The sequence below is a fragment of the Lentzea sp. NPDC004782 genome, from assembly GCF_040609115.1.
GTDB lineage: Bacteria > Actinomycetota > Actinomycetes > Mycobacteriales > Pseudonocardiaceae > Lentzea.
The window spans coordinates 169888-211686 of the sequence record NZ_JBEXJN010000007.1 but is presented as its reverse complement, the minus strand read 5'-3'; the positions used below and the strand labels follow the sequence as shown (position 1 = coordinate 211686).

Here is a 41799-nt window from a genome sequence, read left to right as displayed (position 1 = left end):
CCTGGAGTGGATGAAGGCGCCCTTCATCGACGGCGAGCGCGCTCAGCGGGCCAGGTGGCGTTGCGCCAGCGCCACGAACGCCTCGGTCGACGGGTGCGCCGGCGGGGACGGCCAGGCCAGGTGCACGGTCACGGGGTCGGCGTCGGCCAGCGGCAGGTAGGTGACGCCGGGGTGCGGGTTGTGGTGGCTGGTCCCGGCGGCCGTGACGCCGACCGTCGCGCCGGTCGCGATCGACGTCAGCCACTCGACCACGCCGGGCACGTCCACCGTGCGCGGCCGCGCGCCGACGGGCCACAGGTCGGCGGTGGTCGTCGCGGCCGTCTCGCACACGGAGACGACCTCGCCCGAGAGGTCGCCGAGGGTGATCGCGTCGTGCGCGGCCAGCGGGTGGTCGTCCGCGACCGCGGCCAGACGGGGTTCCTCGATCAACGCCACGTGGCCGACGCCCGCACCGGACGGCTTGGTGCGCAGCACCGCCACGTCCGCCTCGCCGCGCCGCAGCGCCGCCTCCGGGTCGTCGCAGCGCCGGATGCGCACGAGGACGTCCGGGTGCTCGGCGCGCCATTCGCGCAGGAACGGGATGGTGAACCGGCCGAGCGCGGCCCAGGCGAAGGTCAGCCGCAACGGTTGCGGCTGGACGGCCTCGGCCAGGGCCGTGTCGAGCTCGGCGAGGATGCGGTGGCTGTGCTCCCACAGGCGCCGGCCGGTGTCGGTCAGCGCCACGTGCCGGGTCGTGCGGTCGACCAGGCGCACGCCCAGGCGGCGTTCCAGTTGCTCCAGCGTGCGGGACAGGGCGGGCTGCGTGACGTGCAGCTCCTGCGCGGCGGCGGTGATCGAGCGGTGGTCGCCGATCGCGGCGAGCGCCCGCAGGTGACGCAGCTCGACATTCATGACCGCCGATCATAAGTGCTGCGCGAACGGCATTTCCGTGCCCGGCCGGGGAGCTCTAACGTCGGAGGCATGAGGATTCTGCTCGTAGGAGCGACCGGCCTGCTGGGCACCGCCGTGCACCAGGAGCTCGTCGCGCGCAAGCACGACGTCGTGACCGTCTCCCGCACCGGCGGCGACCTGCAGTACGACGTGACCGACCCGGCCCAGGTGGCCGAGCTGTACCAGACCGTCGGCCAGGTCGACGCGGTCGCGTCGGCCGCGGGCAGCGTGCCGTTCAAGCCGCTGGCCGAGCTGACCGTGCAGGACTACCAGGCCGCGGTGACCGGCAAGGTCCTGTCCCAGGTCGCGCTCGTGAAGGAAGGCCTCACCCACGTGGCGCCGCACGGTTCGTTCACGCTCATCACCGGGGTGCTCACCCGCGAACCGATCGTCACCGGTGCTGCCGCGTCGCTGGCCAACGGCGCGGTGGAGGCGTTCGTGCGCGCGGCCGCCATCGAGATCGCACCGCAGCGCATCAATGCGGTGAGCCCGACCGTGTTCACCGAGGCGATGGACGTCTACGGCGACTTCTTCCCCGGCATGAAGCCGGTGCCGCTGGCGGACGTGGCGCAAGCCTACGTCCGGTCGATCGAGGGACGGCAGACCGGCCAGATCTACACGCTCTAGACCCCTTCCCCAAGTTGCTCGTTGCGCAAATTTGCACGACGCGCAAGAATTGGGGTGACGAAGGGGCGGGACGTGAAGATCGAAACTCAGGCGATGGGGCACCGCCAGGTGCTCGAGTCGCTGTCCGGGCTGCTGCTCGCGCTGTTCGTGGCGATGGTCAGCTCCACGGTGGTGTCCACCGCGCTGCCGCGCATCATCGGCTCGCTGAACGGCACCCAGACGCAGTACACGTGGGTGGTCACCGCCACCCTGCTCACGGCGACGGCCACCACCCCCGTCTGGGGCAAGCTCGCCGACCTGTTCAACAAGAAGACGCTGGTCCAGGCGGCGATCGTGATCTTCGTTGCGGGCTCGCTGCTCAGCGGGCTCAGCCAGGACACCGGTCAGCTGATCGCCGCCCGCGCGTTCCAGGGCGTCGGTGTCGGCGGTCTGCAGGCGCTGGTGCAGGTCGTGATCGCGGCGATCATCCCGCCGCGCGAACGCGGCCGCTACAACGGCTACCTCGGCGCGGTCATGGCGGTCGCTACGGTCGGCGGCCCGCTGCTCGGCGGCCTGATCGTGGACGTGTCGTGGCTCGGCTGGCGCTGGTGCTTCTGGGTCGCCGTGCCGATCGCCGCGATCGCGTTCGTGGTGCTGCAGGCCACGCTGAAGCTGCAGACCGTGCGCCGCGAGAACGTGCGCATCGACTACCTCGGCGCGACGCTGATCGCCGCGGGCGTGAGCGTGCTGCTGATCTGGGTGTCGTTCGTGGGCAACTCGTTCGGCTGGCTGTCGTGGCAGACCGCGGCGATGGTCGCCGGCGGTCTGGTGCTGCTCGGCGCGGCCGTCCTGGTCGAGCTGCGCGTCAGCGAACCCGTGGTGCCACTGCACATCGTCGTCCGGCGCACGCCCGCGCTCGCGATCATCGCCTCGCTCGCGGTCGGCATGGCGATGTACGGCGGCGCGGTGTTCCTCGGCCAGTACTTCCAGATCGGCCGCGGCTACACCCCGACCCAGGCCGGTCTGCTGACCATCCCGCTGATGGCGGGCGTGCTCGTGTCGTCCACGATCTCCGGGCGCCTGATCAGCCGCTCCGGCGCCGTCAAGCCCTACATCGTGTCCGGCACGGTCATCCTGGTCCTGGGCTTCCTCGGGCTCGGCCTGATCGACCACGACACGGCCCTGTGGCTCGTCGGCGTCGCGATGGCCGTGGTCGGCATCGGTGTCGGCATGACCATGCAGAACCTCGTGCTGGCCGTGCAGAACAGCGTGCCCCTGAGCGAACTGGGCGCCGCCAGCGCGTCCGTGACGTTCTTCCGGTCGCTGGGCGGCACGATCGGCGTGTCGGTGCTCGGCGCCGTCCTGGCCAACCGCGTCACGGCCGACCTCTCCGCCGCGCTGCACGTCCCGGCGGGCCAGTCGACCGGCAGCACCAGCGCGTTGAACCTCAAAGCCCTGCCGCCGCAGGTGCAGACCGTCGTGCACACCGTCTACGGCGACGCGACCGCGCACATCTTCCTGATCTCCGCGGCCGTCGGCGTGGTCGGCGTGATCGCGGCGCTGCTGCTCAGGCCGATCACGCTGCGCACCACCATCGACCTGGAACAGAAGGAAAAGGACTCGGCGACCGTGCGATGACGACGATGACGAACGCGTTCGAATCCACAGTGGACTCCTTCGGCCCGCGGCCGGAACCGTCCGCGCGCACCGTCCTGGTGGGCGTGGACGGTTCCGACACCGCGATGCGCGCCGCCGCCTTCGCGTTCGGCATGGCCCGCCGAGGGAGCGCCCGGCTGGTGGTCACGTTCGTGGCGAGCCACTCCACCCTGGCGGCGCTCAGCCCGGCCGTCGCGTCGGTGTTCGAGCACGAGGCGACCGCGCGGCTGCACGCCGAGCTGAGCGGCCAGATCCGTGCCGCGGCGGAGGAGCTCGGCGTGCCGGTGACGTTCGTGAAGACGTTCGGCGACCCGTACACGATCCTCAAGGACTCGGCGGACCGGTGCCAGGCCGACATGGTGGTGGTCGGGGCGTCCCAGCAGGCGGGGCACCGGTTCGCCGGGTCGGTGGCCACGAAGCTGATCAGGTCGGGTCACTGGCCGGTGCTCGTGGTGCCGTGATCCGTCACTACAGCCGGAAGACCGAGCGCACGCAGTCGTCTTCCTTCTTCTTGAACAGCTCGTAGCCGCGCGCGCCTTCGCTGAGCGGCATGACGTGCGTCGCGAGGTGACTGGTGACGAGCTCGCCGGAAGCGATGCGGTCCAACAACATCGGGATGTAGCGCTGCCCGTGCTGCTGCGCGCCGCGCACGGTCAGCCCCTTGTTCATCAAGGCGCCCAACGGGAACTTGTCGACCAGGCCGGTGAAGACGCCCAGCACGAACACCGATCCGCCCTTGCGGCAGTGGTAGATGGCCTCGCGCACCGCGATCGGGCGGTCCATCTCCAGCTTCAGCTTGCTCTTCACCTGGTCGTAGGCGTACTGCGGACCGGTGGAGTGCGCTTCGCAGCCGACCGCCTCGATGCACACGTCCGGGCCGCGGCCACCGGTGGCCTCCAGCAGCGCGTCGCCGACGGAAGTGTTGGCGTAGTTGATCGTCTCGACGCCGTACGCCAGTTCGGCCTGCCGCAACCGGTAGTCGAAGCGGTCGATCACGAGCACGCGTTCGGCACCGAGCAGCTGGGCCGCGCGGGCGGCCATCTGGCCCACGGCACCGCAGCCCCACACGGCGACGACGTCACCCGGTTTGACCCCGCCCAGCTCCGCGCCCATCCAGCCCGTCGGCACCGAGTCCGACGCGAACAGGGCGCTCATGTCGTCCACGGCCTCGGGGATCGGGATGGCCGTGTGGTCGGCGAACGGTACGCGCACGTACTCGGCGTGGCTGCCGCGGAAGCCTCCCATCGCGTGCGAGTAGCCGAAGATCCCGCCGGGATCGGCGCCCCACAGGTGCTGCGTGATCGCCGGATTGGTGTTGGTGTTGTCGCACAACGAGTACAGCTCGTTGCGGCAGTACCAGCACCGCCCGCAGACGATGAACGAGCACACGACGACCCGGTCGCCCGGCCGGTGCCGGGTGACGCCGGGACCGACCTCCACCACCTCGCCCATGAACTCGTGCCCGATCACGTCTCCCGCCTGCATGAACGGGATGTGCCCGGTGAGCAGGTGCAGGTCCGAGCCGCACACGGTGCTCAGCCGGACCTTGAGGATCATGTCCTGGTCGTTCAGCAACCGGGGGTCGGGCACGTCCTGCACCCGGACGTCGTTGATCCCCTCCCAGCACAACGCCTTCACAGCCGACCACCGCCGCCGGCCCGGCTCGTGACGAGCCGCAGCGCCTTGCCCAGCGGACCCGGATGCGTGGGCGCCGTGTCGGGCTGGACGACCTCACCCGCCTCCAGCACGGACTTCGCCCGCCGCAACGCGAGCCTCAGCTCATGACGTGACACGTCGCCGATGGGCGTGACGACCAGCTCGGTGCCCTTGTCGCCCGCGGCTGGCCGGATGCTGATCTCGGCCCGGTCCCGCCAGCGCGCCAGTTCCTCCTGCAGCGACGACTGGACCTCCTCCGGTGCGCGGTCGACCGTCACCGCCAACCGGCGTCCGGAGTCGTCGGGGCGGGGCGCACGGCGCCGCCTGACCACCGCGACCGCGGTCGCCACCCCAGCGGCGAGGAGCGCTTTCCCTGCTGTGTTCATGTAACAGCCTCTCTCGGAAGCACGAGTGCCAGGAGTACCCGTGGCCGCACCGGGTAACCGGGCGGCATGACCGATCCGGCCAACCCCGAAGCCCCGCACTCCCCCGGCACGCCGAGCCTCGACGACCTCGACACCGAGGAACCCGACGTGGCCGAGGAGACCACCGGCGATCCGAGCGAACCGCCGGACTGACCTGCGGTCCGGTCGCGAGAGCCACTCCGGTGATCACCGCCGGCGCGGTTGCTGTGCCCGCGCCGGCGGACTCACCGGCGTGATGCGGCGGCACCGCCCAACGAGCTGGGCGCGTCCGGGTGCGCGTCCTCCTCCACGCTGATGCCGAGCCGCTCGACCAGTTCTCCGCCGAGCCAGCCGCCTGCTCCGGCCACGAGCACGCCGAGCCAGGCCGCGACCAGCGCGGGCCACGTCGGCGTCCAGTCCTGCTGACTCAGCCGCAGCAACCAGCTCACCGCGAACAGCACCAGCACGGTGGCGTTCACCAGCCCGTGCAGCAGCCCGATCCGGCGCGCACGGGTGCCGCGCGGCGTGACGAGCCACCAGTCCAGCCAGCCGGTCGCCGCGGTGAGCAGACCCGTCAGCACACCCGCGGCGATCAGGTGGGCGGCGGTGAAGCCGAAGCTCACCCGGTCCGTGATCAGGTACAGCACGTCGAAACCGGCCGACGTGGTCAGCAGGCCGAGCGGGAACACGATCAGGATCGGGTGGACGGCGTGGCCGGCGGCACGAACACGACTGCGCATGGGAGTGCTCCTCTGGTGCTCAACCGCCGCGGTTGTCGACGGCGGAGGTGAGCGTCGCGGCGGCCTGTTCGAGGTCCTGCTCGGTGACCGGCCAGCCGCCGACCCGGTCGAGCAGTTCAGCCCTGGTCACGACGCGCAATGCGCCGCGCAGGGCCTCGGTGGCGAGCTCGGGGCCGCCCGCCACCACGTAGCTGCCGGCGACGAGCACCAGCGCCGCCTCCGGACGGGTCGACTGGAGCAGCAGTTTCAGCTTCTGCACGGGAACGGGCATCGCTCAGCCGTCGTCGTCGCCGTAGCGACCGCCGCCGTCGAGGCCGGCGCCCGGACCGCTCGGTGCTTCTTCCTCGGCCGGGGTCTGTTCCTCGGCCACATCGCGTTCCACCTCGTCCTGCCTGGGTTCGGTCATGACGTTTCTCCTTCGCCACCAGGGATGTCGACTGCGGCATACCCCGCTCCGCCCGGCCGAACCGCCCGCCGCCTCCCGGTACTCGTGGTGGGGAGGCAGCAGGCGGTCCACCGGGTCCCAGCGCGTGCCTGCCCGGCACCGACGTGCCGGGCAGCTTCGCCGCACCGCGGGACTCGCTCGCCGTCGTGGCGGTCAGGTCAGGTGGCCTCGCCGGCCACCCGCTGCCCGGACTCGCGGGCGTGCCCGCCGACGTCCTGGGCCGCTTGCTTCGTCTGCTCGGCCGTGGTCTGCGCGGCGTCCGAGGCGACCTGCTTCACCTCGTCCGCCGCGTCGCCGACGGAGGACCGCACGTCCTCCTTGAGGTGCTGCGCCGACTCCGCCATCGCCTCCTTGGCCGGTTCCAGCGCGTCGCCGAAGCTGTCGGAGAACTGCCGCACCGCCTGCTGTTCGGCGTCCGTGCGGGGCAGCACCGCCGCCAGCAGCAGGCCGCTGCCGAACGCGATCAGCCCGGCCGCGAGCGGGCTGCCCTGCGTCTGCCGGGCAACTCGCTGCGGCGCTTCCTGCACCGCGTGCGCCGCCTGCTCCGCCCGTTCGGCGACGGCCTGCCCGGTCTCCTGGCCCTGCTCGCGGACGGTCGACGCGGCGTGCGTGGCGGTGCCCATCACTCTCTCCCTCATCGCGGCCAGTCCCCGCCGCACGCCGCGGACCTGCCGGCCGGCGATGGCCTTGGGACTGGTGTGCTCGACCAACCGGTTGGCGTCGGCCCGCAGCTCGCCGCGGGTCACCTCGATGTCACGCCTTATTTGGTCGGGTGTTTCGCCCATTCCGCGTCCTCCTTCAGGGTTTCCACGGTGCGTTCGGGGGTCGGGTTGACGGTGCGCAGCCGGGCGCGACCGGTCGAGTAGAGGACCGCGCCCGCGATCCCCCAGAGCGCCGCGACGATCAGCGCGGCCCAGCCCAGCGGCATGACCGCGCCGAGCGCGAACACCAGCGCGAGGCTCAGCAGCACGGTGGTCAGGTAGCCCGCGAACCCGGCGGCCGCGAGCATCCCGGTCGCCTTGCCCGCCTTCACGGCCTCCTGCCGGATCTCGGCCTTGGCGAGCTCCAGCTCCTGCCGCATCAGCTTGGACAGGTCACCGGTCAGCTCGGCGACCAGGTCGCCGAGCGACTCGCCCGTGGTGTCCATTCGCGACGGTGGCACCTCAGGGCTCGACATGCGGCACCCCCGCCGCGGGCACGGCAGGCGACGCGCTCGGCGTCAGCGGCGCGCCGTGGTCCGGTGCCACCGCGGGAGTTTCCGACGCCACCGGCACAGCGCCCGGCGCACCGAACTCCGGTGCCACGTCAGAACGTTCCGACGCCACCGGCACGACCCCGCCGCCCTGCGACCGCGGCCGGCTCGGTTCACCACCCGTCGCGCTCTTCGCGATCCTGCCGACCAGGAACCCCGCCACGGCGGCACCCAGCAGGAACGTGCCGGGCTTGCGCCGCGCGTAGTCCCGCGCCGAGTCGAGCAGGCCCTGCGCACCCCGTTCGTCGAGGAACCGCGCGGCCTGCCTGCTGGTGTCGGCGGCGCCGCGGATCGCACCCGCCGTCATCGAGCTCGGCGGCGCGGTGCTCGCCATCTCACCCAGCTCGTCCGCGATGCGGCCGAGCTGCTTCGACACCCGCACCGCCTGGTCCTCCGCCTCCGCCGCAACACGCTCCCGCACGTCGCGAACGACGTTGCGAGCCTGTGCGGCGGTCTCGTGGGTCACGTGCGAGGCCTGGTCGCGAACTGTGCTCCCGACCTGTTCCGCGGCTTGTTTCGCGTGCTGCGCCACCTCGGAACCCTCGTCCTGGGCCGCGCTGCGCACCCCGCCCATCTGGTTTTCGGTCACGGCCGACTCCTCAGCTCGTAGTCGTGTCCTGGCCCACGAGCTACCCGGCGGAGGGCCGCGCAAACGAGGCCGGGCTCAGCCTCGGTCCGGATCGTCGGACACGGAGAAGTCGGACAGGCCGACGTTGCCGGTGGGGTTCGGCTCGGGATGGGTGGAGCCGGACCCGCTGCGACCCGGCGTGGTCTCGTCGTTCGCGGATTCCGCTTCCTCCAACGAGGTGCGGCTCGCGTCGTCGTACTGCCGTTCGGTGCTCATGCCGGACGGCTACCCCGATGCGGCGCGTGTGAACGCTTTCACCCGGTCGGTTGCGGGCGAAGCGAGTCAGGAGAGAACGGTGCCGCGCTGCGACGGCACGAACGCGGCGAAGTCGCGGTTGGCCTCGTCCGCCTGCTCCTTGCGCAGCAGGCCCGACACCCAGCGCACCACCGCGGTGGCCGGCGGCCGCGGTTCTCCACCGAGCCGCGCGACCTCCACCAGTTCGCCGAACCGGTCCTCGACCGCCGCGCTCCAGCCGCTCAGCTCGTTCCACAGCAGCGCCACGTAGTGGTCGGGGAAGTCGGGCAGGCGGCCGTCCAGTGCCACGTAGGCGGCGGCGCGCGGGTCGATCTCGACGAACGAGCTGTCACCGCTCAGTCCGAGCCCCGTGACGACCTCGCGCACGTAATGCCGAACCCGGCGCGAGAGAAAATCGCTGTCGAAGTCGAGATCCAGGTCGCGGTCCAGGTCCATTGCGAGTGCCTCCGTCGGCCGAACACCCTCCGCCACCTGGATACCCCTGCGGGGTGTGGGCAAACTACGGCGCGGCGGTCGACTCCCGGACGACCAGCGTCGTCGCCAGCTCGATGTGCAACGCCTCGGGCCGATGGCCGTCCAGCACCCGCATCAGCTGCGTGACGGCGATGCTGCCCATCTCCTGCAACGGCTGCCGCACGGTCGTGAGCCGCGGATCGGTCGCCTCCGCGAGGTCGATGTCGTCGAACCCGGCCACCGACAGGTCCTCCGGCACCCGCAGCCCGCGGTCCCGCGCGGCCTGCAACGTGCCCACCGCGACCTTGTCGTTGAAGCAGACGATCGCGGTCGGCCGGGGCGCGGAGTCGAGCAGCTCCGCGGCCGCGCGCCTGCCCTGCGCGGTCGTGGGTTCGACGTGCCGCAGGCGGTCCGGGGTCAGCAGGACGCCCGCCTTGGCCAGGGCGGCCCGGTGCCCGGCGAGCCGCGCGTCGCCCGCGAGCCACTCCTCCGGTCCCGCGATCACGCCGATGTCGCGGTGCCCCAGGCCGATCAGGTGGTCGGCCACGGCCCGCGCGCCGGACGAGTGCGCGGCCGAGACGGCGGCGATGTCCGGTGGCGGCGGCGTGCGCGGGTCGACCACGACGAACGGGAAACCGGACCGCGCCAGCGCGACCAGCGCGTCGCCCTCCTCCGGCGGCAGGATGAGGATCGCGGCGTCGACACCGGGCTCGGCGGGCAGGCCGCGCAACGCGTCGGTGTGCCGGCCGGACTCGCCCGCGTCCAGCAGCAGGCGCAGGCCGTGCAGCTTCAGCGTCTCCGCGATCGAGGAGACGATCAGGCCGAAGTAGTCGGTGAGCACGTACGGGCAGCGGACGTAGACGGTCCTGACCCGTGTCTCGTGCCTGCGCCGTTCCAAGGCCTGAAGCACCAGGTCACGGGTGCGCGGGGCGACGTTGACGTGGTCGTTGAGCACACGCGAAACGGTCGCGACCGAGACGCCGGTCTCCGCGGCGATGGCACGGAGACTCGCGCGCTGTTTCACGTTCTCGATCTTGCGTTCCACCAGGTCAATGTACCGGAACTCGCCCAGACCGTTGACCGTCGGTATCAGCGGGTGTTTCATCCTGAAAGCAAGCGTTACATGGTGAAGAACCAGTGTTACACGGGCGTCCGAACCCTGCGAGGAGCGCTATGTCGATGACGACGACGCGGTTGCGCGGCTTGATGATCGTCTCCACCGTCGTGCTGGCGGGACTGGCCACCCCGTCGGCGACCGCCGCGACCGGCGCGAGCGTGTGGCTCACCACGGCCGACCGCTCGAACCTGTTGCGGCAGCAGGCCGACGTGTCGTTCGGCTCGGGCGGCAGCGGTCCGACGATCACGGTCGACCCCGGCACCACCTACCAGTCCGTGGTCGGCTTCGGCGCGTCGTTCACCGACTCGGCCGCGTGGAACGTCTTCAACTCGCCGCGCCGTGACGAGATCATGAACCAGCTCTTCGGCAGGAGCACCGGCATCGGCCTGAGCTTCCTGCGCCAGCCGATCGGCGCGACCGACTTCTCGCGCAGCTTCTACACCTACGACGACGGCGCGGCGGACCCGACGCTGTCGCGGTTCTCCACCGCCCACGACGACGCCTACGTCCTGCCGCTGGTCCGGCAGGCCAAGCAGCTCAACCCGCAGCTGAAGATCATGGCCACGCCGTGGAGCGCCCCGGCGTGGATGAAGACCAGCGGCAGCCTCATCGGCGGTTCGTTGCAGGACGGCAGGATCGGCGTCTACGCCGACTACCTGGTCAGGTTCACCCAGGCCTACCAGGCGGCGGGCGCGCCGATCGACTACCTGAGCGTGCAGAACGAGCCGAACTTCGAGCCGCCGGGCTACCCCGGTATGAGGATGGGTGCGCAGCAACAGGTCGACGTGATCAACACGCTGGCGCCGAAGCTGCGGGCGGCCGGCCAGAACGCCCGCATCCTGGGCTACGACCACAACTGGGACGACACGACCTACCCGCAGACGGTGAACAACGGCGCGGGCGGCAACGTCATCGGTTCCGCGTGGCACTGCTACCGCGGCGACCCGAGTGGACAGTCGGTGGTGCACAACGCCCAGCCCGGCAAGGACGTCTTCTTCACCGAGTGCTCCGGCACGACGTCCGGCGACGACGCGGCGACGTTCCGCGACACGTTGCGGTGGCAGGGCATCAACCTCGCCATCGGCGCCACCCGCAACTGGGCACGCAGCGTCGCCATCTGGAACATGGCCCTGGACGACAACCACGGCCCGGTCATCGGCAGCTGCGGCAACTGCACGGGCGTCGTCACCACCAACGGCGGCAACGTCACCTACAACGCCGAGTACTACGTGCTGGGCCACCTGTCGAAGTTCGTGCAGCCGGGCGCGGTCCGCATCGACTCGACCGGGTACGGCGAGGGCGGCATCCAGAACGTGGCCTTCCGCAACCCCGACGGCCGGATCGTCCTCGTCGCGCTGAACTCCGGCGGCACGCAGGACTTCCGCGTCTCCTACGGCGGTCAGACGTTCGGCTACACCCTGCCCGCCGACGCCATGGCCACGTTCACCTGGCCCGGCACGCTCGATCCCGGCCGCACCGGCCGGATCACCGGCCCGGGCGGCAAGTGCCTGGACGTCACCGACGGCTCGACGGTCAACGGAAACCGGCCGCAGCTGTGGACGTGCTTCCCCGGCAACCGGAACCAGACGTGGACGCTGCCGTCCGACGGCACCGTCCGCGGGCCGGGCAAGTGCCTCGACGTCACCGGCGACGGGACCGCGGACGGCACACCGGTCCAGCTGTGGGACTGCTTCGGCGGCGCGAACCAGCGCTGGACCGCGTCGAACGGGACGCTGGTGAACGTGGGCAGCGGCAAGTGCCTCGACGTCGTCGGCAACAACACCGCCGATGGCGCGAAGCTGCAGATCTGGTCCTGCACCGGCGGTGCCGACCAGCGGTGGACCGTGCCCGCGTGAGGCCGGCGGGCCAGCCGGTCGCGGGCACGCCGGCGAGATGCACCAGCACCTTCGTGCGGCCGCGGACGGTCACCCCGTCCCGCGTCCAGTGCAGGTACGGGTGCAGCAGCGGCTTGAGCCGCGCCCAGTCGCCCTCGCCGAGGGCGGCCACCGCCTCGTCCACCGGATCCACGGCACCAGTACAGCACCGCGAGGTCAGCCGCCGGGAGTCACGATGCCCTGCTCGTAGGCGAACACCACCGCGTGCGTGCGGTCGCGCAGCCCGAGCTTCGCCAGCACGCGCGACACGTGCGTCTTCACGGTCGTCTCCCCCAGGAACAACGCGGCCGCGATCTCCGCGTTGGACGCGCCCTTGGCCAGCTCCACCAGCACCTCGAACTCGCGGTCGGTCAGCGACGGCGGCCGCACCCGTTCGCGCGACGAGGCGCTGAACCGGGCGATCACCCGCCTGGTCACCTCGGGCGACAGCAGTGCGTCGCCGCGGGCCACCACCCGCACGGACTCGATCAGGTCCTCCGGTGAGGCGTTCTTCAGCAGGAACCCGCTCGCGCCCGCCCGCAGCGCCTCGAACAGGTAGTCCTCGCGGTCGAACGTCGTCAGGATGACCACGCGGGTGCCGTGGCCCGCGGACAGGATCCGGCGGGTGGCTTCGAGGCCGTCCATGCGCGGCATCTGCACGTCCATCAGCACGACGTCCGGCTGCAGCGACGCCACCAGCGACACGGCCTCGGCACCGTCGCCCGCCTCGCCGACCACCTCGACGCCCGGCTCGGTGCCGAGGATGACCCGGAACCCGGCCCGGACCAGGTCCTGGTCGTCGGCCAGCACGACTCGCAAGCTCACGCCTTCTCCTCCGATGACACCGTGGGCAGCGATGCACGCACCAGGTAGCCCGCATCACGCCGTGGCCCTGTCTCCAGCGAACCACCGTGCACGGCCAGACGTTCGCGCATCCCGACGAGGCCGAAACCCGAACCGGAGGCAGCGGCCTGGCCGCGGCCGTCGTCGGCGATCTCCACTTCCAGCGCGCTTTCCAGGAACCGCATCCGCACGTCGACGTGCTGCGCGCTCGCGTGCTTCACAACGTTCGTGAGCGCTTCCTGCACTACGCGGTACACCGACAGCGCTACGGCCGGCGGCACCTCTCGTGGCGTGCCGTAGACGCCGTGCGAGACCTCCAGACCGGCGGCGCGGGCGGTGTCGAACAGCTCGGGCAGGTCGTCGAGGCCGGGAGCCGCCCGCAGCTCCGGTTCCGTGCCCGCCCGCAGCACGCCCAGCAGCCCGCGCAGCTCGTTGATCGCGGTCCTCGCCGTGTGCTCCACGGTCTGCAACGCGTCGCGCGCGGTCGCCGGATCGGTGTCCAGGACGCGGCGCGCGGCACCGGCCTGGATGCCCATCACGGACACGTGGTGCGCCACGACGTCGTGCAGGTCGCGGGCGATGCGCAGGCGTTCGGCGGCGATGGCGCCACGGGTGTTCCGTTCCTGCGACAGGCGCAGCTCCTCCGCCTGGAACGCCAGCTGGGCCTGGCGGCGCGCGGCCGTCCACGCCATTTCGCCCACCGCGTAAGCGAAGACGAAGAAGAAGACGTTGAACTCCAGCCCGTAGAAGACAGACGCCAGCATCGGGTCCATGGGGCCCGAGGCGTTCGGGAAGTGCGCCTCGGGGCCGATCAGGGCGCGCACGAGACCGAAGCCGAGCCAGAGGAACATCACCGCGATCACGCCGATGCGGGACCACCGCGCGACGAGGCGGTTCTGCTCCCACGCGCCGACGGTGTAGATCGCGAGGAAGAGGATCGCGGACGGCACGAGGTTGTCGCCGACCTGCCGCCACTGCGCGGCGATGAACAACGCCGACACCACCAGCAGCACGGCCAGCGGCCAACGGCGGCGCACCACGAGCGGCACGGCCATCGGCAGCACCCACGCCAGCTGCTCCCGCAGCTCCGGCGCCTGGCCGAACGCGAAGGCGCCCATGCTGTTGATCAGTACGGTGGCCTCGAACGCGCAGACCAGCACGAGCAGGGCGAGGCCGACGTCGCGCCGCCGTTGGACCTGCGTCGGTCCGGGCCGCCGCCACTCCTCCCACACGGGCTCTTCCACCTGGTCACGGTACCCGGCGGCGTTTGGCCCGGTAATGGCGACCAATCACCTCGCGGGGTGTTCAGGACCACAAAATTGGACGCCACCGGACCTGTTACCCAATACTGCGCGCTACCCGCGAGTAACCTCCCCTGCGACGAGGCCTGGAATGTCCATTCGACATCTATTCTTATCCACTTCCCTGCTGCTCGCCACGACCACCGCGTGTGCGTCCGATGACGAGCTGACACAACCTGTTCGCACAGGTCCCGGCGTCTCCGCTGAATCGATTTCGCTCGGCGTGTTGACAGACATGACAGGTCCGTTCAAAGGGTCGTCGGTTTACCGGATCCGCGGCTACGAGCTCTATCTCGACGCTGTCAACAAACGCGGCGGAGTCTGCGGCCGACGCATCGAGCTGAAGCAGAAGGACCACGCTTACGACGTGCAGAAGGCGCTCGACGGTTATTTCGAGCTCGAACCGCAGGTGCTCGGTTTCATCGACGTCGCGGGCCAGCCGATGACCGCCGCCATCGAGCCCGACCTGATGCAGACGCGGGCGCTGACCGTGCCCGGCTCCTGGGCGGCCTCCCTGCTCGGCAACCCGCACATGATGATCGTCGGTACCACCTACGACCTCGACGTCATCAACGGTCTCGACCACTACAAGCGCGAGGGCGCGCTCGCGAACGGAGACACGATCGGCCACCTCCACCTGCGCGGCAGCTTCGGCGAGAACGCGCTGGAAGGCAGCCGGTTCGCCGCCGAGAACTGGGGCCTGAAGGTTTCCGAACAGGCGGTCACCGAGACGACGGCGAGCCTCCTCGACCAGGTCACCGCCCTGAAGGCCGCCGGCGCCAAGGTGCTCGTGCTGAGCCTCACCCCACCGCAGACCGCGGCCGCCGTGGGCATCGCCGCGCAGCTCGGCTGGTCGGTGCCGATCCTGTCCAGCGCCGTCAGCTACGACCCGGCGATCATGGAGTCACCGGTCGCGCCGGTGTTCGCCAAGCAGGTCCTGCTCACCTCACCGGTCGCGCCGTGGAGCGCCGACGTCGACGGCGTCCGCGAGCTGCGCGACGGCTACCACCAGCGCTTCCCCGGCGAGGAGGGCACGCTGAACACCGTGCACGGCTACACCGTCGCGATGGCGTACGTCGCCGTGCTCGAAAAGGCCTGCGGCAAGAGGGATCTGACCCGCGACGGGGTGCTGCGCGCGTTCCACGACACGACCGGGCTGTCGACGAAGAACCTCACCGGCGAGCTGCGGTTCTCGCTGGTGGGACGGCCGTCCGCGACCCAGTCGTACATGAGCCGGCCGGACCCTCAGACGCCCGGCACGCTCAAGGTCGTCGAGGGCCTGCACGAGTCGGAACTGGTGAAGCTCAAGGGCACGCGCGCCCGTTGATCTATGGTCGTCCGATGGGACTCAGCCTGACCGTGCTCGGGTGCGCGACGCCGTACCCGAGTGCGGACAACCCGTGCTCCGGCTATCTCGTGTCGCACGGCGACACTCGCGTGTGGATGGACGCCGGCACCGGCACGCTCGGCCCGCTCCAGCACCACGTGAGCCTGGCCGAGCTGGACGCCATCTGGATCTCGCACCTGCACGCCGACCACTGCGCCGACCTGCTCACCGCCTACTACGCCCTGCTGTACGCGGACATCTCACGCGCCCCGATCCCGTTGTACGGCCCGCCCGGCATCGCCGACCGCCTCGCCGGGTTCCTCACCAACGGTCCGCGGCGCAGCCCCGTCGAGGACGCGTTCGAGATCACCGAGCTCCACGACGGGCTGCAGGTCGCGGTCGGTTCGATGCGGCTCACGACGGCCTCGGTCGCACACGGCCTTCCGGCGTTCGCGGTGAGGGTCGAAGCAGGCGGCTCTCTCACGTACTCGGGCGACACGGCGCCTTGCGCGGGGCTCGTCGAGCTGGCCCGCGACACCGACGTGCTGCTGTGCGAGGCGGAGAGCGCGGAGAAGACCGCGGACATGGTCCACCACACGCCGGAGGACGCGGGCGAGACGGCGACCGCGTCCGGGGCGGGCCGGTTGGTCGTCACGCACGTCGGCCGCTTCCTCACCCCGCGGGACGCTGTCACCCGCGCCGCGGCCCGGTACCGCGGCCAGGTCACCTGCGCGGCACCGGGCACCACCGTCACGGTGTGACGGTCAGGTCGTCGGCACGGCGCCGTGCCCACCGGGCCGGTCGACGCCCGGACGTGGGTGGCCGGAACCAGGGACGACCAGGTGCGGTTCGACGACGCCGGGGAGCGCGGGCCGGTGCTCGCGCCGGTCGCGCTCGCCTGGCTCGCGAGCGGCCGGACGCTGCGCACCCTGCCCGCCCGGATCGAAGTCACAGCTGGTTGATGCGCACCAGGTTGCCGGCCGGGTCGCGGAACGAGCAGTCCCGCACGCCCCACGGCTGGTCCTCCGGTTCCTGCAGCACCTCGCCCGCACCGGACTCCTCGACCCACGCCCGCGCGCGGTCGAAGGCGGCCTGGAGATCCTTGGAGGCGAGCGAGATGGCCGTGTAGACGCCCTTCGCCATGAGGACGGCGATCGTGCGGCGCTCCTCGTCGCTCACGCCGGGGTCGGCGGCGGGCGGGTGCAGCACGATGCCGGTCTCCGGCTGGTCGGGCGGTCCGACGGTGATCCAGCGCATGGTGCCCTGGCCGACGTCCTGGCGGACCTCGAAGCCGAGCCCGTCGCGGAAGAAGCCGAGGGACTTCTCGGGATCGTCTGCGGGCAGGAACGCCGCGGCGATGATGACTGACATGGCGACCAACCTAATCGGACGGACCGGCCGCCGCTTCTCGATTCCTGATCGGCCTCATGACGGCCTTGGCCAGGCAGTTCGGGATGCCCTGGCCGTCGGCTGCGGCGACCTTCCTGTACTGGCTCGGCGACATGCCGACCAGCTCGGAGAAACGGGTGCTGAACGTGCCGAGCGACGTGCAGCCCACCTCGAAGCAGACCTCGGTGACGGACAGGTCGCCGCGCCGCAGCAGGGTCATCGCCCGCTCGATGCGGCGGGTCATCAGGTAGCTGTAGGGCGACTCGCCGAACGCGGCCCGGAACGCCCTGCTGAGATGCCCCGCGGACAGGTGCACGCCACGAGCCAGCGCGGCCACGTCCAGCGGCTCGCGGTACTCGCGATCGATCCGGTCGCGGACCTTGCGGAGCAGGCGGAGCTCCTCCAGGCGCGGGTCTTGGGCGGTCACAGCGGACAGCGTAAGACCCGCGCCTGACAGATTCCTGACTCGGCCGCTGCACGGCAAGACGACACAGTCGATCACTGACATCGGTTGTCAGTGATCGCGATCTAGCTTCTGCCCATGAGCGAGCACGACTTCGACTTCTTCCACGGCCGCTGGCACGTGGCCAACCGCAAGATCGCCGACATCCCCGGCCGCGGCACCGAGTGGGTCGAGTTCGAGGCGGAGAGCGAGGTCCGGCCGGTCCTGGGCGGCGGGGCGAACGTGGACACCCTCCGCACCGCCGACTGGGAGGGCCTGACCCTGCGCCAGTACGACCCCGAGCGGGACGTCTGGCGCATCTGGTGGGCCTCCTCCCGCGCTCCCGGCCGGCTCGACCCGCCGCTGGAAGGCCGGTTCACCGGCGGGCACGGGGTGTTCTTCGGCGACGACGTGGTCGGCGGCCGCGAGGTGAAGGTCCGTTTCGACTGGACCGCGGGCGACGAGCCCGTCTGGCAGCAGCAGTTCTCCTACGACGGCGGGAACACCTGGGAGACCAACTGGGTCATGCGCTTCACCCGCGCGCATGCGGCCTGACCTGCCGTTCAATGTTCCTGCAACGTCTCCCGGGCATGCTGACCCCCGTCAGACCGAACTGGGGAGGTCTCGTGATGGGGAAGAAGACTGCGGGCGCGCTGGTGCTCGCGGCGGCCGCGCTCGTGCTCGGTGTGGGCACGGCGGCAGCGGCGGAGGACGCCGGCCGGCAGGGCACGCGCGTCACCGGGGTGGGCAACCGGGATCTCGGCGTTCCCGCGGGCACCGACGGCACTCGGGTCACCGGTGTCGACAACCGCGAGATCGGCACTCCGGCCGGCACCGACGGCACGCGGGTGACCGGCAAGGAGCAGTGAGCAGGGCGGCGTGAGGGCCCGGGACGTGCGTCGTCCCGGGCCCTTCCCGTTGGTCAGTGGTGGTGCTGGTGGACGACGGCGTGGCCCTTGCCGCGCCCGATCATCCAGCGGTTCACCGGCACCGTCACCACGAACGCGATGACCAGCGAGACCAGCAGCGACCCCCAGAACAGCAACGTCCCCAGGCCCGCGTCCATGGCGCCGGGCACGGCCAGGACCACCGCGTTGTCGACGATCTCCATCACCGCGATCGAGACCGTGTCGGCCGCCAGCGCGACACCGAAGGCGGCCTTGAACGCGAGGCCCGACCGCAGCACCGGGCGCATGGTCAGCGAGTAGCCGAACACGAACGCGAGCACCACCGACAGCACGATCGTGGCGAGGTTGCCCCAGCCCAGCGCCGTGCCGATGACCATGCCGAGCACCTCGCCGATCGCACAGCCGGTGAGGCAGTGCAGCGTCGCGGAGACCGCCTGCCTGGTCAGGCTCGCGGGAGCGTGGTCCATCTCGTCCTCCTCCTCAGGTCGAGCCGACCATACCCCTAGGGGGTATGTGTATCAACCCATACCCCGGTGGGGTGTGTCGCACGACGCGGGAACCCGCTTCGGGGCCCCGTTCAACCCACCTGGGTGAGCGCGAGACCGCCCGCCATCAGCAGCACGCACGCCAGCCCGTGCACCACCGGGTTGCGGACCAGCAGGGCCACGAACTCGCGCAGGAACGCGCTCGGCACGAAGTACCAGGCGGTCGGCGCGCCGATGACCTGCAGCCGCAGCCCCTGCTTGCGCGACAGCACGGCGGTGCGGAACACGTGGTAGTTGTTCGTGACGGCGACGACCCGGCCGGTGTGCCCGCGTCCGGCCAGCAACTCCCTGCTGTAGCGCAGGTTCTCCTCGGTCGTGGTCGCCTGGTCCTCCATCACCACGTCGGCGTCGGGCACCCCGCGCTCGAGCAGGTACTCGCGCATCGCGTACGCCTCGGAGACGTGCTCGTCCTCGCCCTGCCCGCCGGAGACGACGATCACCGGCGTCCGCCCGGCCTCGCGGTCGCGCCGGTACAGCCGCAGCGCTCGGTCCAGCCGGGACGCGAGCAGCGGCGGAACCCGTGAGCCGAGCAGGCCGGCGCCGAGCACGACGATGCCGTCGAACCCGCTTCGGCGGCCGGTGCGGCCGTAGATCACCGAGTACAGCAGCAGGCTCACGAACAGGAACGCGATGTACGCCGACACCAGGAAAAGGCCGATCGCGCTGCCGCGGACCCAGTCGTTGGCCTGGCCGATGCCCCACGCGAAGTAGGCCATCTCGCCGATCAGCGCGAGCCCGGCCAGCAACGACAGGAGGTTGCCCAGCGACCGGCCCTCGCGGCGGACCATGACCAGGCCGTTCGCCAGCAACGCCAGCGGCAGCAGCAACAGGCCGAGCAGCGCCAGCACGAACGCGAGCAGCAGCGGCAGGCTGATCACCGGGTTGTCCCGGCCGGCCCGCGCCAGCAGGAGCAGCAGCATGACCAGCGTGATGCCGAGCCAGACCGCGTTGCTCAGCCTGCGGCGGTCGCGCACCATCCCGACGAGGAAGAACATCGCGGGGATGACGAACAGCAGGGCGGCGAGCACCGGCCCAGGGTAGTACCGATGATCACTCGGTGCGGCCGACCTCCGGAGCGGACTCCGGGGCGCGCTTCGGCCGCGGCCTCAGCCGCACGGCTCCGGTGGTCAGGTCGAGCGGACCGGTCTCCTCGAAGTCCTCGCCGGTGCCGGAGTCCGTCGCCTCGCTGCGGAGCTTGCGTCCCGGGAACAACTCACCCAACTGTCCCATGGCGTCGACCCTACCCTCAGAAGAGCGCGATGAGCAGCACGATCACGGCGATCGCGACCAGGAGCGGGATCAGGAACCCACCGGGTGGCCTGCGGTAGTGGCTGCGGACCGTGGTGGTGCGGAACCAGCTGTACGGGGCGCTGCGACGGTGCCGTCGAACCCAGGGCATTCTCGACACTCTCCTTTCAGGCGTCGGCTTCGGATACCCCGATCCGCAGCCGCTCACGCACGCCCGCCAGCCCCTCCGCCGCCACCCGCGGGTCGCCGATGTCGTTGCCGTACAGCACTTCGTGCCACGGTCCGAGCTGGTGCCAGAGCAACGCGCGCTCGCGCAGCTCGTGCGTCACGCCGTACGTCCCGGCGACCGCGGCCGCGAACTCGGGTGGCGTGGCGTGCAGCGCCCAGGCCAGGTCGGCCGCCCGATCGCCGACGTGCAGGTCGCCGAAGTCGATCACGCCGGTCAGCACGCCGTCGGCACCCAGCACGTGCTCGGGACCGAGGTCGCCGTGGACCAGGGTGTCCGCGGGCAGGCCGCTCACCCCGGCCAGCAGCTCCTCGCCTCCGGGCACCCGCACCTCGGCGCGGAAGCGCTCGACGGGCAACGGCCTCGGGCCGACGCCGCGCGCGACGGCCTCCGCGACGTCGACCGCGTGCAGGGCCAGCAGGAACTCGCCCAGCTGCCGGCCCTGAACGGCGTTGAGCGAGGCCAGTTCGGCACCGGGAACCAGCTCGTGCCGCACCACCAGCGGTTCCTCGGAGACGACGACCGGCACCGGAACGGGCAACGGCAGCTGCGGCGCGAGCCACGGCATCACCACGGTCTCGCGGCGCAGCTGCGGGCCGATCTCGCGACGGCGCGGGCGCCGGTCCACCCACCGGCCGTCCACCAGCTCGGCCCGGCTGTCCCAGCCCTCGCCGAGGTACGTCATGCGCGGAACTCCCAAGATCAGCCGTTGCCGCACGACGGAACGGTGACCAACCACGAGTGATCAGCACGGTACGCCACGGGCGGCGGCCGGGCCGGGGTGAACCGGGCAGAATTCGCGGATGGCCACCACCGTGTCCGCGAAGCTGCTGTCGCTGCTCGGCACCTTCGACGCCCGGCACCGCAGGCAGACCCTGAGCGGCATCGCCCGCCGCAGCGGCCTGCCGATCAGCACCACGCACCGGCTGCTGGCCGAGCTGGTCGAGTGGGGTGCCGTGCGCAGGCTGGAGTCCGGCGAGTACGTGATCGGCCGGCGGATCTGGCGGCTCGGTCTGCTCGCGGCGGGCGAGGTGGACCTCAGCCGGGTCGCCGAGCCGTTCCTGCACGACATCCACGCGGCGACCAGGGCGGTGGTGCACCTGGCCGTGCGCGAGGGCACCGAGGTGCTGTACCTCGACCGGGTGTCGGGCCACGCGTCGGTGCCGATCGTCAGCCAGACGGGCAGCAGGTTGCCGTTGCACGCGACCGGCGTGGGCAAGGTGTTGCTGGCTTACGCGCCCGCCGAGGTGCAGGAGGACGTGCTGCGGCACCGCCTGACGCGGCTCACGGCGTACACGGTGACCGATCCGCAGCGGATGCGCGCGCAGCTGCACCGGATCCGGAGGGACGGGTACGCGCAGACGTTCGAGGAGATGACGCTCGGGGCGTGCAGCGTGGCCGTGCCGGTCGAGGTGGACGGGCACGTGGTGGCCGCGCTGGGGATCGTGGTGCCGGATCTGCGCAACGTGCGGGCGCGGCTGGTGGCGGCGTTGCAGGTGGCGGCACGCGGGATCGGGCGGACGCTGGAGCAGGGTTTCCACCCAGCGGAAACAAGGGTTGGTGACGGGCGTCACTGAGCGCTTGAATCCCCTCTGTGGCAAGCAAAACACGTGAGCTCTTCATCGGCGGCGAAAGCGTTCCGGCGGCGGACGGCCGCACCACTGACGACCTCAACCCCTTCACGGGGGAGGTGCACGCGGTCGTCGCCGCCGGAGGGGCGGCGGACGTCACGCGTGCCGTCGACGCGGCGCAGGCCGCGTTCGCCGACTGGTCCGCGACCTCACCGTCGGTGCGGCGCGGCATCCTGCTGCGCGCGGCCGACGGCCTGGAAGCGAGGACACCGGACGCCATCGCGATCATGGCCGGCGAGGTCGGCGGCGTCGCGGGCTGGGCCGGGTTCAACATCATGCTGGCGGCCAACGTGCTGCGCGAGGCGGCCGCGGCGGTCACCCAGCCCGTGGGCGAGGTGCTGACCACCGAGACGCCGGGCCAGCTGTCGCTCGCGGTGAGGGAACCCCTCGGCGTGGTGGCGGCGTTCGCGCCGTGGAACGCGCCGATCATTCTCAGCACCCGTGCCGTCGCCGCGCCGATCGCCGCGGGCAACACCGTGGTGCTCAAGCCGAGCGAGGAAGCGCCGATCGCCGCGGGCCTGTTCATCGCCGAGGTGCTGCACGAGGCCGGACTGCCTCCCGGCGTGCTCAACGTCGTGACGAACGCCCCGGACGACGCCGCGTCGGTCGCAAACGCGCTGATCACGGACCCGCGCGTGCGAGCGGTGAACTTCACCGGCTCGACCGAGGTGGGCCGGATCGTCGGAACCCTCGCGGCGCAACACCTCAAGCCCTGCGTGCTGGAGCTCGGCGGCAAGAACTCGCTGCTGGTGCTCGACGACGCCGACCTCGACTACGCGGTGGACGCGGCCACCTTCGCCGCCTTCTACAACGCGGGCCAGATCTGCATGTCGGCCGACCGCGTCCTCGTGCACGAGACGGTGGCCGAGGAGTTCACCGCGAAGCTGGCCGCCAAGGTCTCCTCCCTGCCGCACGGCGATCCGGCCGACCCCTCCACCGCGATCGGCCCGGTGATCAACCAGCGGGCGGCCGACCGCGTCGCCACCCTGATCACCGAAGCGGTCGAGTCCGGCGCGCGGGTGCGGGCGGGCGGCGACGGGACCGCGACCGTGCTGGACGGCGTCACCCCGGCCATGCGGATCTTCCACGAGGAGATCTTCGGCCCGGCCGTGGTCGTGACCACCGTCGCGGACGACGACGAGGCCGTGGCCATCGCCAACGACACCGAACACGGCCTCACCGCGGGCGTGATCACCGAGGACCCGCAGCGCGGCCTGAACCTGGCGCGCCGCATCCGCACGGGCATCGTGCACGTGGGCAACCAGACCGTGGACGACGAGCCGCAGGCCCCGTTCGGCGGCGTGAAGGCCAGCGGCTACGGCCGGTTCGGCGGCCGGTGGGGCATCGAGGCCTTCTCGGCCACGCGCTGGGTGACGGTGGCGGGCCAGCCGAACCACTTCCCGTTCTGAGCGCGCGGCCCACAGCGCGCCGAGTGCTCGATGAAGGGCGCCTTCATCCACCTCACGTGGATGAAGGCGCCCTTCATCCACGTCGGGCACGCCGCGCTCCTAGCCCGCGACCAAGCCCGCCTCGTGCGCCACGATCGCCGCCTGCACCCGGTTCTCCGCACCGAGCCGGCTCAGGATGGCGCTCACGTGCCCCTTCACCGTGCCCTCGACCAGGTCCAGCCGCCGCGCGATCTGCGCGTTCGACAGGCCCTCGCCGAGCAGCGCCAGCACGTCCCGCTCCCGCGCGGTCAGCGTCTCGACGCGGGACCGGGCCTGCACGACCCGGCCGCCGCGGAACCGGGTGATCATCCGCGCGGCCACCTTGGGCGCCAGGTAGGCGCCGCCGGACGCCAGCGCGTGCACGCCCGCGATCAGCTCGCGCGGGTCGCCCGACTTCAGCAGGAACCCGCGGGCGCCGCCGTCCAGGGCCTGTTCGAGGTAGCCGTCGTCGTTGAACGTCGTCAGCATCGCCACGCCGAACCCCAGGCGGGCCAGTTCCCGCGCGGCCGCCAGGCCGTCGAGGCGGGGCATCCGGATGTCCAGCAGCACCACGTCCGGCCGGTGCTTCAACGCCAGGTCCACGGCCTCGCGGCCGTCACCCGCCTCCGCCACGACCGACAGGGCCGGGTCGGAGCCGAGGATGGCGCGCACCCCCGCGCGCACCATCGCCTCGTCATCGGCGAGCAGAACGCGGATCACGACTCCCCCGTGTGCGGCAGCGTGGCCACCAGTTCGAACCGGCCGTCGTCCCGGCTGGTGCGCAGCGTACCTCCCGCGAGCCGCACCCGTTCGCGCAGCGCGATCAGGCCCAGGCGGCTGCCCGCACCGCGGCGCAGGCCGAGGTCGTTGCTCGCCTCCACCACCGTCGTGGCATCCGCCGTGGTGATCCTCAGCACCACCTGGGACTTCGGCGCGTGCTTGGCGGCGTTCGTCAACGCCTCCTGGACGATCCGGTGCACTGTCCGCTCCACAGTGGACGGAACACGTCCCTCCACTGTGTACGACACCTGCAACCCCGACGCCACCGCGCGGTCCACGAGCTCGCGCGGGTCCACCACGGAAACCGGATCGCCGTCGCGCAGCAGGAAGACGAGGTCCGCCAACCGTTCCGTGGCATCGGCGGCCGCCCTCCGCAGCCGAGCGGCGGCCGCCTGGTGCTCGGCGGGCAGCGTCATCTCCAGCGCGCCCGCCTGCAGCGCGATCAGGCTCAGCTCGTGGCCCAGCGTGTCGTGCACCTCGTGCGCGATCCGCGTGCGTTCCCGCAGGTGAGCGGCTTCGACGCCGGCCGCGGCCAACGCGGCCTGCTGGTGCGCGATGCGGCCGAGGAACCACGGCAGCGCGACCGCCAGCCCCACGACGACGAGCGGCACGAGCGAGATGAGCCCCGCGGCGAGGAAGAAGATCGCCGGCCAGCCGGGTGCCATCCGGCGGCCGAGCAGGAACGCGGCCACGAACAGCACCACGCACACCGCGACCGTCCACGGCGGAACGTTCTCGTGCATGTAGAACGACACCGCGAACGCGGCGGCGACACACGCCGCCAGCGCCAGGATCCTGATCACCGCCACCTCGACACCGCCACACCGATGTTGACCACGCTCGACACGCCCAACCACACCACAAGCGGCAGCGAGTAGTGCATCAGTTGGTAGAACGTGATGTCCCGCCCACCGCCGTACAGCATCCCCAGCAGCGTGGGCAGCGCAAGCAGCACACCGAGCGGCACGAGCCTGAGCACCTGCCACGCCCGGTGGCGCTTACGCGGCCGTCGCAGCGCACGCACACCGAGCACCAACGACAACACCGTCAGCCCGGCCAGCACGAGGTCGATCGGCAACCGGTACGACGAAATCTCGGCAGGCTTGCCGTCGAGGGTGTCCGCGATGGCGTTCTCCAACTCGTAGGTGCCCTCGTGGCCGAGCGTGAACCCGCTGTTGGACATCACCGCGATGCCGTAGCCGGACGGCGTCAGCAGCTGCCCGGCCGTGCTGGTGAACCAGATCCCGTTGTGCCGCAACCGTCCCTGCGCGTCGGCCGCCCAGCCCGTCCCGTCCGCCGGCGCCAGCTTCTTCTGCGCCGCCAGCCACTTCCCCATGTCCGCGGCCGTGGTGATCACCCCGTCGGAACCACCGACGAACCGCTCCGGTTCGGGCAGCGCGACCGAGAACCCGTACGCGTACCCGTGTCCGCGCCGGTAGTCCGCGGGCAGATCGCGCGGCGTCACGGAGATCGCGACTGTCTCGGTCATGCCCAGCGGTTCGAAGACGTGCTTCTTCAAGTAGGAGTTGAACTCCTCGCCGGACGCCAGCTCGACCAGCCGCGCGGCCAGGTGGTAGTTCGTGTTGGTGTACCGGTACCGGCCGTCGGGCACGGCCGTGCGCAGGACCTCCCGCGCCCGTTCCACCGCCTCCGCCGGCGAGGACGGCTGCGGCAGGCTCTTCTCGGGCAACGTCCGGTCGCTGATGCCCGACGTGTGGGCGAGCAGCTGACGTGGCGTGACGCGCGAGTCGAACACCGGCCGGTCCAGGTCGATCCGCCCGGCGTCGGCGAGCTGCCGGACCGCCAGCGCCGTGAACGACTTGCTGACCGACGCGATCGCCATCTTCGAGTGCTCGGTGATCGGCGCTCCGGCCGAGTCGTGCCCGAACCCCTGGACCGCCACCACCTGGTTGTCCTTGGTGATCGCCACCGCGACGCCGGGAACCGACGCCTGACCCGTGTAGGTGGACACCAGCAGAGTGAGAGCTGCACCCCAGATCGTCATGCCTCGCAACGTATGCGGCGTCGGCGAGGGAAACCCGACCCGGAAGACCGGGCGGACCCCCGACGAAAGTCAGGGGTCCGCCTCGGGCATCAGTGCCCCGCGGCCATCTCCGCGGCCAGCCGGTCGTCACCGCTCTGCTCCTTGAGCGGCTTCTCCTCGATGAACAGCACGGCCAGCAGCGCCAGCGCCGCGAACGGCGCACCGACGAGGAAGAGCTCGGAGGTGGCGGTCGCGTAGATGTCGGCGATCACGGCCTTGATCTCGGGTGGCAGCACCGAGAGGTCCGGCACCTTGGCCTCGCCCGAGCCGCCCGTCGGCCCGAACTTCTCGGTGGCGAGCGACGAGACCTCGCTCGCCAGCACCGCGCCCAGCGCCGACACACCGATCGCACCGCCCAGCGAGCGGAAGAACGTCAGCGCCGACGTGGTGGCGCCGAGGTCGCGGGCCGGCACGTCGTTCTGCGCCACCAGCACCAGGTTCTGCATCAGCAGGCCGACACCGACACCGAGCACGAACATGTCCACGGACAACATGAACACGGTCGACCCGGCGGTGATGGTGGACAGCAGCAGCATGCCGCCGACCATGACCACGCCGCCGGAGACCAGATAGGCCTTCCACCTGCCGTATTTCGTGATCAGCTGACCGGCGGCGGTCGACGAGATCAGCATGCCGAGGATCACCGGCAGTCCCAGCAGACCGGCCTGCGTCGGTGTCTTGCCGAGGGAGAGCTGGAAGTACTGCGACAGGAACACCGTGCTGCCGAACATCGCGACGCCCACCAGAGCGCTGGCGACGACCGTCAGCGCGACCGTCCGGTTGCGGAAGATCGACAGCGGCACGATCGGGTCGTGCGCGGTGGCTTCGACGCGCACGGCCGCCACGAGCAGCAGGACACCCAGCGCCACCAGGCCCGCGGTCCAGCCCGACCACCATTCGAACTTGTCGCCGGCCAGCGACGACCAGATCAGCAGCGTCGACACCCCGGACACGATCAGGAACGCGCCCAGGAAGTCGATCTTCGTGTCCTCCTTGCGCACGACCGGCAGGTGCAGGGTGCGCTGCAACAGCCAGATCGCGGTGAGCGAGAACGGGATCCCGATGAAGAAGCACCAGCGCCAGCCCAGCCACGAGGTGTCGACGAGCACGCCGCCGATCAGCGGGCCGGCCACGGTGCCGACCCCGAACACGGCACCGAACAGGCCGGAGTAGCGGCCGAGCTCGCGCGGCGGGATCATCGCGGCCATCACGATCGTCGCGAGCGCCGTGACACCACCGGCGCCCAGGCCCTGCACCACGCGGCTGACGATGAGCATCTCGACGTTCTGCGAGAAGCCCGCGATCAGCGAACCGGCCACGAACAGGCCCAGCGACGCCTGGATCAGCAGCTTGCGGCTGTAGAGGTCGGCGAGCTTGCCCCACAACGGCACGGTCGCCGTCATCGCGAGCAGCTCGGTGGTGACGATCCACGCGAAGATCGACTGCGAGCCGTTCAGCTCGGCGACGATGCGCGGCAAGGCGTTCGAGACGACGGTCCCCGCGAGGATCGCGACGAACAGGCCGAGCATGAGACCCGACATCGCCTGCGTGACTTCGCGTTTGCTGTGGACCGGTGTCGGAGCATCGGTTCCGGTGCTCAAGACGTTCCCCCTTCGTGGTGGTGCGACGGCACGTGAGCCAGCCCGGCGCCGAACAGGTCGAGCGCGTCACCCACGAGGTCACCCAACGCGACGTTGTCGTCGAGAGCCCACCGCGTCACCGCACAACGGAACGCGGCACTGCCCGCGGCGACGAGCAGCCGCGGGTACAGGTGCGACTCGGGCAGCCCGGCCCGTGCCGCCACCGCGCTCGCGAGCAGCTGCTCGGACTCCGCGCTGGTGGCGAACGCGCGGACCAGCAGGTCCGGCCGCTGCATCAGGACTTCCTTGCGCAGCAGCCACAGGTCGCGGGCGTTGTCCAGCTCGTCGGTGATCTCGGCGAGCACCGACGACCGGTACGCCTCGAACGGCGTGACCTCGTCGGCGGCGGCCAGGACGCGCTCGGCCATGCGCGGCCCCGCCTCGGGGTCCGCGCCGATCAGCGCCTCGTCCTTGGACGCGAAGTAGTTGAAGAAGGTGCGCACCGAGACGTCGGCCTCGGCGGCGATCTCCTCCACGGTGACGTGGTCGTAGCCCTTCTCGGCGGCGAGGCGCACGGTCGCCCGTTCGAGCGCGGCACGCGTGCGGCGCTTCTTGCGGTCGCGCAGGCTCTCCCCCGGCTGGTTCACAGGGAGAGCGTACACGATTGTTTTGCAGTCCCTGCAAGTTTGCAGAGTGTGAAATGCAACCCCTACGACCAGGGCGTCTTCGGCCTCTCCTGCAGCTCGCCGTCGACGAACAGGTCCACCCGCTCGCTGTAGAAGCACGCGAGCCCGGCGACCTTCTGGCTCTCCGGCAGCGGCGCCCGGTAGATCCACACGATGTCGTCGTGGACCTTCCCGCCGACCTCGACCGACCAGTACGTGGCCGTGCCCTTGTACGGGCAGTGCGTCTGCGTGTCCGACGGCCTGAGCAGGTCGAACCGGACGTCGCTCAACGGCAGGTAGTAGCGCGGCGGCAGCCCGGTCTCGAACAGGATCCGCGGCTGCGCCGACGCCGCCAGCGTCACCCCGTCCAGCGCGACGCGCACGTGCCGTGAGCTGGCCAGCACGTCGACGCGCTTGTACGGGTCACGCGGGTGCACGTAGATCGGCTCGTCCTCCTCGAGCCACTCGTCCATCGCCGCGAACTCGAACCGGACGAGGTCCCGCAGCTCCTCGATCGGCGAGTCCCGGTAGACCAGCGCCGCGCCCCCGGCCGTGCCGCCGGGCGTGACGACGTCGTGCACGAGGCCCTCACCCCTGCTCGGCGAGCGCCTGGTCTCCCCCGTCGGCTTCAGCTCGGCGCGGACCGCGGAAAGCGGCAGGTAGTAGGCCGGGTAGTACGGGACCTCCCAGACCAGCCGCGGCGCGGTCGTGTCCACGACCAGCTCGCCACCGAAGTACGCACGGACCCGCTTCGCCGAGTGCTCGACCCTGACCCGGCCACGCTGCTCGTTGTCCATGCCTCATGGCAACACGGACCGGCCCCGTCTGCTTCCCGGCAAATCAGGTAGCCAGAATTCGTGTTCGCAACTCGCCGTCTGACGAGGTGGATGAAGGGTTCCTTCATCCACACCAGGTGGAGGAAGGAACCCTTCATCCACGTAACTGCCCAGGTGCTCAGGCGTTTCCGTCGAACAGGCTGGTGACGGAGCCGTCCTCGAAGACCTCCTGGATCGCCCGCGCCAGCAGCGGGGCGATGCTCAGCACGGTCAGGCCGGGGAACCGCTTCTCGTGCGGGATCGGCAGGGTGTCGGTGAGGACGACCTCGCGGGCCTTGCTGGCGATGAGCCGGTCGTACGCGTCCCCGGACAGCACCCCGTGCGTGGCCACGAGGACGACGTCCTTCGCGCCCTGCTCCAGCAGCTGCCGCGCCGCACCCGTGCTCGTCATCGCCGTGTCGATCATGTCGTCGACCACGACGCACGTGCGGCCCTCGACGTCGCCGACGACGCGGTTGGCCATGACCTCGTTGGGGCGCAACGGATCGCGCGTCTTGTGGATGAACGCGATCGGGCACCCGCCGAGCAGGTCCGCCCACTTCTCGGCGAGCCGGGTGCGCCCGGCGTCCGGGGAGACGATCGTCAGGTCCTCGCCCGCGTACCGCGCCCGGACGTGGTCGGTGAGCAGCCACATCGCGTGCAGGTGGTCGACCGGGCCGTCGAAGAAGCCCTGGGCCTGCGCGGTGTGCAGGTCGACGGTGACGATCCGGTCCGCGCCGGCTGTCTTGAACATGTTCGCGACGAGCCGTGCCGAGATCGGTTCACGTCCGGCGTACTTGCGGTCCTGCCGCGCATAGGGATACGACGGCACGACCGCGGTGATGCGCTTGGCCGAGGCGCGTTTGAGGGCGTCGACCATGAGCAGCTGCTCGATCAGCCAGTCGTTGATGGGCGCGCTGTGGCTCTGCATGACGAACGCGTCGGCGCCGCGCACGGACTCCTCGAACCGCACGAAGATCTCGCCGTTCGCGAAGTCGTAGGCGGCCTGCGGGGTGATCGCGACACCGAGGTGCTTCGCGACCGACTCCGCGAGCTCCGGGTGCGCCCTGCCGGTGAGCAGGATGAGCTGCCGTTTGGCGATGCCCGGCTTGCCACTGGCCACGTCACGCTCCACGTTCGTCCGGTGTTGAACCCGATCGTTCAGCATCACGGCGAGATCACGCAAACGCTGGGTCCGTCCGATGAGATTCCACGTTGCCGGGCAAATCCGCGTACCACCATCGGGCACACCCACAGGTAGTCACCTGGCGGGCACGGGGTCGCACCCTCGGTATAGATCGGCCGGTCCGGATTCACCTCTTGGGGTACGGCGAGTGTGATTTCTTGATCAGCGTGCTTGTCGGCTCAACGATCATGCCTACGCTCCTGGCATGCCTGAAGACCAGGACGCTCCCGGACCGACACCGCCGGCACCACCACCGAACCCGATCGTGATGAGCACGCCCATCCACGACCAGATCGCCGACCGGCTCGGAGTCCGCCAGAAGCACCGCCGGCCGGACTGACCGCCGATTCGGCGACTTTCGGTGGTCGACGGCCCGCACGCGAGCGAGTAGGAAAGGCCCCTCTGCGGACAAGAGGGGAGCTTGTCGATGCGTTTCACCGTGCTCGCGGCGGCAGTCGCTCTGTTGGTCACCGGTACCCCCGCCTTCGCCGACCCCGGGATACCGCGGATCGACTGGCAGGCGTGCGGACAGGACCACACCGGTTTCGACTGCGCCTCGGTGAAGGTGCCACTGGACTACGACAACCCGCACGGCGCGACCACGACCATCGCGCTGGCGCGCAAGCCCGCGACCGACCAGGCGCACCGGATCGGATCGCTGTTCATCAACCCCGGCGGACCGGGTGGCTCCGGCGTGGACTTCGCGTTCAGCGCGGGTACCAGGCTGTCCGCCAACCTGCAGGGCCGGTTCGACGTCGTCGGCTTCGACCCGCGCGGCATCGGCCGGTCCGACCCGTTGCACTGCTTCGCCAGCGAAGAGGACCTCACCAAGTTCTTCGAGGGCGTGCCGGCCTTCCCGTACCAGGCGGCGCAGGAGCGGCCGTTCTACGACAGGTACCGCTCGCTCGGTCCGCAATGCCTGGACGACCAGCCCATCGCCCGGCACATGAGCACCGCCGACGTGGCCCGCGACCTGGACCTGCTGCGCCGCGCGGTGGGTGACCGCAAGATCTCGTACCTGGGCTTCTCCTACGGCACCTTCCTGGGCGCCACCTACGCGAACCTGTTCCCGAACAACATCCGCGCCCTCGTGGTCGACGGCGTGCTGAACCCGGAGCTGTGGTCGAGCGGGCGGCAGGTCGAGTCCGACCGGATCGCGACGAAGGAGGAGTTCCGCGAGTTCCTCCGCAACTGCGACGAGGCGAAGTGCGTCTTCGGCCCGCAGTCGGAGAAGCGCTGGAACGCGTTGCTGGCCTCGGTGCGCGCCAAGCCGATCCAGCTCGGCGACCGGCTCTACACCTACGACGCGGTGGTCAACGCCGCGATCGGTGCCATGTACAACCCGAACAGCTGGCCGTCCGCGGCTTCGCTGTTCGACCAGCTGTCGAACGCGTCGGCCGCGGTCTCCGTCGCGGCGGAACCAGATTACGACAACGGCTTCGACGCCTACAACGGCAACGTGTGCGCGGACATCGAGTTCCCGCACTCCTTCGAGGCCTACCGCTCGACGGCCCGCTACGCCGCGGCGGGGTCGGAGTTCGGTCCGGCGTGGTGGTGGGGCAACGCGGCCTGCGCGAACTGGCCGGTCAACGCCGACCGCTTCACCGGCCCTTGGCACACCCGCACCAGCGCGCCGGTGCTGGTGGTGGGCAACCACTTCGACGGCGTGACGGACTTCCGCGGCGCCCAGGCGGTGAACCGGCAGCTCGCAGGCAGCCGGTTGCTCGCCTACGCCGGTTGGGGACACACGGCATACGGGCGGAGCAAGTGCGCGTCCGACCACACCAACGCGTACCTGCTCAACGGCACATTGCCGCCGGTCGGGACCGTGTGCCCGGCGAACCCGAACCCGTTCCTGCCCACGGCGGCCGCCGCCCCGGAACCGCTGTACCAGCCCACCCGCCGGTAGCCATCCAGTACGCGGGGACCTTTCGTACTCTCCAGCAGTACGAGAGGCCCCCGCGTACGCCCAGCCGGCAACGCCGCCACCACTCACACCCACCAACGCCAGAAGTACGCGGGGAGCTTTCGTACTCTCCAGCAGTACGAGAGGCCCCCGCGTACGCTCAGCGGCGGAGTTCCTGGGCCAGTTCGACGGCCGCGCGGGCGGGATCGTGGTCGAACCGGCTGCCGAACGCGTCGTGCACCCGCCACCCCGCGTGGCCCAGCGCACGCCAGCGGGCCAGATGTGCCCGCGGCCCGTCCGGGTGCGGGCGCGTCTCCACCGCCACCGCACCGCCCTTCTCCCCCACCACGAGGTCGACCCGCCACCGCCCCACCGGATAGCCGGTCCGCACGGTCACCCCGGCGGCGGCGAGCTCCTCGGCCAGCCGCGCGGTCCACTCGTCCTCGGGCGCGATCCCGGCGGTCTCGGTGGGCGGCACGTCCGCGTGCCGCAGGTACTCGCCGATCAGTCCCGGCGGCTCGGTCGCCGACGTGATCACGTGCACCTGCCGGCGCGCCCGCGTGGTCAGCACCGCGAGCAGGTTGCGGTCGTTCACGAACCGCCACCCGCCCGGCCTGGAGTCGGCGGCGAGGCTGATCACGACCTCGTCGAACTCGCTGCCCTGCACCCCGTGCACGGTGCCGACGCGCACACCACCCGTGGTGATCTCGTCCAGCGTCAGGTCGCGCAGCAGCGCCTCCTCCAGCGCGTCGGCCTGTGCGCGGAACGGCGTGACGACACCGATCGACCGCACGCCCGCCGCGACCCGTTTGCGCACGTGGGCGAGCACGGCCTCGATCTCGGCGTGGTTGACGCCCTTGGAGTTCCGCTCGCCCGCGACGCGTTCGGTGTCGATGCAGTCGACGTCGGCGATCGACGGGTGCGTGGTCAGCAGGGCGATCTTGCCGTCGTAGAACTTCCGCGCCGCGAAACCGATCAGGTGCGGCGCGCAGCGGTGGTGCTCGTCGAGCCAGTGCACGCCCGCGGTCGCGGCGGCCGCGTCGAACAGGCTCACCTTCGGCACGTCCAGCCGGTCGCGCAGGTCCCCGGTGCCCTCGGCGTCGACGGCCGCCTGCACGGCCTGGTCGCCCACGAACGACACGTGCCGCAGCTGCCGGGGGTCGCCGCCGATCACCGCGGACCGGCCGCGCAGCAACGCGGGTGCGGCGAGCGGCTGGTCGACGTGGCTCGCCTCGTCGATGATCACCAGGTCGAACATGCCCGGCACGGCGGGCAGGATGTCCTCCACGTCCGACAACGTGCCGACCCACAACGGCAGTGCCGCCACCAGGTCCGCGCTGTCGATCTCGGCCAGGCCACGCCTGCGGGCCGCCCGTCCGGACCGCAGCGCCTTCGCGAGTGCCGCCACCGCCCGGCGCGCGTCCGACCCGCGCCGGCTGACCGCGAGCTCCTTGAGCCACGCGGCGGTCGCGGCCCGGCTCGCACTGTCCTGTTCGGACAGCAGCGGCCGCAGCTCGGCGAACGTCGTGCCGCCGCCGGCGGCGAGCCGCACCGACGCGGCGGTCTGCTCGGCGGCGGCGACCGCGGCCGTGAGGTCCTCGACCGGCACCTCACCGGCGCCGGTCAGCCTGCGCGCCTTCTTCAGCGCCCACGCCGTGCGCAGTCCACTGAGGAATCCGGTGCGCGGCCGCAGAAGTCCTTTCAGCGCAACGAAATCCACACCGGCCTCGAACGCCCGGGGCGCAACCGACCGATGTCCGGCCATCAAGGCCTGATGCCGCCTTGCCTGCGCCGCCAGCTGCTCGTCGGTCAACGCGGCGGTGACCGCGCGTTCCACCCGCGCGACCCCAGCGGCCGCGGCCCGCCGGGCCCGGTCGAGCTCCTTGAGCTCGTCCGGCTTCGCCAGCGCGGACAGCCCGTCGGACAGCTCGCGCGCCATCTCCTGCCGCAGCTCCGAGTCGCCGAACAGCACCGGAACCGGCCCGGACGCGCGGCGCAACGCGGCACCGAGCACGTCGGCGGCGTTGCGCGTGCGGCTCGCGAGCAGCACCGACCGCCCGGCTGCCACCGCGTCCAGCGCCAGCGCGGCCAGGGTGTGCGTCTTGCCCGCTCCGGGCGGCCCGCCCACCACGGTGATCCGGGCCCGGCGCGCGTGCTCGACGGCACGTTCCTGGCTGTGGCTCAACGGCAACGCCGAGGTGATCTGCTCGTCCCGGTCGGCCGCGGGCGCACCGGCACCGTAGAGGGCGGCCAGCGCGGTGTCGTCGACGCCGGCCGCGGCCGCCCACCGGTACAGCGCCGAACCCTGTTCGGTGGTCACGACGGGCTCACCGGCGTTGAGCCCGCATCCCATCGCCACGACCAGCTCGCTGCCGTGGATCAGCGAGCTGGGGTCGGCGCGCACGATCGGCACGTGCCCGAACCCCGCCTGCCGCACCGTCTCGGCGATCCAGCCCTCGGTCCGCGCGAGCGCCGCCTCGCGTTCCGCGACCACGGCCCAGTCGTCGATCAGCGGGAACAGGCCGACGTCACCGGCGACGTGGAAGGCGTAGGTGAACCCGAGCCCGCGATGCAGCCGCACGGGCCGGGAGATCAACGGCAGGCACACCCGCCGCCGCTGGCCACCGATCTCGGCCAGTCCGGTCAGGTAGGCCCAGCCGACCCGCAGCAGCCGGTCCTCCTGGTGCAGCGCGTCGTACGCGGCGAGGTGCTGGACCTGCTCGCGGGCGTGCCTCGGTGCGGTCCAGGTGATCGGCGTCCACTCCTGGTCGTGCTGCGTCGCCGTGATCGCCCGCCACGCCGGCTCGTGGTCGCCGAACCACAGCAGGCCCGCCGCCTTGGACAGGTCGAGCTGGACCTTCTGCGGCTGCTCGGCGGCACTGAGCCGGGCCAGGGTGCGCAGGACGGCGGGGACGTTCACACCGACCATCGTGCCACCGAGATCAGGACCGCCCCTGACCACCGGTGCGGTGATCGTCAGCCCGCGAGCGCGAACAGGTCTTCCTGCCGGCCGGACTGCTTGAGCTGCGCGAGCGACTGCTTCTCCAGCTGGCGGATCCGCTCACGGGTCAGGCCGAGCTCCTCGGCGACCTCCTGGAGGGTGCGCTCACGCCCGTCCTCCAGCCCGTACCGCAGGCGCATGATCCGGCCCTGCCGCTCGGGCAGAACGTCCAGCAGCGAGCGGACGCCCTCCTCGAACTGCTGACGCTCCACCAGTTCCGGCGCGGACACGCCGTCGGTGTCCTGGATCAGGTCGCCCAGCACGGAACCGCCGTCGTCACCGACCGGCGTCTCCAGCGACACGCAGGTGCGGGACGCGTCGAGCAGGTCCTGCACGCGCGTGACCGAGGTCTTGGCCTCGGCGGCGATCTCCTCGACCGTGGCCTCCCGGCCCAGCGCCGCGGACAGCTTCTGCCCGACGCGCTTGAGCTTGTTGACCTCCTCGACGACGTGCACCGGCAGGCGGACCGTGCGCGTCTGGTCGGCCAGACCGCGTTCGATGGCCTGACGGATCCACCACATCGCGTAGGTGGAGAACTTGTAACCCTTGGCGTAGTCGAACTTCTCGACCGCGCGGATCAGGCCGAGGTTGCCCTCCTGCACCACGTCCCCGAACGGCAGCCCGCGGAACGAGTGCTTCTTCGCGACCGACACGACCAGGCGCAGGTTCGCGCGGATCATGTGGTCCTTGGCCCGCTCGCCCTGCGCGACGATCCGGCGCAGCAGGCGGGCGTCGTGCTTCGTCTCACCGCTCTCCAGCAGATGCGCGGCGTAGACTCCGGCCTCGATGCGCTTGGCCAGGTCGACCTCCTCGGACGCGGTCAGCAGCGGTGTGCGGCCGACCTCGCGCAGGTACTGGCCGACCGAGTCGGAGTCCTGCTGCCCGGACGCGCGGTTCTTCAGATCTGCAGGCATGACAAATCCCCCCGTTTCCGTTGGCAGGAGTGGCAGCCGGAAGTGGCTGCACCGATGTGTAACGGTTCAGAGGTCCTGTTCATTCCGCGGTTCGGCCTGTGACCTCAGCCTCACCCGCGTGATCGCGTGGTGCTCGACGGCCAGCACCTCGATCTTCCAGCCGGACACCTCGACGACGTCACCCGGTTCCTCCGGGATGCGCCCGAGGAGCACCAGCACCAGACCTGCGACAGTGGCGTACGAACCGGGCGGGCCGGTCAGCTCGACGCCGACGTCCGCCAGGTCGTGCACCGGAAACGTGCCGGGCAGTTCCATCGACCCGTCCGCGTCCGGCCGCACGGCCACCACGTCCGAGTCGGTCTCGTCGTAGATCTCACCGACGACCTCCTCGAGCAGGTCTTCCAGCGTCACGATGCCGTCGACGGCGCCGTGTTCGTCCACCACCAGCGCCATCTGCTCACGTTCGGCCCTCATGCGCCGCAACGCGTCCGTCACGCGCACCGAGTCCGGCAGGTGCATCGGCACCCGCACCACCTCGGTCAGCGGCACGGTGTCGTCGAGCAGATCACGCAGGTGCACCATGCCGATCACGTCGTCCAGGTGGCCGTCCTCGGTCACCGGCGCCCGCGAATGTCCGGACCTCGCCAGGACTTCCCGCGCTTCGGGGGTCGTCAAACCTGCCTCCAGCACGGTGACGAGCCGCCGCGGCACCAGCACCTCGCGCAGCCGCCGTTCGTGGATCTCCAGCGCGCCGGTCATGATCGTGCGCTGCTCGGCGTTCAGATGTTGTTGCACCTCAACGAGATCACGCAGTTCCTCCGGCGACATCTGCTCCTCCTCGACGTCCGGGTCGCCGCCGAAGATCCGCACCACCAGGTCGGTCGCCCTGCTGAGCAACCACACCGCCGGCCTGGACACCGCCGACAACAGGTCCAGCGGCCGCACGATGATCTTCGCCCAGCGCAGGGCGTACTGCATCGCCAGGCGCTTGGGCGCCAGTTCCCCGAACACGAGCGTGAAAAACGTGAGGACGATCGTCACGAGCGCGATCGCCACGCCGTTCGCGGCGCCGTCGAGGAAACCCAGCAACGGCACGAGCGGTTGCGCGAGCGACACGGCCGCGGTGGCCGACGCCAGGAACCCGGACAGCGTGATGCCGATCTGGATGGTCGCGAAGTACCTGTTCGGATCGCGAGCCAGCCGGACGAGCGTGTGCCGCCCTTCCCGTTCCAGCGACCGCAGCTGGCCTTCGCGCAACGACACCAACGCCATCTCGCTGCCCGCGAACGCCGCGTTGACCAACACCAGAACCACGACCAGCGCGAGGTTGAAGCCGTACCCGTCCACACGTTTGAGGTAGCACGCACGGTGGTATTTCGCGACCTGACGGCCGTCTTGAGCAGCCAGGAGGGCCTCAGCAGCGAACGAGGTGGGGATCCGATGGACACTCCCGAGGTGCTGAGCGCCTCCGCGAGGACCGTGCACACCCTGCCGGAAGATCAGCCCGATCTCGTCGCGATGCGCGCGTGGGTCGGCACTCTGTTGAGAGACCTCTCCGAGGACGTCCGGCTCGACGTGTTGCTCGTGTGCACAGAACTGGCAAGCAACGCATACGAACACGCGGAAGGGCCACGGGCCGTACGAGTGCAACGACACCTTGACTACATACGAGTCGAGGTCGACGACCACACGCCGGCTGAGCTTCCGCACGTGGGTGAGTCACGGCTCGGAGACTCGCGTGGGCGTGGATTGTTGTTGGTGTCACAGCTTTCGCGTTGCTGGGGCACGCGCGAGATGGTGGGTGGCAAGACCGTGTGGGCGGAGATCGACGCATAGCTCGCCTGTGCACTTCGCACAGGAAAGTCATGACACCGCACGGATGGGTTCTGCAGCGGGTCGCTTCGACTCTTGACGCATGACCTCCAAGACAGCTCACAACACGACATCGCCGGTGCGCGCCTTGGTCGACCGTTGGCCGATGGTCGTCGCACTGGCGGTGTCGTTCGACTTCTGGGAGACACCGCTCGTGCCTCCCGTGTGGACGCTGCTGCTGTGCCAAGCGGCCTATCTCTTGTGGGGCTGGCGGGCGCCACGCGCACAACTCGCGATGTTCAGCGCCTACACCGCCCTGGCCGCCCTGGTGATCATGGTGACGCCACACGCTCCGCACGTCGGCGTGCTGCTCATCGCTCTCGGCTGGGGCGCGCACGCCGGCTGGGATCTCGTGCACCACCTGCGCAACGCCGTGGTGCCGCGCTGGTGGTCGGAGTTCTGCGGCGTGTTCGACCTGGTCATCGCCGTCACGATCCTGCTGAGGTGGTTTTAGGCTGATGGCGATGAACGATCTTCCGCACGCCGCGCTGCGCTGGACCCTGCACGTGCTGTGGGCGGCCACGCTCGCCGTGCCGCTGGTCTCGGTGCTGCGCGAGCCGTCCGCCTCCCGCTGGCTCGGGGTGCTGGGCGTGCTGATCATGGCCCTGGCGTACGCGGTGGCGGTGCGGGAGGGCAGGCTGCGAGCCCTCGTGGTCGCCACGCTGGTGTCGATCCCGCTGGTCGCGCCGGTCGGTCCGGACGAGCTGTCGACGTGGGCGTGGATCGGCGGCGGTGCCGCCGGGTTCGCCCCGCTGCTGCTGACCGGCGTGTGGCGGTGGATGGCGGCGTTCGGCGCGGTCGTGCTGTCGGGGCTGGTCGGGTTCTTCGTGACCCGTGACCACACGACGTACCAGATGATCGCGGCCGCGGTCGGCGCGACGATCATCGCGATGGCGGGCCTGCCGACGTGGTTCGCCGGGTTGCTGGCGCAGGCGCGGACCGGTCGCGAGGCCCAGGCGGAGCTGGCCGTGAGCGAGGAGCGGCTGCGGTTCGCCCGTGACGTCCACGACCTGCTCGGGCACCGGCTGACCGTGATCGCTCTGAAGGCCGAGCTCGCCGGGCGGCTGGCGGCGTCAGATCCGGAGCGGTCGGCCGCCGAGGCGTTCGAGGCCCAGCGGCTCGCCTCCTCGGCGCTCGCGGAGGTGCGCGACGCCGTGCACGGCTACCGCTCGGTCAACCTGCCCGAACAGCTGGAGGCCGTGCGCAACGTGCTGCGCGAGGCCGGCATCCGCTGCACCGTGTCGGACGTCCCGGTGCACGGTGAGGGCGCCACGCAGCTCGCGCTGGCGTTGCGGGAGGCCTGCACGAACGTGCTGCGCCACAGCCACGCGACGTGGTGCATGATCGACATCGCCGAGCACGACGGGGAGGTGCGGATGACCGTCACGAACGACGGCGTTGCGGTCGACCCTTCGCGCCAGGGCAACGGGATCCGGGGCATGGGCGAACGGCTGGCGGCGGTCGGCGGGAAGGTGTCGGTGGAGCGGTCGTCCACCGAGTTCACCGTTCAGGTCGTGGTGCCCGCGTGATCAGGGTGCTGCTGGCCGACGACGAGGAGCTGATCCGCGACGCGCTCGCGGCCCTGCTCGACCTCGAACCGGACCTGGAGGTCGTGGCCCGCGCCGGCGACGGCCGGGCCGCCGTCGAGGCCGCGCGGGCGCACCGCCCGGACGTGGCCGTGGTGGACCTGCAGATGCCGGGCCTGGACGGCCTGGAGGTGACCGAGGAGCTCGCGCGGGTGCTGCCGTCGTGCGCGGTCGTGATCCTGACCGGCCGGGGCCGGCCGCCGCACCTGCAGCAGGCCCTGCACGCGGGCGCGAAGGGCTTCCTGCCCAAGGGATCGCCGGGCGGCACGCTGGCCGACGTGATCCGCCGCGTGCACGGCGGCTCCCGCTGGGTCGACCCGGCACTGGCCGCCGACGCGCTCGCCGCTCCCCCGTGCCCGCTCACCCAGCGCGAGCTGGAAGTGCTGCGGCTGACCGAGTTCGGCACGCCGGTCGCGGAGATCGCCTCCCGCACGTCGTTGTCCGCGGGGACCGTGCGCAACCACCTGGCCGCCGCGGTCGCGAAGCTCGGGGTGGCGAACCGCGCGGCGGCTTTCCAGCTGGCGCACGACCACGGCTGGCTGTGAGGCCGCAGGCCGCTCGCCGTCGATGAACGGCGCATTCGTTCACCTGAGGTGGACGAATGCGCCGTTCATCGAGCACCTGGCGCCTTTGTGACGCCTAGGCGCCTGAGGTCAGCACGTCGAACGCGTGCTTGCGGTGCTCCGCGAACAGCTTCAGCGCACCTTCGACGTTGCCCAGCCGCAGCGCCGCCACCAGGTCGCGGTGCTCCTGCCGGATCAGCTCCAGGTAGCCGTCGCTGCTCAGGTTGACCCGCGTGATCAGGAACAGGTGCACCTGCGACCGGATCGCCTCCCACGCCTGCGCCAGCCGCGAGTGGTGCGCGGCGGCGTAGACGGCGTCGTGGAAGGCGATGTCGCACCGCACCATCTCGTGCGGGGTCTCCGCGCGGTCCATCGCGATCGCGGCCTTCTCGATCGCGGCGAGATCCGCATCCGACGCCCGGTCCACCACCCGCCGCACGGCCAGTGCCTCCAGCGCCCCGCGCAGGCTGTCCAGCTCGGCCACGTCCTGCACCGACAGCACGGCCACCGTGGTGCCCCGGTGCCACTCGGCCCGGACGAGGCCCTCGCGTTCGAGCTTCTGCAGCGCCTCGCGCACCGGGCCGCGGCTGACCTCCAGCGCCTCGGACAGCTCCACCTCGCGCAACGCCGCACCGGGTGGGTAACGGCCGTCGAAGATCGCGGTACGGATCTCGTCGGCCACCTCGGTGCTCAGGCCGCGGCGGCGAGCTGGGCCCATCTTCGTCATGTCGCAATGTTAACAAGCGCACAAGCGCACAACTTGTCACAATGTTAACATTCCGACATGCCGAACATCCCACGCTTCCACCTCGCCATGCCGGTCGACGACCTCGACGCCGCCCGCCGCTTCTACGGCGGGACGCTCGGCCTGGAGCAGGGGCGCAGCTCCGACACCTGGATCGACTGGAACCTGCACGGCCACCAGTTCGTCACGCACCTCGCCCCCAGAACCGAGCGGGTGCACAACCCCGTCGACGGCCACGACGTGCCGGTCCCCCACTTCGGGCTGGTGCTGACCGTGCCCGAGTTCGAGCAGCTGGCCGCGAAGCTCACCGACGCCGGCACGAAGTTCGTGATCGAGCCGTACGTGCGGTTCAAGGGCGAGCGCGGCGAGCAGTGGACGATGTTCCTGCTGGACCCGGCCGGAAACGCGTTGGAGTTCAAGGCGTTCGCCGACGACTCGCAGGTGTTCGCCGCCTGAAGCCGTGGCAAAAATCTTGCACGATGCGCAAGTTTGAGTAGCGTGGTGGGTGACGCCGAGCCATGACCCGGTCACGCCGGGTCAGACGAGGAGGGGGCCACCATGACCACGGCAGAGAGACAGCGCAGCGCGCAGGAGCTCATCCGGCCGCAGCTGCCCGCCGAGCTCACGCAGCGAGGCAAGTGCCCGTTCGACCCGGCCGCCGGGCTGACCGAGTTGAGCGGGCGGGGGCAGATCCACCGGATCGAGCACGACGACGAGGTGGTCTGGCTCGTCACCGGGCACGAACAGGCGCGGGCGGTGCTGTCCGACCCGCGGATGAGCTCCGACCGCATCAACAGCCCGCGGGCGCGCCGGCTCATCTCGCCGGAGCTGCACGCGAA

52 protein-coding genes (1 of these 52 only partly in view) are annotated in these 41799 nt (G+C 71.0%); 20 read left to right on the top strand and 32 right to left on the bottom strand.

The window, feature by feature from the left end; genetic code table 11:
• Positions 1-42 precede the first annotated feature (42 nt).
• Complete coding sequence (locus ABZV40_RS09500; protein ID WP_355437935.1) at positions 43-891, bottom strand: LysR family transcriptional regulator; 849 nt, start codon at positions 889-891, stop codon at positions 43-45.
• Between the two features lie 69 nt (positions 892-960).
• On the opposite strand from ABZV40_RS09500, the gene ABZV40_RS09495 reads away from it, so the two are divergent.
• The 3 genes from ABZV40_RS09495 (at position 961) to ABZV40_RS09485 (ending at position 3653) form a co-directional block, all read left to right on the top strand.
• Positions 961-1557: a short chain dehydrogenase gene (locus ABZV40_RS09495; protein WP_355437933.1), complete on the top strand. Its 597-nt coding sequence runs from the start codon at positions 961-963 to the stop codon at positions 1555-1557.
• A gap of 93 nt (positions 1558-1650) precedes the next feature.
• On the top strand, positions 1651-3174 hold the full coding sequence (locus ABZV40_RS09490) for an MDR family MFS transporter (protein ID WP_355437947.1): 1524 nt from the start codon (positions 1651-1653) through the stop codon (positions 3172-3174).
• Between the two features lie 5 nt (positions 3175-3179).
• Positions 3180-3653 (top strand): universal stress protein, encoded by a 474-nt coding sequence (locus tag ABZV40_RS09485; RefSeq protein WP_355437931.1) that lies wholly within the window; start codon positions 3180-3182, stop codon positions 3651-3653.
• 7 nt (positions 3654-3660) lie between these two features.
• Here the strand turns inward: ABZV40_RS09485 and ABZV40_RS09480 are convergent, their stop codons facing one another.
• Both ABZV40_RS09480 and ABZV40_RS09475 read right to left on the bottom strand, forming a co-directional pair.
• Positions 3661-4830 carry a zinc-dependent alcohol dehydrogenase gene (locus ABZV40_RS09480; RefSeq protein ID WP_355437929.1) on the bottom strand — a complete coding sequence of 390 codons (1170 nt, stop codon included), beginning with the start codon at positions 4828-4830 and terminating at the stop codon, positions 3661-3663.
• Positions 4827-5234 (bottom strand): hypothetical protein, encoded by a 408-nt coding sequence (locus ABZV40_RS09475; RefSeq protein WP_355437927.1) that lies wholly within the window; start codon positions 5232-5234, stop codon positions 4827-4829. Before ABZV40_RS09475 ends, ABZV40_RS09480 begins: the two co-directional genes overlap by 4 nt.
• A 66-nt stretch (positions 5235-5300) precedes the next feature.
• On the opposite strand from ABZV40_RS09475, the gene ABZV40_RS09470 reads away from it, so the two are divergent.
• On the top strand, positions 5301-5426 hold the full coding sequence (locus tag ABZV40_RS09470) for a hypothetical protein (protein WP_355437925.1): 126 nt from the start codon (positions 5301-5303) through the stop codon (positions 5424-5426).
• Positions 5427-5497: 71 nt separating this feature from the next.
• Here the strand turns inward: ABZV40_RS09470 and ABZV40_RS09465 are convergent, their stop codons facing one another.
• The 9 genes from ABZV40_RS09465 to ABZV40_RS09425 form a co-directional block, all read right to left on the bottom strand.
• The gene (locus tag ABZV40_RS09465; protein WP_355437923.1) at positions 5498-5992 is read right to left on the bottom strand and encodes a DUF2231 domain-containing protein; all 495 of its coding nucleotides are present in this window, start codon (positions 5990-5992) and stop codon (positions 5498-5500) included.
• A 19-nt stretch (positions 5993-6011) separates the two neighbouring features.
• A complete protein-coding gene (locus ABZV40_RS09460) occupies positions 6012-6263 on the bottom strand; it encodes a hypothetical protein (RefSeq protein WP_355437921.1) in 252 nt (83 codons plus the stop codon).
• Positions 6264-6266: 3 nt separating this feature from the next.
• Complete coding sequence (locus tag ABZV40_RS09455) at positions 6267-6398, bottom strand: hypothetical protein (RefSeq protein WP_355437919.1); 132 nt, start codon at positions 6396-6398, stop codon at positions 6267-6269.
• Between the two features lie 197 nt (positions 6399-6595).
• Positions 6596-7222, bottom strand: coding sequence for a DUF3618 domain-containing protein (locus tag ABZV40_RS09450; protein ID WP_355437917.1), 627 nt, complete (start codon positions 7220-7222; stop codon positions 6596-6598).
• A complete protein-coding gene (locus ABZV40_RS09445) occupies positions 7198-7584 on the bottom strand; it encodes a phage holin family protein (RefSeq protein WP_355437915.1) in 387 nt (128 codons plus the stop codon). Before ABZV40_RS09445 ends, ABZV40_RS09450 begins: the two co-directional genes overlap by 25 nt.
• A 16-nt stretch (positions 7585-7600) precedes the next feature.
• Positions 7601-8278: a hypothetical protein gene (locus ABZV40_RS09440; RefSeq protein WP_355437913.1), complete on the bottom strand. Its 678-nt coding sequence runs from the start codon at positions 8276-8278 to the stop codon at positions 7601-7603.
• Between the two features lie 75 nt (positions 8279-8353).
• On the bottom strand, positions 8354-8533 hold the full coding sequence (locus tag ABZV40_RS09435; RefSeq protein WP_355437911.1) for a hypothetical protein: 180 nt from the start codon (positions 8531-8533) through the stop codon (positions 8354-8356).
• A gap of 66 nt (positions 8534-8599) precedes the next feature.
• Entirely contained in the window at positions 8600-9043 is a 444-nt protein-coding gene (locus tag ABZV40_RS09430; protein WP_355437910.1) for a DUF6292 family protein, read from the bottom strand.
• A gap of 28 nt (positions 9044-9071) precedes the next feature.
• Positions 9072-10070, bottom strand: coding sequence for a substrate-binding domain-containing protein (locus ABZV40_RS09425; protein WP_355437908.1), 999 nt, complete (start codon positions 10068-10070; stop codon positions 9072-9074).
• A 134-nt stretch (positions 10071-10204) separates the two neighbouring features.
• On the opposite strand from ABZV40_RS09425, the gene ABZV40_RS09420 reads away from it, so the two are divergent.
• Positions 10205-11998, top strand: coding sequence for a ricin-type beta-trefoil lectin domain protein (locus tag ABZV40_RS09420; protein WP_355437906.1), 1794 nt, complete (start codon positions 10205-10207; stop codon positions 11996-11998).
• A 195-nt stretch (positions 11999-12193) separates the two neighbouring features.
• On the opposite strand, the gene ABZV40_RS09415 is transcribed toward ABZV40_RS09420, so the two are convergent.
• The gene (locus ABZV40_RS09415) at positions 12194-12841 is read right to left on the bottom strand and encodes a response regulator transcription factor (protein WP_355437904.1); all 648 of its coding nucleotides are present in this window, start codon (positions 12839-12841) and stop codon (positions 12194-12196) included.
• On the bottom strand, positions 12838-14103 hold the full coding sequence (locus ABZV40_RS09410) for a sensor histidine kinase (protein ID WP_355437902.1): 1266 nt from the start codon (positions 14101-14103) through the stop codon (positions 12838-12840). Before ABZV40_RS09410 ends, ABZV40_RS09415 begins: the two co-directional genes overlap by 4 nt.
• Before the next feature lie 34 nt (positions 14104-14137).
• Here ABZV40_RS09410 and ABZV40_RS09405 point away from each other — a divergent pair, with 34 nt between their 5' ends.
• From ABZV40_RS09405 to ABZV40_RS09395, 3 genes are read left to right on the top strand one after another with little or no spacing between them, the layout of a single operon-like run.
• Positions 14138-15487, top strand: coding sequence for an ABC transporter substrate-binding protein (locus ABZV40_RS09405; protein ID WP_355437900.1), 1350 nt, complete (start codon positions 14138-14140; stop codon positions 15485-15487).
• 14 nt (positions 15488-15501) lie between these two features.
• Positions 15502-16248: an MBL fold metallo-hydrolase gene (locus ABZV40_RS09400; RefSeq protein WP_355437898.1), complete on the top strand. Its 747-nt coding sequence runs from the start codon at positions 15502-15504 to the stop codon at positions 16246-16248.
• A 24-nt stretch (positions 16249-16272) separates the two neighbouring features.
• On the top strand, positions 16273-16449 hold the full coding sequence (locus ABZV40_RS09395) for a hypothetical protein (protein ID WP_355437896.1): 177 nt from the start codon (positions 16273-16275) through the stop codon (positions 16447-16449).
• Here ABZV40_RS09395 and ABZV40_RS09390 read toward each other — a convergent pair.
• Together ABZV40_RS09390 and ABZV40_RS09385 are read right to left on the bottom strand one after the other, a co-directional pair.
• Positions 16436-16858 carry a VOC family protein gene (locus ABZV40_RS09390; protein WP_355437894.1) on the bottom strand — a complete coding sequence of 141 codons (423 nt, stop codon included), beginning with the start codon at positions 16856-16858 and terminating at the stop codon, positions 16436-16438. The two genes, ABZV40_RS09395 and ABZV40_RS09390, sit on opposite strands and share 14 nt — an antisense overlap.
• A 10-nt stretch (positions 16859-16868) precedes the next feature.
• Positions 16869-17312, bottom strand: a complete 444-nt coding sequence (locus ABZV40_RS09385) for a helix-turn-helix transcriptional regulator (protein ID WP_355437945.1) — start codon at positions 17310-17312, stop codon at positions 16869-16871.
• A 105-nt stretch (positions 17313-17417) separates the two neighbouring features.
• Between ABZV40_RS09385 and ABZV40_RS09380 the strand changes: the two genes are divergently transcribed.
• Both ABZV40_RS09380 and ABZV40_RS09375 read left to right on the top strand, forming a co-directional pair.
• Complete coding sequence (locus tag ABZV40_RS09380; RefSeq protein ID WP_355437892.1) at positions 17418-17873, top strand: hypothetical protein; 456 nt, start codon at positions 17418-17420, stop codon at positions 17871-17873.
• Between the two features lie 74 nt (positions 17874-17947).
• Complete coding sequence (locus ABZV40_RS09375) at positions 17948-18187, top strand: hypothetical protein (protein WP_355437890.1); 240 nt, start codon at positions 17948-17950, stop codon at positions 18185-18187.
• Positions 18188-18240: 53 nt separating this feature from the next.
• Here the strand turns inward: ABZV40_RS09375 and ABZV40_RS09370 are convergent, their stop codons facing one another.
• From ABZV40_RS09370 to ABZV40_RS09350, 5 genes are all read right to left on the bottom strand, one after another.
• Positions 18241-18693: a DUF4396 domain-containing protein gene (locus tag ABZV40_RS09370; protein WP_355437889.1), complete on the bottom strand. Its 453-nt coding sequence runs from the start codon at positions 18691-18693 to the stop codon at positions 18241-18243.
• A gap of 110 nt (positions 18694-18803) precedes the next feature.
• On the bottom strand, positions 18804-19799 hold the full coding sequence (locus ABZV40_RS09365; protein WP_355437887.1) for a YdcF family protein: 996 nt from the start codon (positions 19797-19799) through the stop codon (positions 18804-18806).
• A 22-nt stretch (positions 19800-19821) separates the two neighbouring features.
• On the bottom strand, positions 19822-20001 hold the full coding sequence (locus ABZV40_RS09360) for a hypothetical protein (protein ID WP_355437885.1): 180 nt from the start codon (positions 19999-20001) through the stop codon (positions 19822-19824).
• A gap of 16 nt (positions 20002-20017) precedes the next feature.
• Positions 20018-20170, bottom strand: coding sequence for a hypothetical protein (locus ABZV40_RS09355; protein WP_355437883.1), 153 nt, complete (start codon positions 20168-20170; stop codon positions 20018-20020).
• A gap of 16 nt (positions 20171-20186) precedes the next feature.
• Positions 20187-20963: an aminoglycoside phosphotransferase family protein gene (locus ABZV40_RS09350; protein ID WP_355437881.1), complete on the bottom strand. Its 777-nt coding sequence runs from the start codon at positions 20961-20963 to the stop codon at positions 20187-20189.
• 85 nt (positions 20964-21048) lie between these two features.
• Between ABZV40_RS09350 and ABZV40_RS09345 the strand changes: the two genes are divergently transcribed.
• Together ABZV40_RS09345 and ABZV40_RS09340 are read left to right on the top strand one after the other, a co-directional pair.
• Positions 21049-21822, top strand: a complete 774-nt coding sequence (locus tag ABZV40_RS09345) for an IclR family transcriptional regulator (protein WP_355437879.1) — start codon at positions 21049-21051, stop codon at positions 21820-21822.
• Between the two features lie 17 nt (positions 21823-21839).
• A complete protein-coding gene (locus ABZV40_RS09340; protein WP_355437877.1) occupies positions 21840-23285 on the top strand; it encodes an aldehyde dehydrogenase family protein in 1446 nt (481 codons plus the stop codon).
• Between the two features lie 99 nt (positions 23286-23384).
• On the opposite strand, the gene ABZV40_RS09335 is transcribed toward ABZV40_RS09340, so the two are convergent.
• The 7 genes from ABZV40_RS09335 to ABZV40_RS09305 form a co-directional block, all read right to left on the bottom strand.
• Entirely contained in the window at positions 23385-24023 is a 639-nt protein-coding gene (locus tag ABZV40_RS09335; RefSeq protein WP_355437875.1) for a response regulator transcription factor, read from the bottom strand.
• A complete protein-coding gene (locus ABZV40_RS09330; RefSeq protein ID WP_355437873.1) occupies positions 24020-24886 on the bottom strand; it encodes a histidine kinase in 867 nt (288 codons plus the stop codon). The genes ABZV40_RS09335 and ABZV40_RS09330 overlap by 4 nt, the downstream gene beginning before the upstream one ends.
• Positions 24883-26088, bottom strand: coding sequence for a serine hydrolase domain-containing protein (locus tag ABZV40_RS09325; protein WP_355437871.1), 1206 nt, complete (start codon positions 26086-26088; stop codon positions 24883-24885). Before ABZV40_RS09325 ends, ABZV40_RS09330 begins: the two co-directional genes overlap by 4 nt.
• 89 nt (positions 26089-26177) lie before the next feature.
• Positions 26178-27668: an MDR family MFS transporter gene (locus tag ABZV40_RS09320; protein ID WP_355437943.1), complete on the bottom strand. Its 1491-nt coding sequence runs from the start codon at positions 27666-27668 to the stop codon at positions 26178-26180.
• Positions 27669-27724: 56 nt separating this feature from the next.
• On the bottom strand, positions 27725-28354 hold the full coding sequence (locus ABZV40_RS09315) for a TetR/AcrR family transcriptional regulator (RefSeq protein WP_355437869.1): 630 nt from the start codon (positions 28352-28354) through the stop codon (positions 27725-27727).
• Positions 28355-28416: 62 nt separating this feature from the next.
• On the bottom strand, positions 28417-29169 hold the full coding sequence (locus tag ABZV40_RS09310) for a DUF427 domain-containing protein (RefSeq protein ID WP_355437867.1): 753 nt from the start codon (positions 29167-29169) through the stop codon (positions 28417-28419).
• A 157-nt stretch (positions 29170-29326) separates the two neighbouring features.
• The gene (locus ABZV40_RS09305) at positions 29327-30310 is read right to left on the bottom strand and encodes a ribose-phosphate diphosphokinase (RefSeq protein ID WP_355437865.1); all 984 of its coding nucleotides are present in this window, start codon (positions 30308-30310) and stop codon (positions 29327-29329) included.
• 268 nt (positions 30311-30578) lie between these two features.
• Here ABZV40_RS09305 and ABZV40_RS09300 point away from each other — a divergent pair, with 268 nt between their 5' ends.
• On the top strand, positions 30579-30713 hold the full coding sequence (locus ABZV40_RS09300) for a hypothetical protein (protein ID WP_355437864.1): 135 nt from the start codon (positions 30579-30581) through the stop codon (positions 30711-30713).
• An 87-nt stretch (positions 30714-30800) separates the two neighbouring features.
• Positions 30801-32282, top strand: a complete 1482-nt coding sequence (locus ABZV40_RS09295) for an alpha/beta hydrolase (protein WP_355437862.1) — start codon at positions 30801-30803, stop codon at positions 32280-32282.
• Between the two features lie 157 nt (positions 32283-32439).
• Here the strand turns inward: ABZV40_RS09295 and ABZV40_RS09290 are convergent, their stop codons facing one another.
• From ABZV40_RS09290 to ABZV40_RS09280, 3 genes are all read right to left on the bottom strand, one after another.
• Complete coding sequence (locus ABZV40_RS09290) at positions 32440-35199, bottom strand: AAA domain-containing protein (RefSeq protein ID WP_355437860.1); 2760 nt, start codon at positions 35197-35199, stop codon at positions 32440-32442.
• A gap of 56 nt (positions 35200-35255) precedes the next feature.
• On the bottom strand, positions 35256-36194 hold the full coding sequence (locus ABZV40_RS09285) for a sigma-70 family RNA polymerase sigma factor (RefSeq protein WP_355437858.1): 939 nt from the start codon (positions 36192-36194) through the stop codon (positions 35256-35258).
• Positions 36195-36260: 66 nt separating this feature from the next.
• A complete protein-coding gene (locus tag ABZV40_RS09280) occupies positions 36261-37541 on the bottom strand; it encodes a hemolysin family protein (RefSeq protein WP_355437856.1) in 1281 nt (426 codons plus the stop codon).
• Positions 37542-37634: 93 nt separating this feature from the next.
• Between ABZV40_RS09280 and ABZV40_RS09275 the strand changes: the two genes are divergently transcribed.
• The 4 genes from ABZV40_RS09275 to ABZV40_RS09260 all read left to right on the top strand — a co-directional run bounded on the left by ABZV40_RS09275 (position 37635) and on the right by ABZV40_RS09260 (position 40197).
• Positions 37635-38030, top strand: a complete 396-nt coding sequence (locus tag ABZV40_RS09275) for an ATP-binding protein (protein WP_355437854.1) — start codon at positions 37635-37637, stop codon at positions 38028-38030.
• A 79-nt stretch (positions 38031-38109) separates the two neighbouring features.
• Entirely contained in the window at positions 38110-38520 is a 411-nt protein-coding gene (locus ABZV40_RS09270; RefSeq protein ID WP_355437852.1) for a hypothetical protein, read from the top strand.
• A gap of 10 nt (positions 38521-38530) precedes the next feature.
• Positions 38531-39595 carry a histidine kinase gene (locus ABZV40_RS09265; protein ID WP_355437850.1) on the top strand — a complete coding sequence of 355 codons (1065 nt, stop codon included), beginning with the start codon at positions 38531-38533 and terminating at the stop codon, positions 39593-39595.
• Entirely contained in the window at positions 39592-40197 is a 606-nt protein-coding gene (locus tag ABZV40_RS09260; protein WP_355437848.1) for a response regulator transcription factor, read from the top strand. The genes ABZV40_RS09265 and ABZV40_RS09260 overlap by 4 nt, the downstream gene beginning before the upstream one ends.
• 94 nt (positions 40198-40291) lie before the next feature.
• Here ABZV40_RS09260 and ABZV40_RS09255 read toward each other — a convergent pair whose 3' ends face one another.
• Complete coding sequence (locus tag ABZV40_RS09255; protein ID WP_355437846.1) at positions 40292-40942, bottom strand: GntR family transcriptional regulator; 651 nt, start codon at positions 40940-40942, stop codon at positions 40292-40294.
• 57 nt (positions 40943-40999) lie between these two features.
• Here ABZV40_RS09255 and ABZV40_RS09250 point away from each other — a divergent pair, with 57 nt between their 5' ends.
• A complete protein-coding gene (locus tag ABZV40_RS09250) occupies positions 41000-41416 on the top strand; it encodes a VOC family protein (RefSeq protein ID WP_355437844.1) in 417 nt (138 codons plus the stop codon).
• 102 nt (positions 41417-41518) lie between these two features.
• On the top strand, positions 41519-41799 hold the 5' portion of the coding sequence (locus ABZV40_RS09245; RefSeq protein ID WP_355437842.1) for a cytochrome P450. Its footprint extends 961 nt past the window's final position; 281 of the gene's 1242 nt are visible here — the first part of the coding sequence; the start codon lies at positions 41519-41521; its stop codon lies beyond the right edge, outside the window.

Coding starts and splice junctions, on each gene's coding strand:
- ABZV40_RS09450 (WP_355437917.1), bottom strand. CDS start 7,222: ATGGGCGAAACACCCGACCAAATAAGGCGTGACATCGAGGTGACCCGC.
- ABZV40_RS09445 (WP_355437915.1), bottom strand. CDS start 7,584: ATGGACACCACGGGCGAGTCGCTCGGCGACCTGGTCGCCGAGCTGACC.
- ABZV40_RS09485 (WP_355437931.1), top strand. CDS start 3,180: ATGACGAACGCGTTCGAATCCACAGTGGACTCCTTCGGCCCGCGGCCG.
- ABZV40_RS09465 (WP_355437923.1), bottom strand. CDS start 5,992: ATGCGCAGTCGTGTTCGTGCCGCCGGCCACGCCGTCCACCCGATCCTG.
- ABZV40_RS09420 (WP_355437906.1), top strand. CDS start 10,205: ATGACGACGACGCGGTTGCGCGGCTTGATGATCGTCTCCACCGTCGTG.
- ABZV40_RS09435 (WP_355437911.1), bottom strand. CDS start 8,533: ATGAGCACCGAACGGCAGTACGACGACGCGAGCCGCACCTCGTTGGAG.
- ABZV40_RS09360 (WP_355437885.1), bottom strand. CDS start 20,001: ATGGGACAGTTGGGTGAGTTGTTCCCGGGACGCAAGCTCCGCAGCGAG.
- ABZV40_RS09265 (WP_355437850.1), top strand. CDS start 38,531: ATGAACGATCTTCCGCACGCCGCGCTGCGCTGGACCCTGCACGTGCTG.
- ABZV40_RS09470 (WP_355437925.1), top strand. CDS start 5,301: ATGACCGATCCGGCCAACCCCGAAGCCCCGCACTCCCCCGGCACGCCG.
- ABZV40_RS09405 (WP_355437900.1), top strand. CDS start 14,138: ATGGCGACCAATCACCTCGCGGGGTGTTCAGGACCACAAAATTGGACG.
- ABZV40_RS09390 (WP_355437894.1), bottom strand. CDS start 16,858: ATGTCAGTCATCATCGCCGCGGCGTTCCTGCCCGCAGACGATCCCGAG.
- ABZV40_RS09370 (WP_355437889.1), bottom strand. CDS start 18,693: ATGGACCACGCTCCCGCGAGCCTGACCAGGCAGGCGGTCTCCGCGACG.
- ABZV40_RS09475 (WP_355437927.1), bottom strand. CDS start 5,234: ATGAACACAGCAGGGAAAGCGCTCCTCGCCGCTGGGGTGGCGACCGCG.
- ABZV40_RS09375 (WP_355437890.1), top strand. CDS start 17,948: ATGGGGAAGAAGACTGCGGGCGCGCTGGTGCTCGCGGCGGCCGCGCTC.
- ABZV40_RS09275 (WP_355437854.1), top strand. CDS start 37,635: ATGGACACTCCCGAGGTGCTGAGCGCCTCCGCGAGGACCGTGCACACC.
- ABZV40_RS09255 (WP_355437846.1), bottom strand. CDS start 40,942: ATGACGAAGATGGGCCCAGCTCGCCGCCGCGGCCTGAGCACCGAGGTG.
- ABZV40_RS09455 (WP_355437919.1), bottom strand. CDS start 6,398: ATGACCGAACCCAGGCAGGACGAGGTGGAACGCGATGTGGCCGAGGAA.
- ABZV40_RS09270 (WP_355437852.1), top strand. CDS start 38,110: ATGACCTCCAAGACAGCTCACAACACGACATCGCCGGTGCGCGCCTTG.
- ABZV40_RS09285 (WP_355437858.1), bottom strand. CDS start 36,194: ATGCCTGCAGATCTGAAGAACCGCGCGTCCGGGCAGCAGGACTCCGAC.
- ABZV40_RS09325 (WP_355437871.1), bottom strand. CDS start 26,088: ATGACGATCTGGGGTGCAGCTCTCACTCTGCTGGTGTCCACCTACACG.
- ABZV40_RS09300 (WP_355437864.1), top strand. CDS start 30,579: ATGCCTGAAGACCAGGACGCTCCCGGACCGACACCGCCGGCACCACCA.
- ABZV40_RS09250 (WP_355437844.1), top strand. CDS start 41,000: ATGCCGAACATCCCACGCTTCCACCTCGCCATGCCGGTCGACGACCTC.
- ABZV40_RS09400 (WP_355437898.1), top strand. CDS start 15,502: ATGGGACTCAGCCTGACCGTGCTCGGGTGCGCGACGCCGTACCCGAGT.
- ABZV40_RS09495 (WP_355437933.1), top strand. CDS start 961: ATGAGGATTCTGCTCGTAGGAGCGACCGGCCTGCTGGGCACCGCCGTG.
- ABZV40_RS09295 (WP_355437862.1), top strand. CDS start 30,801: ATGCGTTTCACCGTGCTCGCGGCGGCAGTCGCTCTGTTGGTCACCGGT.
- ABZV40_RS09310 (WP_355437867.1), bottom strand. CDS start 29,169: ATGGACAACGAGCAGCGTGGCCGGGTCAGGGTCGAGCACTCGGCGAAG.
- ABZV40_RS09320 (WP_355437943.1), bottom strand. CDS start 27,668: ATGTCGGGTCTCATGCTCGGCCTGTTCGTCGCGATCCTCGCGGGGACC.
- ABZV40_RS09460 (WP_355437921.1), bottom strand. CDS start 6,263: ATGCCCGTTCCCGTGCAGAAGCTGAAACTGCTGCTCCAGTCGACCCGT.
- ABZV40_RS09490 (WP_355437947.1), top strand. CDS start 1,651: ATGGGGCACCGCCAGGTGCTCGAGTCGCTGTCCGGGCTGCTGCTCGCG.
- ABZV40_RS09345 (WP_355437879.1), top strand. CDS start 21,049: ATGGCCACCACCGTGTCCGCGAAGCTGCTGTCGCTGCTCGGCACCTTC.
- ABZV40_RS09380 (WP_355437892.1), top strand. CDS start 17,418: ATGAGCGAGCACGACTTCGACTTCTTCCACGGCCGCTGGCACGTGGCC.
- ABZV40_RS09355 (WP_355437883.1), bottom strand. CDS start 20,170: ATGCCCTGGGTTCGACGGCACCGTCGCAGCGCCCCGTACAGCTGGTTC.
- ABZV40_RS09500 (WP_355437935.1), bottom strand. CDS start 891: ATGAATGTCGAGCTGCGTCACCTGCGGGCGCTCGCCGCGATCGGCGAC.